This is a genomic window from Streptomyces sp. LUP30, from assembly GCF_001746365.1.
Taxonomy (GTDB): Bacteria; Actinomycetota; Actinomycetes; order Streptomycetales; family Streptomycetaceae; genus Streptomyces.
The window spans coordinates 57,672-113,995 of sequence record NZ_MJAJ01000008.1 but is presented as its reverse complement, the minus strand read 5'-3'; the positions used below and the strand labels follow the sequence as shown (position 1 = coordinate 113,995).

General features: G+C 72.1%; 51 protein-coding genes, 1 tRNA gene and 1 riboswitch (2 of these 53 cut by a window edge). Of the genes, 31 read left to right on the top strand and 21 right to left on the bottom strand.

Annotated elements, in window-relative coordinates; all coding sequences use genetic code 11:
• Together BG482_RS10055 and mfd are read left to right on the top strand one after the other, a co-directional pair.
• Positions 1–575 carry the final stretch of an ABC transporter permease gene (locus BG482_RS10055; RefSeq protein ID WP_069768585.1) on the top strand. 2,005 nt of this gene lie to the left of the window's left edge, so only the last 575 of its 2,580 coding nucleotides appear in the window; its start codon lies beyond the left edge, outside the window; the stop codon is at positions 573–575.
• 337 nt (positions 576–912) lie between these two features.
• Positions 913–4,446 (top strand): transcription-repair coupling factor, encoded by a 3,534-nt coding sequence (gene mfd, locus BG482_RS10050; protein ID WP_069768584.1) that lies wholly within the window; start codon positions 913–915, stop codon positions 4,444–4,446.
• Between the two features lie 256 nt (positions 4,447–4,702).
• On the opposite strand, the gene BG482_RS10045 is transcribed toward mfd, so the two are convergent.
• The gene (locus BG482_RS10045) at positions 4,703–4,888 is read right to left on the bottom strand and encodes an antitoxin (RefSeq protein ID WP_069768583.1); all 186 of its coding nucleotides are present in this window, start codon (positions 4,886–4,888) and stop codon (positions 4,703–4,705) included.
• Between the two features lie 187 nt (positions 4,889–5,075).
• On the opposite strand from BG482_RS10045, the gene BG482_RS10040 reads away from it, so the two are divergent.
• Entirely contained in the window at positions 5,076–5,825 is a 750-nt protein-coding gene (locus BG482_RS10040) for an HNH endonuclease family protein (protein ID WP_069768582.1), read from the top strand.
• Positions 5,826–5,921: 96 nt separating this feature from the next.
• Here the strand turns inward: BG482_RS10040 and BG482_RS10035 are convergent, their stop codons facing one another.
• Positions 5,922–6,311: a hypothetical protein gene (locus BG482_RS10035; protein WP_069768581.1), complete on the bottom strand. Its 390-nt coding sequence runs from the start codon at positions 6,309–6,311 to the stop codon at positions 5,922–5,924.
• Between the two features lie 319 nt (positions 6,312–6,630).
• On the opposite strand from BG482_RS10035, the gene BG482_RS10030 reads away from it, so the two are divergent.
• The 13 genes from BG482_RS10030 to BG482_RS09970 all read left to right on the top strand — a co-directional run bounded on the left by BG482_RS10030 (position 6,631) and on the right by BG482_RS09970 (position 21,099).
• Positions 6,631–7,461, top strand: coding sequence for a glycoside hydrolase domain-containing protein (locus BG482_RS10030; protein WP_069768580.1), 831 nt, complete (start codon positions 6,631–6,633; stop codon positions 7,459–7,461).
• Positions 7,462–7,575: 114 nt separating this feature from the next.
• Positions 7,576–7,893: a hypothetical protein gene (locus BG482_RS10025; protein WP_069768579.1), complete on the top strand. Its 318-nt coding sequence runs from the start codon at positions 7,576–7,578 to the stop codon at positions 7,891–7,893.
• A gap of 156 nt (positions 7,894–8,049) precedes the next feature.
• Positions 8,050–8,694 (top strand): SurA N-terminal domain-containing protein, encoded by a 645-nt coding sequence (locus tag BG482_RS10020; protein WP_069768578.1) that lies wholly within the window; start codon positions 8,050–8,052, stop codon positions 8,692–8,694.
• Positions 8,695–8,788: 94 nt separating this feature from the next.
• Positions 8,789–9,916 (top strand): nucleoside triphosphate pyrophosphohydrolase, encoded by a 1,128-nt coding sequence (locus BG482_RS10015; RefSeq protein ID WP_069768577.1) that lies wholly within the window; start codon positions 8,789–8,791, stop codon positions 9,914–9,916.
• Positions 9,917–10,164: 248 nt separating this feature from the next.
• Positions 10,165–11,460 carry a cytochrome P450 gene (locus BG482_RS10010; protein ID WP_069768576.1) on the top strand — a complete coding sequence of 432 codons (1,296 nt, stop codon included), beginning with the start codon at positions 10,165–10,167 and terminating at the stop codon, positions 11,458–11,460.
• A gap of 204 nt (positions 11,461–11,664) precedes the next feature.
• A complete protein-coding gene (locus tag BG482_RS10005; protein WP_069768575.1) occupies positions 11,665–12,726 on the top strand; it encodes a transglycosylase family protein in 1,062 nt (353 codons plus the stop codon).
• 205 nt (positions 12,727–12,931) lie between these two features.
• Positions 12,932–13,116: riboswitch (cyclic di-AMP (ydaO/yuaA leader) on the top strand.
• Positions 13,117–13,119: 3 nt separating this feature from the next.
• A complete protein-coding gene (locus BG482_RS10000) occupies positions 13,120–13,824 on the top strand; it encodes a transglycosylase family protein (RefSeq protein WP_069768574.1) in 705 nt (234 codons plus the stop codon).
• Between the two features lie 341 nt (positions 13,825–14,165).
• On the top strand, positions 14,166–15,458 hold the full coding sequence (gene eno / locus BG482_RS09995; protein ID WP_069768573.1) for a phosphopyruvate hydratase: 1,293 nt from the start codon (positions 14,166–14,168) through the stop codon (positions 15,456–15,458).
• Between the two features lie 199 nt (positions 15,459–15,657).
• Positions 15,658–16,128: a septum formation initiator family protein gene (locus BG482_RS09990; protein WP_069768572.1), complete on the top strand. Its 471-nt coding sequence runs from the start codon at positions 15,658–15,660 to the stop codon at positions 16,126–16,128.
• Between the two features lie 21 nt (positions 16,129–16,149).
• Positions 16,150–16,776, top strand: a complete 627-nt coding sequence (locus tag BG482_RS09985; RefSeq protein ID WP_256096323.1) for a DUF501 domain-containing protein — start codon at positions 16,150–16,152, stop codon at positions 16,774–16,776.
• Positions 16,773–17,714 carry a Ppx/GppA phosphatase family protein gene (locus tag BG482_RS09980; RefSeq protein ID WP_069768571.1) on the top strand — a complete coding sequence of 314 codons (942 nt, stop codon included), beginning with the start codon at positions 16,773–16,775 and terminating at the stop codon, positions 17,712–17,714. Before BG482_RS09985 ends, BG482_RS09980 begins: the two co-directional genes overlap by 4 nt.
• 454 nt (positions 17,715–18,168) lie before the next feature.
• Positions 18,169–19,563: an NAD(P)/FAD-dependent oxidoreductase gene (locus BG482_RS09975; protein ID WP_069768570.1), complete on the top strand. Its 1,395-nt coding sequence runs from the start codon at positions 18,169–18,171 to the stop codon at positions 19,561–19,563.
• A 246-nt stretch (positions 19,564–19,809) separates the two neighbouring features.
• Positions 19,810–21,099, top strand: a complete 1,290-nt coding sequence (locus BG482_RS09970) for a cyclopropane-fatty-acyl-phospholipid synthase family protein (protein ID WP_069768569.1) — start codon at positions 19,810–19,812, stop codon at positions 21,097–21,099.
• Between the two features lie 72 nt (positions 21,100–21,171).
• Here the strand turns inward: BG482_RS09970 and BG482_RS09965 are convergent, their stop codons facing one another.
• Positions 21,172–23,700: an ABC transporter permease gene (locus tag BG482_RS09965; RefSeq protein WP_069768568.1), complete on the bottom strand. Its 2,529-nt coding sequence runs from the start codon at positions 23,698–23,700 to the stop codon at positions 21,172–21,174.
• Positions 23,701–23,754: 54 nt separating this feature from the next.
• Entirely contained in the window at positions 23,755–24,525 is a 771-nt protein-coding gene (locus BG482_RS09960) for an ABC transporter ATP-binding protein (protein ID WP_069768567.1), read from the bottom strand.
• 418 nt (positions 24,526–24,943) lie between these two features.
• Between BG482_RS09960 and BG482_RS09955 the strand changes: the two genes are divergently transcribed.
• The 3 genes from BG482_RS09955 (at position 24,944) to BG482_RS09945 (ending at position 27,435) form a co-directional block, all read left to right on the top strand.
• A tRNA-Leu gene (locus BG482_RS09955) sits at positions 24,944–25,027 on the top strand.
• Positions 25,028–25,154: 127 nt separating this feature from the next.
• Complete coding sequence (locus BG482_RS09950) at positions 25,155–26,330, top strand: 4-hydroxybenzoate 3-monooxygenase (protein ID WP_069768566.1); 1,176 nt, start codon at positions 25,155–25,157, stop codon at positions 26,328–26,330.
• A 211-nt stretch (positions 26,331–26,541) separates the two neighbouring features.
• Positions 26,542–27,435, top strand: coding sequence for a Bax inhibitor-1/YccA family protein (locus tag BG482_RS09945; RefSeq protein ID WP_069768565.1), 894 nt, complete (start codon positions 26,542–26,544; stop codon positions 27,433–27,435).
• An 89-nt stretch (positions 27,436–27,524) separates the two neighbouring features.
• Here BG482_RS09945 and BG482_RS09940 read toward each other — a convergent pair whose 3' ends face one another.
• Positions 27,525–27,752: a DUF4287 domain-containing protein gene (locus BG482_RS09940; protein ID WP_069768564.1), complete on the bottom strand. Its 228-nt coding sequence runs from the start codon at positions 27,750–27,752 to the stop codon at positions 27,525–27,527.
• A gap of 104 nt (positions 27,753–27,856) precedes the next feature.
• Between BG482_RS09940 and BG482_RS09935 the strand changes: the two genes are divergently transcribed.
• Positions 27,857–28,168 carry a hypothetical protein gene (locus BG482_RS09935; RefSeq protein WP_256096322.1) on the top strand — a complete coding sequence of 104 codons (312 nt, stop codon included), beginning with the start codon at positions 27,857–27,859 and terminating at the stop codon, positions 28,166–28,168.
• A 3-nt stretch (positions 28,169–28,171) separates the two neighbouring features.
• Here the strand turns inward: BG482_RS09935 and BG482_RS09930 are convergent, their stop codons facing one another.
• The 3 genes from BG482_RS09930 to BG482_RS09920 form a co-directional block, all read right to left on the bottom strand.
• Positions 28,172–28,972 carry a hypothetical protein gene (locus tag BG482_RS09930; protein WP_069768562.1) on the bottom strand — a complete coding sequence of 267 codons (801 nt, stop codon included), beginning with the start codon at positions 28,970–28,972 and terminating at the stop codon, positions 28,172–28,174.
• Between the two features lie 296 nt (positions 28,973–29,268).
• Positions 29,269–30,489, bottom strand: a complete 1,221-nt coding sequence (locus tag BG482_RS09925; protein ID WP_069768561.1) for an acetyl-CoA C-acetyltransferase — start codon at positions 30,487–30,489, stop codon at positions 29,269–29,271.
• Positions 30,490–30,773: 284 nt separating this feature from the next.
• The gene (locus BG482_RS09920; protein WP_079141723.1) at positions 30,774–31,802 is read right to left on the bottom strand and encodes an SGNH/GDSL hydrolase family protein; all 1,029 of its coding nucleotides are present in this window, start codon (positions 31,800–31,802) and stop codon (positions 30,774–30,776) included.
• 161 nt (positions 31,803–31,963) lie between these two features.
• On the opposite strand from BG482_RS09920, the gene BG482_RS09915 reads away from it, so the two are divergent.
• Complete coding sequence (locus BG482_RS09915) at positions 31,964–33,352, top strand: cystathionine beta-synthase (protein WP_069768559.1); 1,389 nt, start codon at positions 31,964–31,966, stop codon at positions 33,350–33,352.
• A gap of 589 nt (positions 33,353–33,941) precedes the next feature.
• Here BG482_RS09915 and BG482_RS09910 read toward each other — a convergent pair.
• The gene (locus tag BG482_RS09910) at positions 33,942–34,799 is read right to left on the bottom strand and encodes a helix-turn-helix transcriptional regulator (RefSeq protein ID WP_069768558.1); all 858 of its coding nucleotides are present in this window, start codon (positions 34,797–34,799) and stop codon (positions 33,942–33,944) included.
• A 146-nt stretch (positions 34,800–34,945) separates the two neighbouring features.
• On the opposite strand from BG482_RS09910, the gene BG482_RS09905 reads away from it, so the two are divergent.
• Positions 34,946–35,719 carry an SDR family oxidoreductase gene (locus tag BG482_RS09905; RefSeq protein ID WP_069768557.1) on the top strand — a complete coding sequence of 258 codons (774 nt, stop codon included), beginning with the start codon at positions 34,946–34,948 and terminating at the stop codon, positions 35,717–35,719.
• A gap of 19 nt (positions 35,720–35,738) precedes the next feature.
• On the opposite strand, the gene BG482_RS09900 is transcribed toward BG482_RS09905, so the two are convergent.
• The 5 genes from BG482_RS09900 to BG482_RS09880 form a co-directional block, all read right to left on the bottom strand.
• On the bottom strand, positions 35,739–36,158 hold the full coding sequence (locus BG482_RS09900; protein WP_069768556.1) for a hypothetical protein: 420 nt from the start codon (positions 36,156–36,158) through the stop codon (positions 35,739–35,741).
• 90 nt (positions 36,159–36,248) lie between these two features.
• Positions 36,249–37,181: an ABC transporter substrate-binding protein gene (locus BG482_RS09895; protein ID WP_069768555.1), complete on the bottom strand. Its 933-nt coding sequence runs from the start codon at positions 37,179–37,181 to the stop codon at positions 36,249–36,251.
• An 11-nt stretch (positions 37,182–37,192) separates the two neighbouring features.
• The gene (locus BG482_RS09890; RefSeq protein ID WP_069768554.1) at positions 37,193–37,864 is read right to left on the bottom strand and encodes an ABC transporter permease; all 672 of its coding nucleotides are present in this window, start codon (positions 37,862–37,864) and stop codon (positions 37,193–37,195) included.
• Entirely contained in the window at positions 37,864–38,505 is a 642-nt protein-coding gene (locus tag BG482_RS09885) for an ABC transporter permease (RefSeq protein ID WP_069768553.1), read from the bottom strand. Before BG482_RS09885 ends, BG482_RS09890 begins: the two co-directional genes overlap by 1 nt.
• Positions 38,502–39,542 carry an ABC transporter ATP-binding protein gene (locus BG482_RS09880; protein WP_069768552.1) on the bottom strand — a complete coding sequence of 347 codons (1,041 nt, stop codon included), beginning with the start codon at positions 39,540–39,542 and terminating at the stop codon, positions 38,502–38,504. Before BG482_RS09880 ends, BG482_RS09885 begins: the two co-directional genes overlap by 4 nt.
• Before the next feature lie 142 nt (positions 39,543–39,684).
• Between BG482_RS09880 and BG482_RS09875 the strand changes: the two genes are divergently transcribed.
• From BG482_RS09875 to BG482_RS09865, 3 genes are all read left to right on the top strand, one after another.
• Positions 39,685–41,193: an aromatic amino acid ammonia-lyase gene (locus BG482_RS09875; protein WP_069768551.1), complete on the top strand. Its 1,509-nt coding sequence runs from the start codon at positions 39,685–39,687 to the stop codon at positions 41,191–41,193.
• Positions 41,190–42,071 (top strand): MurR/RpiR family transcriptional regulator, encoded by an 882-nt coding sequence (locus BG482_RS09870; protein ID WP_069768550.1) that lies wholly within the window; start codon positions 41,190–41,192, stop codon positions 42,069–42,071. Before BG482_RS09875 ends, BG482_RS09870 begins: the two co-directional genes overlap by 4 nt.
• A gap of 114 nt (positions 42,072–42,185) precedes the next feature.
• Complete coding sequence (locus BG482_RS09865; protein WP_107450473.1) at positions 42,186–42,770, top strand: hypothetical protein; 585 nt, start codon at positions 42,186–42,188, stop codon at positions 42,768–42,770.
• A 65-nt stretch (positions 42,771–42,835) separates the two neighbouring features.
• Here the strand turns inward: BG482_RS09865 and BG482_RS09860 are convergent, their stop codons facing one another.
• The 4 genes from BG482_RS09860 to BG482_RS09845 are packed head-to-tail and all read right to left on the bottom strand — an operon-like array spanning position 42,836 to position 45,140.
• The gene (locus tag BG482_RS09860) at positions 42,836–43,210 is read right to left on the bottom strand and encodes a hypothetical protein (protein WP_069768548.1); all 375 of its coding nucleotides are present in this window, start codon (positions 43,208–43,210) and stop codon (positions 42,836–42,838) included.
• Positions 43,211–43,232: 22 nt separating this feature from the next.
• Entirely contained in the window at positions 43,233–43,760 is a 528-nt protein-coding gene (locus tag BG482_RS09855) for a roadblock/LC7 domain-containing protein (RefSeq protein ID WP_069768547.1), read from the bottom strand.
• Between the two features lie 34 nt (positions 43,761–43,794).
• Complete coding sequence (locus BG482_RS09850; RefSeq protein WP_079141722.1) at positions 43,795–44,709, bottom strand: hypothetical protein; 915 nt, start codon at positions 44,707–44,709, stop codon at positions 43,795–43,797.
• A complete protein-coding gene (locus BG482_RS09845; RefSeq protein WP_079141721.1) occupies positions 44,706–45,140 on the bottom strand; it encodes a hypothetical protein in 435 nt (144 codons plus the stop codon). The genes BG482_RS09850 and BG482_RS09845 overlap by 4 nt, the downstream gene beginning before the upstream one ends.
• 440 nt (positions 45,141–45,580) lie before the next feature.
• On the opposite strand from BG482_RS09845, the gene hutU reads away from it, so the two are divergent.
• From hutU to hutI, 4 genes are all read left to right on the top strand, one after another.
• Positions 45,581–47,245, top strand: coding sequence for a urocanate hydratase (gene hutU / locus BG482_RS09840; RefSeq protein ID WP_069768545.1), 1,665 nt, complete (start codon positions 45,581–45,583; stop codon positions 47,243–47,245).
• 122 nt (positions 47,246–47,367) lie between these two features.
• The gene (locus BG482_RS09835) at positions 47,368–48,600 is read left to right on the top strand and encodes an allantoate amidohydrolase (RefSeq protein WP_069768661.1); all 1,233 of its coding nucleotides are present in this window, start codon (positions 47,368–47,370) and stop codon (positions 48,598–48,600) included.
• The gene (locus tag BG482_RS09830; RefSeq protein ID WP_069768544.1) at positions 48,597–49,943 is read left to right on the top strand and encodes a formimidoylglutamate deiminase; all 1,347 of its coding nucleotides are present in this window, start codon (positions 48,597–48,599) and stop codon (positions 49,941–49,943) included. The genes BG482_RS09835 and BG482_RS09830 overlap by 4 nt, the downstream gene beginning before the upstream one ends.
• 35 nt (positions 49,944–49,978) lie before the next feature.
• Complete coding sequence (gene hutI, locus BG482_RS09825; protein WP_069768543.1) at positions 49,979–51,187, top strand: imidazolonepropionase; 1,209 nt, start codon at positions 49,979–49,981, stop codon at positions 51,185–51,187.
• Here the strand turns inward: hutI and BG482_RS09820 are convergent.
• From BG482_RS09820 to BG482_RS09810, 3 genes are all read right to left on the bottom strand, one after another.
• Positions 51,127–52,095 carry a DMT family transporter gene (locus BG482_RS09820; protein WP_069768542.1) on the bottom strand — a complete coding sequence of 323 codons (969 nt, stop codon included), beginning with the start codon at positions 52,093–52,095 and terminating at the stop codon, positions 51,127–51,129. The two genes, hutI and BG482_RS09820, sit on opposite strands and share 61 nt — an antisense overlap.
• Before the next feature lie 202 nt (positions 52,096–52,297).
• On the bottom strand, positions 52,298–53,824 hold the full coding sequence (locus BG482_RS09815; protein ID WP_069768541.1) for an RICIN domain-containing protein: 1,527 nt from the start codon (positions 53,822–53,824) through the stop codon (positions 52,298–52,300).
• Positions 53,825–54,115: 291 nt separating this feature from the next.
• Positions 54,116–55,051 (bottom strand): RNA polymerase sigma factor SigF, encoded by a 936-nt coding sequence (locus BG482_RS09810; RefSeq protein ID WP_079141719.1) that lies wholly within the window; start codon positions 55,049–55,051, stop codon positions 54,116–54,118.
• Between the two features lie 240 nt (positions 55,052–55,291).
• On the opposite strand from BG482_RS09810, the gene BG482_RS09805 reads away from it, so the two are divergent.
• Complete coding sequence (locus BG482_RS09805; RefSeq protein ID WP_069768540.1) at positions 55,292–55,687, top strand: STAS domain-containing protein; 396 nt, start codon at positions 55,292–55,294, stop codon at positions 55,685–55,687.
• A gap of 202 nt (positions 55,688–55,889) precedes the next feature.
• Positions 55,890–56,324: the 5' portion of an ATP-binding protein gene (locus tag BG482_RS09800; RefSeq protein WP_069768539.1), read on the top strand. The gene runs 126 nt beyond the window's last position; 435 of the gene's 561 nt are visible here — the first part of the coding sequence; it begins with the start codon at positions 55,890–55,892; the stop codon falls past the right edge of the window.

The following is a 56,324-nucleotide window of genomic DNA, read 5'->3' as shown; positions in this document are numbered from 1 at the left end:
TGAAGAAGTACGTCCCGGCCGGCAAGGTGCCGCTGGACCAGCTGGTCTTCGCCACCGCCAAGGACGGGCAGCAGGACAGCGCGTACACCGCCCTGAAGTCGGCGCTGCACGGCTTCCCGCAGTACACCGTGCGCGACCAGACCGACTACAAGCAGCAGCTGAAGGACCAGATCGGGCAGCTGCTGAACCTGATCTACGGTCTGCTCGCCCTCGCGATCATCGTCGCGGTCCTCGGCGTGGTGAACACCCTGGCCCTGTCGGTGGTGGAGCGCACCCGGGAGATCGGCCTCATGCGGGCGATCGGCCTCTCGCGCCGCCAGCTGCGCCGCATGATCCGCATGGAGTCGGTCGTCATCGCCCTCTTCGGCGCGCTGCTCGGCCTCGGACTGGGCATGGGCTGGGGCGCGACCGCCCAGCGGCTGCTCGCCCTGCAGGGCCTGAACGTCCTCGAGATCCCGTGGCCGACGATCATCGGCGTGTTCATCGGCTCCGCGTTCGTGGGCCTGTTCGCCGCACTGATCCCGGCGTTCCGGGCGGGCCGCATGAACGTCCTGAACGCGATCGCCACGGACTAGCACCGCGGGACGGACAGGGCCGCACGGCCCGGCACCGAGGAGGACGGGGGTCTTCTCGGTGCCGGGCCGTCCGCGCGTCCCGGGCCGTCCGGCGCCGCTCGGCCCGTACGGGGGCAGCCCTACGGGGCCGACCTCGGGGGCACCCCGGAGGGCGCACGGGCCCGACCCGCCCCGGGGGCTGTCCACAGCCCCCGGCGAACGTCCGCGCCCCGTCGTACGCTGGACGCCCCCGGCCCGTGACACGCGTCGGGCCCTTCGCGTTGCCCACCCCGGACCCGGTGCGCCCTGATCCCGAACAGGACGGGACGTGCCCGGCCCCTCGGACAGAAAGCCCCCCATGAGCCTGCACGGTCTGCTCGACGCCGTCGTCAAGGACGCCGCCCTCGCGGAAGCCATCCCCGCGGCCGCCGACGGCAACCGCATGCACGTCGACCTGGTCGGCCCGCCGGCCGCCCGCCCCTTCGCGATCGCCGCCCTCGCCCGCGAGACCGGCCGCACGGTCCTCGCCGTCACGGCCACCGGCCGCGAGGCCGAGGACCTGGCCGCCGCCCTGCGCTCGCTGCTCCCGGCCGACGGCGTCGTGGAGTACCCCTCCTGGGAGACGCTCCCCCACGAGCGCCTCAGCCCCCGCAGCGACACCGTGGGCCGTCGCCTGGCCGTCCTGCGCCGCCTGGCCCACCCGCGCCCCGACGACCCCGAGACCGGCCCGGTCTCCGTCGTCGTCGCCCCCGTCCGCTCGGTGCTCCAGCCACAGGTCAAGGGCCTCGGCGACCTGGAGCCGGTGGCCCTGCGCTCCGGACAGACGGCCGACCTGAACGAGATCGTCGAAGCCCTCGCCGCAGCCGCCTACGCGCGCGTGGAGCTCGTCGAGAAGCGCGGCGAGTTCGCCGTGCGCGGCGGCATCCTGGACGTGTTCCCGCCCACCGAGGAACACCCCCTGCGCGTCGAGTTCTGGGGCGACGACGTCGAGGAGATCCGCTACTTCAAGGTCGCCGACCAGCGCTCCCTGGAAGTGGCCGAGCACGGCCTGTGGGCCCCGCCCTGCCGTGAACTCCTCCTCACCGACGACGTGCGCACACGCGCGCGTGACCTGGCCGAACTCCACCCCGAGCTGGGCGAACTGCTCGGCAAGATCGCCGAGGGCATCGCCGTCGAGGGCATGGAGTCCCTCGCCCCGGTGCTCGTCGACGACATGGAGCTGCTCATCGACGTCCTGCCCAAGGGCGCGATGGCCGTCGTCTGCGACCCGGAGCGGGTCCGCACGCGCGCCGCCGACCTCGTGACCACCTCCCAGGAGTTCCTGCAGGCGTCCTGGGCGGCCACGGCCGGCGGCGGGGACGCGCCCATCGACGTCGGCGCGGCCTCCCTGTGGTCCATCGCGGACGTCCGCGACCGCGCCCGCGAGCTGGACATGATGTGGTGGTCGGTGTCGCCGTTCGCCGCCGACCTGGAGCTGGAGGCGGACACCCTCCAGCTCGGCATGCGCGCCCCCGAGACCTACCGCGGCGACACCGCCAAGGCCCTCGCCGACACCAAGGGCTGGCTGGCCGACGGCTGGCGGGTCGCCTTCGTCACCGAGGCGCACGGCCCGGCCGCCCGCACGGTCGAGGTCCTCGGCGGTGAGGGCGTCGCCGCCCGCCTGGACAGCGACCTGACCGAGCTGAGCCCCTCGGTCGTGCACGTCTCCTGCGGCTCCATCGACTACGGGTTCGTCGACCACGCGCTGCGCCTGGCCGTCCTCACCGAGACCGACCTGACCGGCCAGAAGGCGGCGGGCAAGGACGGCGCGCGCATGCCCGCGCGCCGCAGGAAGACCATCGACCCGCTCACCCTCGAGGCGGGCGACTACATCGTCCACGAGCAGCACGGTGTGGGCCGCTACATCGAGATGGTGCAGCGCACCGTCCAGGCCGCCACGCGCGAGTACCTGGTCGTGGAGTACGCGCCCGCGAAGCGCGGCCAGCCCGGCGACCGCCTCTACATCCCGACCGACCAGCTGGAGCAGATCACCAAGTACGTCGGCGGCGAGGCCCCCACGCTGCACCGGCTCGGCGGCGCCGACTGGACGAAGACGAAGGCGCGCGCCAAGAAGGCCGTCAAGGAGATCGCCGCCGACCTGATCAAGCTGTACAGCGCGCGGATGGCGGCCCCCGGCCACGCCTTCGGCGCCGACACCCCCTGGCAGCGCGAACTGGAGGACGCCTTCCCCTACGCGGAGACGCCCGACCAGCTCACCACCATCGCCGAGGTCAAGGACGACATGGAGAAGACGGTCCCGATGGACCGTCTGATCTGCGGCGACGTCGGCTACGGCAAGACCGAGATCGCGGTCCGTGCCGCCTTCAAGGCCGTCCAGGACGGCAAGCAGGTCGCCGTCCTCGTGCCGACGACCCTGCTCGTGCAGCAGCACTTCGGCACGTTCAGCGAGCGGTACGCCCAGTTCCCGGTGAAGGTGCGCGCCCTGTCCCGCTTCCAGACCGACACGGAGGCGAAGGCCACCCTGGAGGGTCTGCGCGAGGGCTCGGTGGACATCGTCATCGGCACCCACCGCCTGTTCTCGTCGGAGACCAAGTTCAAGGACCTCGGCCTGGTCATCGTCGACGAGGAGCAGCGCTTCGGCGTCGAGCACAAGGAACAGCTGAAGAAGCTCCGCGCGAACGTGGACGTCCTGACGATGTCGGCCACCCCCATCCCCAGAACCCTGGAGATGGCGGTGACGGGCATCCGCGAGATGTCGACGATCACCACACCCCCGGAGGAGCGCCATCCGGTGCTCACCTTCGTCGGACCGTACGAGCAGAAGCAGATCGGCGCCGCGGTCCGCCGTGAACTGCTGCGCGAGGGCCAGGTCTTCTACATCCACAACCGGGTCGAGTCGATCGACCGCGCGGCCGCGCGACTGCGCGAGATCGTGCCCGAGGCGCGCATCGCCACCGCCCACGGCCAGATGTCGGAGACCGCGCTGGAGCAGGTCGTCGTCGACTTCTGGGAGAAGAAGTTCGACGTGCTCGTCTCGACGACGATCGTCGAGTCCGGCATCGACATCTCCAACGCCAACACACTGATCGTGGAGCGCGGCGACACCTTCGGCCTGTCCCAGCTGCACCAGTTGCGCGGCCGCGTGGGCCGGGGCCGCGAGCGCGGCTACGCCTACTTCCTCTACCCCCCGGAGAAGCCCCTCACGGAGACCGCCCACGAGCGGCTCGCCACGATCGCCCAGCACACCGAGATGGGCGCGGGCATGTACGTGGCGATGAAGGACCTGGAGATCCGCGGCGCGGGCAACCTGCTCGGCGGCGAGCAGTCCGGCCACATCGCGGGCGTCGGCTTCGACCTGTACGTCCGGATGGTCGGCGAGGCCGTCGCGGACTACCGGCGTCAGCTGGAGACCGGCGAGATCGAGGAGGAGCCGCCGCTCGAGGTCAAGATCGAGCTGCCGGTCGACGCGCACGTCCCGCACGACTACGCGCCGGGCGAGCGGCTGCGTCTGCAGGCCTACCGGGCCATCGCCTCCGCCAACTCGGAGGAGGACGTCAAGGCCGTCCGCGAGGAACTCGTCGACCGCTACGGCAAGTTGCCGGAGCCGGTTGAGAACCTGCTGCTGGTGGCGGGGCTGCGGATGCTGGCCCGCGCGTGCGGCGTCGGCGAGGTCGTGCTCCAGGGCGCCAACATCCGGTTCGCCCCGGTGGAGTTGCGCGAGTCGCAGGAGCTGCGCCTGAAGCGGCTGTACCCCGGGTCCGTCATCAAGCCTGCCGCGCACCAGGTCCTCGTGCCGCGCCCGAAGACTGCGAAGGTCGGCGGCAAGCCGCTGGTCGGGCGCGAACTGCTGGGCTGGGTGGGCGAGTTCCTGGCGACGGTGCTGGGCTCGTAGAACACCCGCGGCGGCCGCCACCGCAGCGCGCCGCGCGGGCGCACTCCGGTGGCGGCCGTCGTGGACGCCGTGGTGGAACGGCGCCGGGCCGCGCTGTCGGGCCGGCCCTGTCCGGGCCGTGCCGGTGGCAGCGGCATGGGCGCCCCAGGCCGGTCGTGGACGGCCCGGCGGCCCGGACGGCCCGGACGCGGAAGCCCGGTCGACCGGGCGGCGCGACCGGGCCGCGAGTGGTCCCTCCAGGGCCGAAGCGGGCGGGCTACGGCTGTTCGGGCCGGTCCTCGTCCATGCCGAGCCGCTCGTGCAGCTTCCGCTGCCCGGTGTCGACCTGGGACTCGTACTTGTCGCCCGTCTTCTCGTTGACCGTCCGTTCGGCGGCGTCGGACATGTCCCTGGCCTTGTCCTGGGCCGCCTTGTTGCTCTTGAACCTGTCGAAGATGCCCATCCAGAGCTCCTTTGCGAACGTGACTACCCACCGACGATATTCCCGAGATGCGGCAAATGCCCACTTGAGCCTCCGGTGGTCTGGACCGCCCGCTGCCTCCGTGCGCCCCTCGCTAGGGTGTGTGCCGGTCCCCAGCAGGGGAATCCGCCCTGTGCGGGGTGGCAGCGGGCAGGCAGGGGAGGGGCGCGTGAAGCGTCTGAGGGGCGGAGCGGCGGTCGCCGCCGTGCTGATGTGTGCCGTGACGGTGTCCGGGTGCACCGACCAGATCACCGGCTCGGGAGCCGGTGCGGGCACCGGCCCCGGAGAGGCCGGAGCAGGGGCGACGGCCGGTGGCGGAGCGGCTCTCGCCGCGGCGAGGTCGCTGCCCGTGAAGGGGCGTGCGCCCAAGACCGGTTACGACCGGGAGAAGTTCGGCGCCGCCTGGGCGGACACGGACTCCAACGCCTGCGACACCAGGGACGACATCCTCAAGCGCGACCTGGACCAGGTGAGGTTCACCGGCGGCCACTGCAAGGTGTCCTACGGCGTGCTGGAGTCCGACCCGTACTCGGGCAAGGACGTGACCTACCGGCGGGGCAGCAGCAAGGTCGACATCGACCACATGGTCGCCCTGTCCGACGCCTGGCAGAAGGGCGCCAAGTACTGGGACGCGTCCAAGCGGATAGCCCTCGCCAACGACCCGCTCAACCTGCTGGCGGTGGACGCGAGCACCAACCGCTCCAAGGGCGACGGCGACACGGCGACCTGGCTGCCGCCCAACAAGGGCTACCGGTGCACCTATGTCGCGGCGCAGGTGGCGGTGAAGAAGAAGTACGGACTGTGGGTCAGCGAAGCCGAGAAGTCAGCGATGGAGAAGGTCCTGACGGCCTGCCCCGGCCAGAAACTCCCCGTCGGCGGCAACCCGACGAAGGCGCCGGGGCGCTTCCACGCGGGCTGAACACCCGGTCGTCGGCCGGGGTTTCCCGCTGCGGGTGCGTGGCATCGCAGCGCCCCGGCGACGTCGGCGCCCCGGTGGCGGCCGCGGCCGCCACGGCTACCGCCCGTACGGGTAACCCTGCTGGTAGGGGTTGGCCTGCGTCGCCCCGTACGCCGGGGCCGACTGCCGCGGCCTGTTGTCGAAGACCGCGAACAGCAGCAGCACCGTCGCGGTCGCCAGGGCCGTCAGGAACGTGACGCCGAAGAAGGCGTCCCCGTCGTCGTTGTCCGAGACCGCCGTCATGGTCACGATCACGCACTCGTACAGGGAGAACGCCCCGACGGCCGTCCAGTCGGAGGGCAGCCCGCGGCGGATCGCCACGTACAGGAAGGGCACCCACGCAAGGAAGCCCAGTGAGCCCCACACCAGGACCGTCCAGGCCAGCCGCTGGAACCAGCCGCCCTCCAGCCGTCTGTCCCCGCCCGTCGCCGTCGTCGGCATCGTCATGTCGCCCCCCAAGTCACCAGGGAGCCAGGGTAGGGCACGGGCCGACCGGGACGCGGACCGTGTCGGGGCGTCGCGTCTTTACCGTGACATGGCTGATTCTTGCCGCTCTGCGGGCTTCGCGTTTCCCGATCACTGGGACGCCGCGGGGTACCGTGCGATCCGTTTTGCGGTGCGGAACGTCGAGACGACGCCGTATCGTCGTGCCCCGAACGCAGAACCACAGGACTCCGGTGCCACGCAGCGCACCACGGAAGGCCTGGCGGGACACAGTCGTACGCGCCGTCGGCGCTGTGCGCACACACGAACGATGGGGTGGGGGATGGCCGAGCACCGGCAGTCCAGGAAGCGCAGATACATCACGTGGGGCGTGGCCGGCGCGGCCGTTCTCGCGGGGGCCGGCATAGCCGCCCAGACCTCCATGGCGGCCACCACCTGGCCCGCCCAGAAGACCTACACCGGCCGCGCGTTCGACGCCTGCACCGCACCCTCGCTGGCGGCGATGAAGGCGTGGAAGACGGACGGCTACTACGGCGGCGCGGCCGTCTACGTCGGCGGCAAGAACCGCGGCTGCGCGCAGCCCAACCTGACCGCTTCCTGGGTGAAGTCGGTCAACGCGGTCGGCATGAGGCTCATCCCGATCTACGTCGGCGCCCAGCCGCCGTGCCAGACCGGCTCGAGCCCCGAGAAGATCACCGCCGCCACGGCCACCTCCCTCGGCGCGACCGACGGCACGGACGCGGTCGCCAAGGCCTCGGCACTCGGCATGAAGGCCGGCAGCGCGATCTACCTCGACATGGAGCCCTACGACATCACCAACAAGGCGTGCAACGACGCCGTGCTGGCGTATGTGCGCTCCTTCACCAAGACGCTCCGCGCCAAGATCTACCGGAGCGGCTACTACGGCTTCAGCAGCTCCAGCGCCAAGGCGATCGCCACCGCGACGAACAAGACGGACCTGCCGGGCAACCTCTGGTACGCCCTGTGGGACGGGAAGTACACCACGACCACCGACTGGCCCTGGGGCGCCACCCAGTTCACCGACCACAGCCGCGGTCACCAGTACCAGGTCAACAGCAAGGAGACCCGCGGCGGTTACACGATCACCGTGGACCGTGACGCGTGGGACGCCCCGGTCGCCATCGTCGGCTGATCGGACCCACCCGGGACCGGAGGGGGAGCCGGAGATGAGGATCGTCTTCGCGGGAGCGGTCGCCGGCGCGATGCTGCGCACGCCCGGCGCGCGACGGCCACCGTCCGGCAGGGCATGCGGGACGCGTCCCTGAAGACGCACGCGCGCGTGCGCTACGCGCAGGTGACCGGCGAACAGAGCGCCGGCAACGCGCGCCCCTTCCCCAACGGCCTCCTCCAGTGTTCCTGCGACGTCGTCCTGGCCGTCGGAGACCCCGGGTCACCGCGGCCCGGGCGACGGCGCCGCAGTACAAGGCAGTACAAGAAGGTCGGCTTCGTCCTGGTGGGCGACGCCACGCGCGCGAACGTGAACGTGCGCACGGCCGCCACGGGCGACGGCCTGCGCGCGGACGTCGCGGACGGGGTCGAGCACGCGGTGGACACGCGGGGCTGAGCGCTCGCACCGACGAGCGGGCGGCGGCCGGGCGCGGCGGTGCCCGAAGTCCTGGTGAATCGTTGGTCGAATGGGTTGGCCCCGGGCCCGCCACTGCCTACCATCGATCACCGCAAGACTTTGTGCACCGTCGCACAATCTCCTCGGGAGGTTTCCTTGCACCGCCGTCGCCGCACCGCGCTCCTGCTGTCCGCCGTGATCGCGGCGGCCCCTCTTCTGGCCGCCTGCGGGAGTGACGCGCATCCCGGCGCGGCGGCCGTCGTCGGCGGGCAGCGGATCACCGTCGCGCAGCTGGAGAGCCGGGTGAAGGAGGTCCGCGCCGCCCAGCGCGCCGCCTTCACCGACGACACGCAGTACGCGCAGGCCCTCGCCCAGACCGGCACCCTCACCCGCGACACCCTGCACAGCATGGTTCTCGACCGTGTGCTGCAGCGGGCCGCCGAGGACGCGGGCGTCACCGTCACGCCCCACGAGGTGCAGCAGATGCGGGCCGGCCTGGAACAGCAGGCCGGCGGCGCGGAGGGGCTCCGCAAGGCGTGGCTCCAGCAGTACGGCATCCCGCCGCAGCGCCTCGAAGACAACCTCCGCCTCCAGCTGGAGGCCCAGAAACTCGCCACCGAGCTCGGCACGAACACCAGCCAGCCCGCGTTCTGGAACGCCCTGTCCAAGGCGTCCAAGTCCCTCGGCGTCGACCTCAACCCGCGCTACGGCAGCTGGGACGCCCGCAAGGTCGCCCGCGTCGACGCGAAGACCCCCTGGGTACGCGAGACCTCGACGGCGGGAACCCAGCAGACGACGTGACGGCGCCGCCCCGCCGCCCCGACCGGTATGACGAATGCGCCGGGCCTGTGGACAACTCCTGGGGCCGTCGGCGGGTGTGGGTTACGTTCGGGGTGTGAACGCATCCAGCCCGCCCAGCGGCCGCCCGGCCGGCGGCCCCGCCGCGGTCTTCGAGGCCCCCTCGGCCTCCGGCCGCATCGTCCTGCTCACCACCAGCCACCGCGTCGCCCCCGGCCTGCTGTCCTGGCCCGCCTGGCAGGCCCTGCGCACGGCGGACCAGGTGCTGTGCGCGGACGGCGCGCATCCGCAACTGCCCTATCTGCGGGACGCCGGGCTCACGGTCGAGGAGACGTCCCCGACCGCCGAGGGCCTCGTCGCCGCCTGCGAGGGCGGCCGCACGGTCGTGGTCGTGGCGACGGGCGAGGGCGAGCCGGCGCTCACGGACGGGCTGGCCCGGCTGGCGGGCTCCGGACGCGTGGCGATGCCCGAGCTGGAGCTGCTCCCCGCCTCCTACGACCTGCCCGGCGCCCGCCTGCTCGACCTCGTCCAGGTCATGGACCGCATCCGCGCCGAGTGCCCCTGGTCCTCCCGGCAGACCCACCGGGGGCTGGCGAAGTACGCGGTCGAGGAGTCGTACGAACTGGTCGAGGCGATCGAGGACGGCGACCGCGACGAGCTCCGCGAGGAACTGGGCGACGTTCTGCTCCAGGTCGTCTTCCACGCCCGCATCGCCGAGGAGGACGCGGAGTCCCCGTTCTCCGTCGACGACGTCGCGGGCACGATCGTCGCCAAGCTCATCCACCGCCACCCCCATGTCTTCGGCGACGCCACGGCCACGACCCCGGAGGAGGTCAAGGCGCACTGGCTGCGCACGAAGGCGGACGAGAAACGACGCGAGTCCGTGACGGACGGCGTCCCCCTCCACCAGCCCGGACTGGCCCTCGCTGCCAAGCTGGTGGCCCGGGCCCGGACGGCGGGACTGGACGTGCCGCTCCCGACGGCCGACGGCATAGGCGCGGTCGGCACGGGCCCAGGGGACACGGGCGCAGAGGACGAGGACACGGAGGGCAAGGACGCAGGAGGCAGGGACGCGAGGGGCACGGGCGCCGGCGGCATCGGCTACGAACTGCTCGCCCTCGCCGCCCGCGCGGAGTCCGAGGGCGTGGACCCGGAGGCGGCGCTGCGGGCGGCGGCGAGGGCGTACCGGGACGCGATCCGGGCTGCCGAAGGGGTGGCCGGTTAGCGGGGCCTCCTCGGCGAACCCGCTGCCCGAGTGCCCGAGTGCCCGAGTGCCCGAGTGCCCGCGCCCCTGCTGCCCGCCCACCTGGCTGACCGCGCACCTACTGCCCGCGTACTTGGTGCGGGCGAAGGAACCCGCGGAAGCGGAAGCGGCTCGTCGGCACGGCCGGGCCGCCGGCACCGCCGGGCCGCCGGGCCAGGCCTTGCGGGTGCGCGCGCAGGTCTCGCCCGGGGCCCCGCTACCGTCGTGGAGTGACCAACCAGCCCCGCCCCCAGGCCGACGTCCCGCCCGCTCCCGAGCTGTTCACCTGGGAGTTCGCCACCGACCCCTACCCCGCCTACGCCTGGTTGCGCGAGCACGCCCCCGTGCACCGCACCGAGCTGCCCAGCGGTGTCGAGGCCTGGCTGGTCACCCGGTACGCCGACGCGAAAGAGGCCCTCGCCGACCAGCGGCTGTCCAAGAACCCCGCCCACCACGACGAGCCGGCCCACGCCAAGGGGAAGACCGGCATCCCCGGTGAGCGCAAGGCCGAGCTGATGACGCATCTGCTGAACATCGACCCGCCCGACCACACCCGGCTGCGTCGGCTCGTCAGCAAGGCGTTCACGCCCCGCCGGGTCGCCGAGTTCGCGCCCCGGGTGCAGGAGCTGACCGACCGCCTCCTCGACCGGTTCGCGGACGAGGGCGAGGCCGACCTGATCCATGACTTCGCCTTCCCCCTGCCCATCTACGCCATCTGCGACCTGCTGGGCGTCCCGCGCGAGGACCAGGACGACTTCCGGGACTGGGCGGGCATGATGATCCGGCACGGCGGGGGGCCGCGTGGCGGTGTCGCGCGGTCGGTGAAGAAGATGCGCGGCTATCTGCTGGAGCTCATCCACCGCAAGCGCGCGGAGCTGCCCGCTCGGCCGGACCCCGGCGAGGACCTCATCTCCGGCCTGATCCGCGCCTCGGACGACGGCGAGCACCTCACCGAGAACGAGGCGGCGGCCATGGCCTTCATCCTGCTGTTCGCGGGCTTCGAGACGACGGTCAACCTCATCGGCAACGGCGCCTACGCCCTCCTCACCCACCCCGAGCAGCGTGCCCGCCTCCAGCGGTCCCTCACCGAGGACGGCGGCGACCGTTCCCTGCTGGAGACCGGGATCGAGGAACTCCTGCGCTACGACGGCCCTGTGGAACTGGCGACCTGGCGGTTCGCGACCGAGCCGCTCCGCATCGGCGGTCAGGACATCGCGCCCGGCGATCCCGTCCTCGTCGTCCTCGCGGCAGCCGACCGCGATCCGGCGCGCTTCACGGATCCCGACGCGCTCGATCTCTCCCGCCGTGACAACCAGCATCTCGGCTACGGCCACGGCATCCACTACTGCCTGGGCGCCCCGTTGGCCCGGCTCGAGGGCCGGACCGCGCTGGCCACCCTTCTCACCAGGCTGCCCGACCTCCGACTGGCGGCGGATCCGGCCGAGTTGAGGTGGCGGGGCGGGCTCATCATGCGTGGACTGCGGACGTTGCCGGTGCAGTTCACCACGGAGCGTTCCGGTGCATGACCGGCCCGGATCTGATCACATGTCAGCCGGAGTGTGACCATTCGGCGCAGCAAAGGTGACCGGTCCTCAACTCTGTGATCTTCACGTGATCTGCGCGGCATGAACTTGTGACAAGTGATCGTCTGCCGATACGTTCACTCGTCAGCGCGACGGGCCGGTCTCGGACGCCGCGCCGGTACTGCTGTCCAGAGAAAGGCCCCTCGCATGCTCTCCGGGAACGGTCGACACCGTCGCCCCCGTCAGGCCCCGGCCCTCCTCGTCGCGGCCGGGGTGACCGGCTCCGCCATCGCCATCCCGCTGCTCGCCGCCTCCGGTGCGAGCGCCGCAGACGGCACGGTGTGGGACAAGGTGGCGCAGTGCGAGACCGGTGGCTCGTGGAGCGCCGACAAGGGCGACGGCGAGTTCGGCGGCCTGAGTCTCAGCCAGAAGGACTGGGAGACGTACGGCGGGCTCGACTACGCGACGCGCCCCGATCTGGCCAGCCGCAACCAGCAGATCGCGGTGGCGCAGAAGGTGCTCGCGGCCCAGGGCATCGGCGCGTGGGGGACCTGCGGGCTGACCTCCGGCCTCACCAAGGCGAACGGCGCGCTGACCGTGGACACGGGGCTGGCGGACGACTCCTCAGGTTCGTCCTCCTCCGGATTGTCCGATCTGTCCAGAGGTTTGTCCGGATCCTCGGGATCCTCCGGCTCCTCGGGCTCCTCCGACGCGTCGGGCGACGGCTCGTCCGACGAGAAGAGCTCGTCCGACTCGTCCGCCGATCCGTCCAGTTCACCCTCGGGGTCCTCTTCCTCCCCTTCCTCACCTTCGTCCTCTTCACCCTCTTCCTCCGCCGCGGCGGGCGACTCCACCGGCTCCGCCGGGGGCAAGGGTTCGGCCGGTGCGGGCGGCGGGGGAACGGTCGACGGTTCGCCCTCGGTAAGCCCAGAAGTGGACGAGTCGGACAAGTCGGTCCAGGATGTGGGCTCTTGGAGTCTCGTCGACACCGGCTCTCTCGGCTCCGGCCGGCATCGCGGGGTCACGGCCGACGAGGACACCGTCAAGAGCGCCACGGACGTCGCGCCGAACGTCGCCGCCCCCGCGTCCGCCGGCCGGCACGCCGCGGCCACGTATGTCGTCCAGGAGGGGGACTCGCTCGTGTCGATCGCCGACTCCCTTGACCTCGACGGCGGATGGCGCGCCCTCTACGCCGAGAACAAGGACCTCATAGGCGCCGACCCGAGCGACATCGCCCCCGGTCAGACCCTCGACACAGGGGTCCATTAGGGCGCAAAACCCGGTAAAAACAGCGGGAGTTCGCGTCACACTTCGCGCTGAATGTCCGGTTTGGTGAAAGTGTGGGATGAGTCTCAGAAGCCCTGATCGTCTTTGAAATTCGGCGGATCACGTGTCTACGGTCGAGGCCGCTCGGCAACCCGAGCCCCGGCCGTCGCAACGCCGAATCCTGCCAGCGGCAGCCCGGGAACAGTCGTCGCGTCAAGCGCCGTAGGCAGGAGCGGGGGACCCAAGGTAAGCGCCGGGACCGGCTGTTGAGGCTGGATCCGGCTTGGGGTGAAGTCACCCCTCCAGGAAGCAGTGCTTCCGCGGAGGAGTGACCGGGCAACTCACACGGCCCGAACCCGACAGCTCACCTCGCAGGCGTCGGTGAGGGGATCCACCATGCTGTTTTCCGCCAAGGGCAAGCACCGTCGTCCGTCCAAGGCCACCCGCGCCGCCGCTCTGGCCGGCGTCACCGGTGTCGCCATCGCCGCTCCGCTGATGGCGGCCGGCAACGCCTCCGCCGCCACCGCCTCCGAGTGGGACACGGTCGCCCAGTGCGAGTCCGGCGGCAACTGGTCCATCAACACCGGCAACGGCTACTACGGCGGCCTGCAGTTCTCGGCCTCCACCTGGGCCGCGTACGGCGGCACGCAGTACGCCGCGCAGGCCAACCAGGCCTCCAAGTCGCAGCAGATCTCCGTCGCCGAGAAGGTCCTCGCCTCCCAGGGCAAGGGCGCCTGGCCGGTCTGCGGCACGGGCCTGTCCGGCGCCTCCTACAACGGCGGCTCCGACTCCTCGAGCTCCTCCGGCTCGTCCAGCTCCTCCGGCTCGTCGGACAGCGGCAACACCACCCGCTCGGCCGAGAAGCAGACCGCCTCCCGCTCCACCGACCGCCCGGCCGCCTCCAAGACGGTCACCACCCCGACCGGCAAGAAGGTCAAGAAGGGCGACGGCGAGTACAAGGTCGTCAAGGGCGACACCCTCAGCTCCATCGCCGAGAAGCACAAGGTCAAGGGCGGCTGGCACAAGCTGTTCGAGCTGAACAAGGACATCGTCGAGGACGCGAACCTCATCTTCCCGGGTCAGCAGCTGCACCTGAAGTGACACCCCGCTCCCTGAGAAGCCACAGCGCCCCCACGACCGAGGTCGGCACACTGAAGACCTCTTGAGGGCCACCCCCCGTCCCCACGGGCCCCCCGCTCCGGTGCGTGTTCCCCCGTACGCATCGGAGCGGGGTTTCTCTTTGCCCGTTCGCCGTCTCCCGGCAACCTTTCTCCGCCACCCCCTTTGTTCCGGGCGTGAACAATAGGTACGGTCTGTCTGTCCACGGGACGGTCGGTCGGCTGACGACGGCCCGGGGGCGGTTAGGCTCTAGTCGCAAGGCTCGCCGAAGGCCGTCATGGCCCGCGGGCCCCGCACAACCAGCGTCACATCCCAAGAAGGAGATGCTCGTGCCGTCCATCGACGTCGTCGTAGCCCGGGAAATCCTGGACTCCCGAGGCAACCCCACGGTCGAGGTCGAGGTCGGCCTCGACGACGGCAGCACGGGTCGTGCCGCCGTTCCGTCCGGCGCTTCCACCGGCGCCTTCGAGGCCGTCGAGCTCCGCGACGGCGACCCCAACCGCTACCACGGCAAGGGTGTCGAGAAGGCCGTCCTCGCCGTCATCGAGCAGATCGGCCCGGAGCTCGTCGGCTACGACGCCACCGAGCAGCGCCTGATCGACCAGGCCATGTTCGACCTGGACGCCACCGACAACAAGGGCTCGCTCGGCGCCAACGCCATCCTCGGCGTCTCCCTCGCCGTCGCCCACGCCGCCTCCGAGGCCAGCGACCTGCCGCTCTTCCGCTACCTGGGCGGCCCGAACGCGCACCTGCTGCCCGTTCCGATGATGAACATCCTGAACGGCGGCTCGCACGCCGACTCCAACGTGGACATCCAGGAGTTCATGATCGCCCCGATCGGCGCGGAGTCCTTCTCCGAGGCGCTGCGCTGGGGCGCCGAGGTCTACCACACCCTCAAGAAGGTGCTGAAGACCAAGGGCCTGTCCACCGGCCTCGGCGACGAGGGCGGCTTCGCCCCGAACCTGGAGTCCAACCGCGCCGCGCTCGACCTCATCATCGAGGCCATCCAGCAGGCCGGTTACATCCCCGGCGAGCAGATCGCGCTCGCGCTCGACGTCGCCGCGTCCGAGTTCTACAAGGACGGCAAGTACGAGTTCGAGGGCAAGTCCCGCTCGGCCGCCGAGATGACCGAGTACTACGAGGAGCTCGTCTCCGCGTACCCGCTGGTCTCCATCGAGGACCCGCTGTTCGAGGACGACTGGGCCGGCTGGAAGGTCATCACCGACAAGCTGGGCGACAAGGTCCAGATCGTCGGCGACGACCTCTTCGTCACCAACCCCGAGCGCCTCGCCCGCGGCATCGAGGAGGGCTCCGCGAACGCCCTGCTCGTCAAGGTGAACCAGATCGGCTCGCTGACCGAGACGCTGGACGCCGTCGAGATGGCCCAGCGCAACGGCTTCAAGTGCATGATGTCCCACCGCTCCGGCGAGACCGAGGACGTCACCATCGCCGACCTCGCCGTCGCGGTGAACTGCGGTCAGATCAAGACCGGCGCCCCGGCCCGCTCGGACCGCGTCGCCAAGTACAACCAGCTGCTGCGCATCGAGGAGATCCTCGACGACGCCGCGGTGTACGCCGGCCGCAGCGCGTTCCCGCGGTTCCGCTCCGCGAACTAGCACGGCAGGGGCCGGCCCCACCCACCAGGGGCAGGGCCCAGCCAGTCGTACGTACGTCCCCGTACTCGGTCCCGTACCGTGTGCGGGGACGTACGCACGTGAAGGGGGGTGGCACATGTCCGTACTGTGCTGTGCCGGGGGACGGCCCCCGGGCCCCCGGCCAGCAGGCGCCAGGAGTACTGATGCGAGGTGAGCTCTCATGACCGGCCGGGACCGGTTCTCCACCGCGACCAGGATCAAGCTGCTCGGCGAGCAGACCGCGGCCCGGGTCTACCGCTCCCAGACGAAGCGCCAGGCCCGTCGCTCCCGGCTCACCGGACGCGCGGCCCTGCTGGCGCTCGTCCTGTGCACGCTGATCGTCGCCCTCGCCTACCCCATGCGCCAGTACGTCTCCCAGCGCGCCGAGGTCGCCGATCTGGAGCGTGAGAAGCAGCAGGCCAGCGAGCGCGTGCAGCAGCTGCGCGACCTGAAGGCGCGCTGGCAGGACGACGCGTACGCCGAGCAGCAGATCCGACAGCGGCTGCACTACGTGCTGCCGGGGGAGACCGGCTACATCGTCGTCGACCCGGACGCGGCCCGGCAGTCCCGCGCCGACCTCGGGGCGGCGGACCGCCCCTGGTACTCGAACGTCTGGGACGGGGTCGACTCGTCGGACGCCTCCGACCAGTGACCGACCGATAGAAAGACAGGCATGGAAACAGCCCCGCCGACCACCCCGCGCACCGAGCCCACCGACGCGGACGTCGAGGCCTTCAAACAGCAGCTCGGACGTCCGCCGCGCGGTCTGCGCGCGATCGCGCACCGCTGCCCGTGCGGGCAGCCGGACGTCGTCGAGACGGCCCCACGGCTCCCCGACGGCACTCCCTTCCCGACGCTGTACTACCTGACGTGCCCGAAGGCCAACTCGGCGATCGGCACGCTGGAGGCGAACGGCGTGATGAAGGAGATGACGGAGCGGCTGCAGGCCGACCCGGAGCTCGCCGCCGCCTACCGCGCCGCGCACGAGGACTACGTCCGGCGCCGGGACGAGATCGAGGAGCTGAAGAACTTCCCCAGCGCGGGCGGCATGCCGGACCGGGTGAAGTGCCTGCACGTGCTGGTGGCGCACTCCCTGGCGGCGGGCCCGGGCGTGAACCCGCTCGGTGACGAGGCGCTGGCGATGCTCCCGGAGTGGTGGCGCAAGGGCACGTGCGTGACCCTCGCTGCGGACTCCGCGACGGACTCCGCGACGGACTCCGCGACGGACTCCGCGACGGACTCCGCGACGGACTCCGCGACGGACTCCGCGACGGACTCCGCGACGGAGGAGCCCCGGTGACGCGGGTCGCCGCCGTCGACTGCGGCACGAACTCCATCCGGCTGCTCGTCGCCGACGCCGACCCGCGGACCGGCGAACTCGTCGACCTGGACCGCCGGATGACGATCGTCCGGCTCGGCCAGGGCGTCGACCGCACCGGCCGGCTCGCCCCCGAGGCGCTGGAGCGGACCTTCGCCGCCTGCCGGGACTACGCGGCCGTCGTCAAGGAGCTCGGCGCGCAGCGGCTCCGCTTCGTCGCCACCTCCGCCTCCCGGGACGCGGAGAACCGGGACGAGTTCGTGCGCGGCGTGCTGGACATCCTGGGCGTCGAGCCCGAGGTCATCACCGGTGAGCAGGAGGCCGAGTTCTCCTTCACGGGGGCCACTCGGGAGCTCACCGGCCGCGAGGACCTCACCAGGCCCTACCTGGTGGTCGACATCGGCGGCGGCTCGACCGAGTTCGTCGTCGGCGACGACCGGGTGCGCGCCGCCCGCTCCGTCGACGTGGGCTGCGTGCGGATGACCGAACGCCACCTGGTCGTGGACGGGAAGGTCACCGATCCGCCGACCGAGCGCCAGATCGCGGCCATGCGCGCCGACATCGAGGCCGCTCTCGACCTCGCCGAGCGGACGGTCCCGCTGCGCGAGGCGCACGCCCTGGTCGGCCTGGCCGGCTCGGTCACCACGGTCTCGGCGATCGCCCAGGGGCTGCCGGAGTACGACTCCGCGGCCATCCACCACTCGCGTGTCTCGCACGACGAGGTCCGCGGGATCACCGAGCGGCTGCTGCGCTCCACGCACGCCGAGCGCGCGGCGATCGGCGCGATGCACCCGGGCCGGGTGGACGTGATCGGGGCGGGCGCGCTCGTGCTGCTGGCGATCATGGAGCGGATCGGCGCGCAGGAGGTCGTCGTGAGCGAGCACGACATCCTCGACGGCATCGCCTGGTCGGTCGCGTAGCGGGTGTCCGACCCGCTATCGGGACTCTGCTGAGCAGGCAGGATGCCCGGATGAGCACAGCCGAGGGGCCCTTTGCGGCCCCTCGGAGGCGTTCTCGCGACACCCCGTCGGGAAAGTTCGTGAAGTTCTTCACAAGGAATTCGGCCCTGTCGGAGGACGAAGGCGTCCCGGTTGACCCTTCCGGGGGCCGAACTGCCGTGTGAACGTGTTCAAAACAGGCGGGCGCGGACGTATCGCGGGGGGTTCGGCAGGGGGTGGACCGGGGCCCTCACGGCACCCTCCGAAACCCGGAGAGGCAGCTCACGCGGCATTGACAACGTCACGCCCTACACGCTGGTTCCCTCTTCGCGCCATGATGTGGATCACGCGAGCGGCGGAGGATAGCACACACCCTCTGCAAGCTTGTGAAGGGGCGCACGAGCGACCCCCCTCGAGCGGGTGGATACTCGATGGCATGAGCACCACGGAGCGTCCCAGGATCCTCGTAGTAGGCGGTGGGTACGTAGGCCTGTACGCAGCTCGGCGCATCCTCAAGAAGATGCGCTACGGCGAGGCGACCGTCACGGTCGTCGACCCCCGGTCGTACATGACCTACCAGCCCTTCCTCCCCGAAACCGCCGCCGGCAACATCTCCCCGCGCCATGTCGTCGTCCCGCTGCGACGCGTGCTGCCCAAGGCGGAGGTTCTCACCGGCCGGGTCACCACCATCGACCAGGACCGCAAGGTCGCCACGATCGCCCCCCTCGTGGGCGAGGCGTACGAGCTGCCTTTCGACTACCTGGTGATCGCGCTCGGCGCGGTCTCCCGCACCTTCCCGATCCCCGGCCTCGCCGAGCAGGGCATCGGCATGAAGGGCGTCGAGGAGGCCATCGGCCTGCGCAACCACGTCCTCGAGCAGTTGGACAAGGCCGACTCCACCACTGACGAGGAGATCCGCCGCAAGGCGCTCACCTTCGTCTTCATCGGCGGCGGCTTCGCCGGTGCGGAGACCATCGGCGAGGTCGAGGACCTGGCCCGCGACGCGGCCAAGTACTACAAGACGGTGTCCCGCGAGGACATGCGCTTCATCCTGGTCGACGCCGCGGACAAGATCCTGCCCGAGGTCGGCCCCAAGCTCGGCCAGTACGGCAAGCAGCACCTGGAGAGCCGGGGCGTGGAGATCTACCTCTCCACCTCCATGGACTCCTGCGTCGACGGCCACGTCGTGCTGAAGAACGGGTTGGAGGTCGACTCCAACACGATCGTCTGGACCGCCGGCGTCAAGCCCAACCCGGTCCTCGCCCGTTACGGCCTCCCGCTCGGCCCGCGCGGTCACGTCGACACGGCCCCGACCCTCCAGGTCCAGGGCACCGACTACATCTGGGCCGCCGGCGACAACGCCCAGGTCCCCGACGTCGCCGCCCGCAAGGCCGGCGTCGAGAACGCCTGGTGCCCGCCGAACGCCCAGCACGCGCTGCGTCAGGCCAAGGTCCTCGGCGACAACGTGATCTCCGGCCTGCGGGGCTTCCCGCAGAAGGAGTACGCGCACTCCAACAAGGGTGCGGTGGCGGGCCTCGGCCTCCACAAGGGCGTCGCGATGATCGTCATGGGCAAGGTGAAGATCAAGCTCAAGGGCCGCCTCGCCTGGTACATGCACCGTGGCTACCACGGCATGGCGATGCCGACCTGGAACCGCAAGATCCGCGTCTTCGCCGACTGGACCCTCGGCATGTTCCTCAAGCGCGAGGTCGTGGCGCTGGGCGCGCTGGAGTCCCCGCGCGAGGAGTTCTACGAGGCCGCCAAGCCCGCCCCGGTCGCCGCGAAGCCGGCCGCCGAGAAGACCGAGAACGAGAAGGCCAAGGCCTCCTGACCCCCGGTCACCCGACCCCGGTCCCCTGGGCCCGCGGTCACTGAGACACCCCCGAAGGGGCCGTCCGCCATCCGTGGTGCGGACGGCCCCTTCGGCGTCCCCGCCCCGCGGACGGCACCGGCGCGCCCCAGTGCCGTACGCAGGTATTTTGCCCAGCCGTGACGGCGTCGCGGGACTGGACACCGAGCCCTCTCGTGTTTACGTGGTGACAGGACATCCGGGATCATCGTCACGGAGGTGTGCATCATGGCCGACGCCGCGCCGCGGCTCCATGAGCTCGTCGAACAGATGCTGGGAGCCCCTTTCCCGGTGCGCGTCCGGGCGTGGGACGGTTCGCAGGCGGGCCCGCCCGGCGCGCCGGCCCTGGTCGTACGCAACCGCAGGGCGCTGCGCCGGCTGCTGTTCAAGCCCGGCGAACTGGGCCTGGCCCGCGCCTGGGTGGCCGGCGACCTGGACCTCGAGGGCGACCTGTACACCGCGCTCGACCTGGTCTCCGGGCTCCTGTGGGAGCGCGGCGAGGACGCCCGCACCCTCGCCCGGGCCCTGCGCGACCCCGAGTTCCGCACCGCGGCCCGCGGCCTGCTGAGGCTCGCCGGCCTCCCGCTGCCGCCCGCCCCGCCCCGCGAGGAGATCCGCCGGACCGGGCACCTGCACACGCGCCGCACCGACAGACGCGCCATCAGCCACCACTACGACGTCGGCAACGACTTCTACGCCCTCGTCCTCGGGCCGTCCATGGTGTACTCCTGCGCCTACTGGGAGTCCGCGGACGGCACCCTGGAGGACGCCCAGCGCGACAAGCTCGAACTCGTCTGCCGCAAACTGGACCTGCGCCCGGGTCAGCGCCTGCTGGACGTCGGCTGCGGCTGGGGGTCGATGGCGATCCACGCGGCCCGTGAGCACGGGGCGCGCGTCGTCGGGATCACCCTGTCCCAGGAGCAGGCGGCCTACGCCCGTAAGTGCGTCGCCGAGGCCGGGCTCACCGACCGGGTCGAGATCCGCGTCCAGGACTACCGGGACGTCGCCGACGGCCCGTTCGACGCGATCTCCTCCATCGGCATGGCGGAACACGTCGGCTCCGACAAGTACCTGGAGTACGCGCACGTCCTGCACGCGCTCCTGAAGCCGGGGGGCCGGCTGCTCAACCACCAGATCGCCCGCCGCCCGCAGCGCGACGAGTCCGCCTACGGCGTGGACGCGTTCATCGACGCCTACGTCTTCCCCGACGGCGAACTCGCCCCCGTCAGCACCACGGTCGGCCACCTCGAACGCGCCGGGTTCGAGGTCCGCGACCTGGAGGCGATCCGAGATCACTACGCCCTCACCCTGCGCCGCTGGGTGGGCCGTCTGGAGGAGGCCTGGGACCGGGCGGTCCATCTGACCAGCCCCGGCCGTGCCCGGGTCTGGCGGCTCTACATGGCCGCCTCCGCCGTCGCCTTCGAGCGCAACCGCATCGGCGTCAACCAGGTCCTGGCCGTGCGGACCCCCGAGTCGGGCGACTCCGGGATGCCGCTGCGCGCCCGCACCTGGAACTGACCCGGCACGAGGGAGGGGCCCCGCACCGGTCTCCCGGTGCGGGGCCCCTCCCTCGTGCCGCTCGTCGCGTCGCTACTCCGACTTGATCGCCGCCAGCATGTTCAGGCGGGAGGCCCGGCGGGCGGGCCACAGCGCCGCCAGGATGCCCACCCCGGCGGCCAGCGCCAGGAAGAGGGCCATCCGGCCCCAGGGCAGGACGAGTTCGTACGTGGGCATCTTCGTGCCGAGCAGCTCGCCGGCCGCCCAGCCGAAGAACACGCCCAGTCCGATGCCGAGCACCCCGCCGAAGAGGGAGATCACCAGGGACTCCAGCCGGACCATCCGCTTCACCGAGCGCCGGTCCAGGCCGATGGCGCGCAGCATGCCGATCTCCTGGGAGCGCTCGAAGACGGACATCGCCAGGGTGTTGACGACGCCGAGGACGGCCACGATCACCGCCATCGCGAGCAACCCGTAGAGCATGTTCAGCACCAGCGTGAACGTCTTCGCGATCTCGTCGGAGAGGTCCTGCTTGCTCTGGACCTTGATGGCCGGGTTGGAGCCGAGGGCCTTCTCCAGCCGGTCCGCCGTGCCGTCCGAGGTCCCGCCCGACGTCTTGACCATGACCCGCATGTCGGCCGGGTCCGTCACATGGGGGGTGAGGGCCGCGTTGTCGACGATGATGCCCTGGATCAGCTGGTTGCCCTCGTAGACCGCGGCGACCGTCAGCTGCTGCTTCTTGCCGTCCTCGTAGTGCACCGTGAAGGCGGAACCCGCCTTCCAGTGATGGGACTTGGCGGTGTCCTCGTCGACGACGACCCGCGCGCCGCCCACCGTGAAGGCGCCGTCGGCGACCTTGAGGTCGGTGAGCTCGCCGAAGGCGGAGCCGGTGACGCCGGTGAGGTACTCGGTCGTGCCGTCGATGCGGGCGGGCGCGTTGCGCATCGGGCTGGTGGCGGTCACCCCGGCGACGGACCGGAGCTTGTCGTCGACGTCCGGGGAGAGCTCGTTGCCGTTGGCCATCGACACGACGTAGTCGGCCTTGATCGCGGAGGACGCCATCTTGTCGATGGACCTCTGCAGACTGCCCGCCATCACGGTCATGCCGGTGATCAGGGTCAGCCCGATCATCAGCGCCGACGCCGTCGCGGCCGTGCGGCGCGGGTTGCGCACCGAGTTCTGGCGGGCCAGCTTCCCGGACACCCCGAAGACGCGCAGCACGGGCGCGGCGGCCGCGATCAGCGGGCGGGACAGCAGCGGGGTCAGGATGAACACGCCGAGGATCAGCAGGACCGCGCCGAGGCCCATGGGGGCCTGGCCGTCGGAGCCGTCCATCGTCGTCGCGGCCAGGACCACCGCGACGCCCGCCGCCGAGAAAAGGGCGCCCAGGGTGTTGCGCAGTACGAGCGACTTGGTGGACGCCGCCGCGTGCACGCTGCTCATCGCGGCGACCGGGGGGATCTTCGCGGCGCGGCGGCCGGGCAGCCAGGCCGCGAGCATGGTGATGACGACGCCGACGAGGAGGGCCGTGGCGACCGTGCCCGGGGAGACGACGAGCGGCCCGTCGGGGACGGTCGCCCCGAGCGTGCCCAGCAGGGAGCGCAGCCCGGCCCCGATGCCGACGCCGGCGACCAGGCCGGTCACACCGGCGACGGCGCCGACCACCAGTGCCTCGACCAGCACCGAGCGGGTCACCTGCCGGCGCGAGGCGCCCACGGCCCGCAGCAGCGCGAGCTCCTTGGTGCGCTGGGCGACCAGCATGGTGAAGGTGTTGGCGATGATGAAGGTGCCCACGAACAGCGCGATGCCGGCGAACACCAGCAGTCCCTGCTTCAGCCCGCTCATCGACGCGGAGATCATCTCCGCCTGGTCGTCGGCGAGTTGCTTGCCGGTGGTGGTCTCGACCTGGCCCTTCGGCAGGGCGGCGTCCAGGGCGGACTTCAGCGCGCTCTGCGAGGTCCCGGGGGCCGCCTTCACGTCGATCTCGTCGTAGGCGCCGGGCTTGCCGAAGAGTTTCTGCGCGCTCGCCGTGTCGAACAGGGCGAGGCTGCCGCCGGCGGCGACGTTGCCGTCGTCGGTGGTGAACACGCCGGTGATCCGCGGGGCGAGGACGGGGCCGTCGACGGAGAGCCGCACGGTGTCGCCGACCTCGTACCCGGCCCGCTCGGCGGTCTTCGCGTCGATGACGACCTCGTTCACGCCGCTCGGGGCGCGCCCGGAGACGAGCGGATACCGGGTGTCCTTCGTCCCCCAGTAGTTGCCGCCCTGTGACTGGAAGCCGCCGCCTATGAGCTTGCCGTCCTTGTCCGCCATGGCGGTGAAGCCGGTCACGACGCCGACGGCGGACGCGGCGCCCGGCGTCTTCGCGCTGCGCTCCAGCAGGGCCTGGGTCAGTTCCGGCGTCTTGACGATGCGGTCGCCGACGTCGGGCTGGGACTCGGCGGTGACGGCGACGTCGACCTGGTCGAAGCCCTTGGCGGAGCTCTTCTGCAGGGCGTCGGAGAGGGTGTTGGTGAAGACCAGGGTCCCCGACACGAAGGCCACGCCGAGCATCACGGCGAGCACGGTCATCAGGAGCCTGGCCTTGTGCGCGAGCACATTGCGCAAGGCGGTACGGAACATGGGTGTCGTCTTCTCAGTCCTGCTCGTCGGCGAGCGGTAGGTCCCGGTACGGGATCAGCTGGTGCGGCCCTTGGCGTCGAACCGCTTCATGCGGTCCAGCACCGACTCGGCCGTCGGCCCGTACACCTCGTCGACGATCCGCCCGTCCGCGAGGAAGATCACCCGGTCCGCGTAGGCCGCGGCCACCGGGTCGTGGGTCACCATCACCACCGTCTGCCCCAGCTCCCGCACGGAGTTGCGCAGGAAGCCCAGCACCTCGGCGCCGGAGCGCGAGTCGAGGTTGCCGGTCGGTTCGTCGCCGAAGATGATGTCCGGCCGCGAGGCCAGGGCGCGGGCGACGGCGACCCGTTGCTGCTGACCGCCGGAGAGCTGCGAGGGCCGGTGGCTCAGCCGGTCGGCGAGCCCCACCATCCGGATGACCTTGTCCAGCCACTCCTTGTCCGGCTTGCGGCCGGCGATGTCCATCGGGAGGGTGATGTTCTCGAGCGCCGTCAGCGTCGGGAGCAGGTTGAACGCCTGGAAGATGAACCCGATCTTGTCCCGGCGCAACTTGGTGAGCTGCTTGTCCTTCAGGGAGCCGAGTTCGGTGTCGCCGATGCGCACGGAGCCGGAGGAGAAGTTGTCCAGGCCGGCCACGCAGTGCATCAGCGTGGACTTGCCGGAGCCGGAGGGTCCCATGATCGCGGTGAACTCGGCCTGCCGGAAGTCGACCGAGACCCGGTCCAGGGCGACCACCTGGGTCTCGCCCTGTCCGTAGATCTTCGACAGGTCCGTGGCACGTGCGGCCGCTGTGGTGGTCCGGTCGGCGAGGGGGCTGGTGGTCACGGAGTGGTGCTCCTGTCGGGACGACGATGGGTTCCTTGGGGACGTGAACCATCGTCCCGGCCGCCTGCCGCCGTGTAGTCAGCCGCTGTTCCGGTTCTGAAGGCAGACTCCGGACGGACCGCGGGCCGTCGTGTCATACCTGGGGATGAGACCCACCCCCTACCTGCTCCCGCGCCCGTCCGTCTGCCGGACATTCGTCAAGAACCGGTGGAGCACCCTCGTTCGGACGGTGAAATTCCGTCATTCCGCATCCACAAGCGGTTTCCGCACGCGACGCTACTGGCAAGTGCGGACGGCCGGTTCCGGGTGCTGATGCACCCTCAGACGTCAATAAAATAAGACAACATCGGGTCTGATCGTCCGCTGATCGGGGGACGGATCCCGATAGGGTCGGTAGCTCACGCGGAACCCTCGGCCTGCCCAGATGGTGGAATGCAGACACGGCGAGCTTAAACCTCGCTGCCCCTTCGCGGGCGTGCCGGTTCAAGTCCGGCTCTGGGCACTTCCGACGTCTCGGTGACCCCTCCGCCGCCCCGACCGTTGACACCCGCTGGACGCGGGCGCACACTCACCTCCCAGACGAGTGAAGAAAACTTCACTGTGCGAACGTCCTTCGAAGGGAACGCCCGATGCGCACCACCGTCGGCATCGTCGGCGCCGGCCCCGCCGGCCTCCTCCTCGCCCGCCTGCTCCATGTCGCCGGCATCGACTCGGTCGTGCTGGAGAACCGCGACCGGGCCTACGTGGAGCACCGCCAGCGCGCCGGGATCCTCGAGCAGGGCACGGTGGACGTCCTGCGCGCGGCCGGCGCGGGGGAGCGCATGGACCGGGAGGGAATGCGCCACGACGGCATCGAGCTGCGGTTCGCCAGGCGGCGCCACCGCGTGGACTTCCCCGCCCTCACCGGCGGCCGCTCGGTGACCGTCTACGCCCAGACCGAGGTGTGCAAGGACCTCATCGCCCTCCAGCTCGCCCAGGGCGGCCCGCTGCTCTTCGAGGCGGAGGCGCTGGCCGTCGAGGACGCCGGGACCGACCGCCCGCGCGTGCGCTTCCGCCACCAGGGCGTCGAGGACGTCCTGGAGTGCGAGTACGTCGTGGGCTGCGACGGCTTCTGGGGCGTCGCCCGCAACGCCGTCCCTGCCGGGCTGACCCGCGTCCACGAACGGACGTACCCGTTCGGCTGGCTCGGGATCCTCGCCGACGTGCCGCCCTCGCACGACGAACTCGTCTACGCCCGCCACGAGCGCGGCTTCGCGCTGCTCTCCATGCGCTCGCCGTCCGTCTCCCGGCTCTATCTCCAGGTGCCCCAGGGCACGGACGCGCAGGCGTGGCGGGACGAGGAGATCTGGGACGAGCTGTCCCGCCGCTTCGAGACCGACGACGGCTGGCGACTGGAGCGCGGGCCGATCACCCAGAAGTCGGTCACCCCGATGCGCTCCTACGTCCACGAGCCCATGCGGCACGGCCGGCTCTTCCTCGCCGGGGACGCGGCCCACATCGTGCCGCCGACCGGGGCGAAGGGGCTGAACCTCGCCGTCGGGGACGTCGTCACCTTCGCGCGGGCCCTGACGCACCAGCGGGAGACGGGGTCGTCCGCCCTCCTGGACGCCTACTCCGAGACATGTCTGCGGCGCGTGTGGCAGGCCGAGCGGTTCTCCTACGACATGACGACCCTGCTGCACCCCGCCCCCGGCGCCACGCCCTTCGAGGAACGGCTCCAGCTCGCCAGGCTGGAGCGGATCGCCTCCTCGAGGGCCGCCGAGACCGATCTGGCCGAGGGCTACACCGGGTTCCCGTTCGATTGATCGAACAGCGGGGTTCGTCCGGTCTCCGTGGGATACCGGCCTTGTCCCGGGTTGGTCATGATCGGGGGCGGCCCGGGTGGGGAATGGCCACGCCGCGTAGCGTGTTGCGCGACAGGATGAGGGAAAGATCCTCCCCAAGCACTAGGGTCAATCCTTTGCCTACCTATTACCCTTGAGCCAAGGCCGCGCAGTGTGGCCATGGAGGAGTGCAATGAGGAGCAGAAACCCGGTCTTCTCGCGACGGGGGTTCAGCCGCGACAACGGCTACGCGGGCTTCAACGCCGCGCCGCAGGCCGGGGGACCCGCAGTCGGCACGCAGCCGGGCAACCCGTACGCCCAGCAGGCCGGCAACCCGTACGCGCAGAACCCCTACGCCCAGCAGGACCTGCAGTACGGCGCCCCGCCGCAGGCCCCGGCCGCCACCGGCCGGATGACCATGGACGACGTCGTCGCGCGCACCGCGACCACGCTCGGCGCCGTGGTCGTCACGGCGATCCTGTCGTGGCTGCTGCTGCCGGTCGACGAGGCCAACATCAACAAGTCGTACGGCATCGCCGTCGGCGCCGGTCTGGTCGCCATGGTGCTGGCGCTGGTCCAGTCCTTCAAGCGACGCCCGGTTCCCGCGCTGATCCTGTCGTACGCCGCCCTCGAGGGCGTCTTCCTCGGCGTGATCTCCAGCGCGGTGTCCACCTACATCGCGGACGGCGTGGTCGCCCAGGCGGTGCTCGGCACCATGGCGGTCTTCGCCGGCGTGCTGGTGGCGTACAAGGCGGGCTGGATCCGCGTCAACCGCCGCTTCTACGGCTTCGTGATGGCCGCCGCCATCGGGTTCGTGCTGCTGATGGCCGTCAACCTGCTGTTCGCGGTGTTCGGCGGCGGTGACGGCCTCGGCTTCCGCAGCGGGGGCCTGGGCATCGTGTTCGGCGTCATCGGCATCATCCTCGGCGCCTGCTTCCTCGCCCTGGACTTCAAGCAGGTCGAGGACGGCGTGGCCTACGGCGCCCCGCGCGAGGAGGCCTGGCTCGCCGCCTTCGGCCTCACGATGACGCTGGTGTGGATCTACATGGAGTTCCTGCGACTCCTGTCGATCCTGAACAGCGACTGACCCCCGCGCACGGCGAGCGACACCACGAAGGGCCCCGGGATCTTTGTCCCGGGGCCCTTCGTCGTCAGCGTGGGTACGTCGCGAGCGCGCTAGAGCAGTTTGCGCGCGGCCCTCCTCAGGTCGTACTCGTGGATGATCGCCTTGGCGTGGCCGTACGCGAGGTTGTGCTCGGCGCGCAGCCAGCTGACCTTCTCCTCGAAGCGGAGAGCTGGGCCTTCGTCGACGGTGCGCAGCCAGTCGGAGACCTCACGACCGGTGCAATGGGGGATGCGGGCCAGTATGTTGCGGTGGGTCTCCTCGGAGAGGACATGGGACATCGGCGCCTCCGGTAGCAAAGGGGATGTAAGCCGGTCCTTCAGGTCACCGTGCCTGAGTGTTCGCCCGTTGGCAACAGTCCCGGTGCGACGCGTAGTCTCGCGGCGTGGCTGATACGACGTCCCTGACCCGTGCGGTGGACCACTTCGCCGACCGTCTGCGCGCCGCCCCGCAGAGCCGGTTGCAGAGAGGCGCGGCCGCCGAGGCGCTCGCGCTGGCCCGGGAGTTGGCCCGGCGGGCCCAGCTCGTCGAGGAGCCCGGCGCCCAGCCCCGGGAGATGCCCGACGCCGGGATGTTCGCCGCCGCCGACCAGATCACCGTCGCCGTGCACGACTTGGCCCTCGTACTCACGGACGAGGGCCAGATCGACGAAGCGGTGGAGCTGGTGGCGCAGGCGCAGAAGCGGGCCGGCGTGTGAGCCTCACAGGCTCGCTATGACCCGGTCCGCCAGGATGTAGACGTTGTCCGCGCCGCACTGGAACGTCAGGGTGTAGGCGCCGGAGATGCCCGAACCGCCCAGCAGGAACGGGGTCTCGCCCGCGGTGAGGGCCGCGGCGAGGCGTTCCGCCGTCTCGCGGTGGCCCGGAGTCATGCACAGGGTGGTGCCGTCGGCGAAGACGTAGACGTCGAGGGTGCCCAGCGGTCCCGGGCGCACATCGGTCAGTTCGACCTGGGACGCCGCGAGTTCCTCCAGGGTGGCCACCGTGCGCTCATGGTCGTTCACGACGGGTGACTGTACCGGCACGAAGTCGGGGTGCGAGGGGTGGCGGCGGCGGGCCGCGGCCAGCTCCGCGGACTCGCCGCCGAAGTCGTCGGCGTCCGAGGCCGGCTCGGCCACCGGCTCCAGCCCCACGAAGTCCACCTGCCGGGGCAGGAACAGCTCGCTGTCCGGCAGTCCCAGCAGGGAGGGGGCGTCGGAGGCGTCACGCGCCTCCTGGGCGGCCCAGAAGGCGCGCGCCTCGGCGAGCTCCCGCTCCCGCTCCTCCGCGAGCGCCTCGGCGACCGCGGCGCGTATCTCAGCCGCGTCGGCGGCGGTGCGGGCCGCCGGAACGAAGCCGCGCAGATGCGCGGCCGCGCTCTCGGCGCTCTCGGCGTTCCTGGCGAGCTCGGTGTGCAGAGCGGCGACCTGTCGGCGCAACTGCAAGAGGGTGCGCAGGACGGCGACGCCCACGGCGCCCGTGGCGGCCGTGGTGACCAGCAAGGCGATCGGCATGGCGCTCACTGACGTACTCCCGGTTCAAAGTCGACCCCCGACTTCCTACATCAGCTTGAAGGGTGGACTATCCAGCTGTCAGTGCGTAACGTCACGAAACGGACAGGACTTTGGGCCTGGGGTTTGCTGTCGAAAGGCGCTGAGCTGGGTAAATCCCTCCGGGGAGGGAGATAGGTCACATCCTGGGGGAGATTGGATCACAAAAAGGCCCGGAGTCCAGGTGCTTTCCGGACTCCGGGCCGAACCGTGACGGGGGGTGCTGGAACGGTCACGCAGAGGCCCCGTCAGGTCATCGCGTCACAGGGTCAGCTCAGGCGCTCGATGACCATCGCCATGCCCTGGCCGCCGCCCACGCACATGGTCTCCAGACCGAACTGCTTGTCGTGGAACTGCAGCGAGTTGATGAGCGTGCCGGTGATCCGGGCGCCCGTCATGCCGAAGGGGTGGCCGACGGCGATGGCGCCGCCGTTGACGTTCAGCTTGTCGAGGTCGATGCCGAGGTCGCGGTAGGAGGGGATCACCTGGGCGGCGAACGCCTCGTTGATCTCGACCAGGTCGATGTCGTCGATGGTGAGGCCGGCCCGGCGCAGGGCCTGGTTGCTCGCCTCGACCGGGCCGAGGCCCATGATCTCGGGGGACAGGCCCGAGACGCCGGTCGACACGATGCGGGCGAGCGGGGTGAGGCCGAGCTCGCGTGCCTTGGTGTCGCTCATGACGACCACCGCGGCCGCGCCGTCGTTCAGCGGGCAGCAGTTGGCGGCGGTGACCATGCCGTCGGGGCGGAAGACCGGCTTCAGGCCCTGGACGCCCTCCAGCGTGACGCCGGCGCGCGGGCCGTCGTCCTTGCTGACGACCGTGCCGTCGGGCAGCGTCACCGGGGTGATCTCGCGCTCCCAGAAACCGTTCTTGATGGCTTCCTCGGCGAGGTTCTGCGAGCGGACGCCGAACTCGTCCATGTCCTGCCGGGTCACGCCCTTGACGCGGGCGAGGTTCTCGGCGGTCTGGCCCATCGCGATGTAGGCGTCGGGGACGAGGCCGTCCTCGCGCGGGTCGTGCCAGGAGGTTCCCTCCTGCTCGGCGACGGCCGCGGTGCGGGCCTCCGCCTCGGCGAAGAACGGGTTGTGCGTGTCCGGCAGGCTGTCGGAGTTGCCCTTGGCGAACCGGGAGACCATCTCGACGCCCGCCGAGATGAAGACGTCGCCCTCGCCGGCCTTGATGGCGTGCAGGGCCATGCGGCTGGTCTGCAGGGACGAGGAACAGTAACGGGTGATCGTGCAGCCGGGGAGGTGGTCCATGCCCATCTGCACGGCCACGATGCGGCCCAGGTTGTTGCCCTGCTCGCCGCCGGGAAGGCCGCAGCCGAGCATCAGGTCGTCGATGTCCCTCGGGTCCAGCTCGGGGACCTTGGCGAGGGCCGCCTGGATGATCGTGGCGGTGAGGTCGTCCGGGCGCAGGTCCTTCAGCGAGCCCTTGAAGGCGCGGCCGATGGGCGAGCGGGCGGTCGAGACGATGACTGCTTCGGGCATCACGGCTCCAGGCGGGAAGGTGGCGCTCAGCGCCTCGTTGAGGGGCGGTGGTCGGGCGACGGGCAGGGGTTCCGTACGGGAACGGCTGCTTGGGAAGTTACCCGTACGTATGGCCTGGGTCACGGGGATGGCGATGTGACCCTGGCCGCAATTTACTAAGCGCTTGCTTGGCCCTCCGGCGGTGGGGGCGGGGGTGGTGCGGCGGGGCGCGCGCGGGTGTGGGCGGGCTGGTGCGGGCGGGAGTGCCCGGCCCGGCGGGTGTGCCCCCGTTTGGACGGGCCCTGTCAGGCGCTCGTCCGGGAGGTGGGCTCCGGCTCCGTCACCCGCCGGCGCCGGCGCCGCTTCAGCAGGGCCCAGGGACCGCGGGGCCCCGTCGGCATCGCCGCCGTCACCTCCGTGCCGGGCTCCGCGACCGCTTCCGCCGCCGCCCGGGCCACCGGCAGGAAGCCCTCGCGGCGCGTGGCGTCCGGCCGCTCCTCCTCGGCCGGCCACAGACCGAGGGCCGCGCAGACCGTGGGCAGCACCGCCATCGCCGCCGTCGCGTAACCCTCCGCCGACGGGTGGTAGTGGTCGGGCCCGAACAGCTCGCGCGGGTTCGCCTCGAACTCGGGGCCCAGCAGGTCGCCCAGGGACACCGTGCGGCCGCCCTGCTCGACGGCGCCGATCGTCTGGGCCGCCGCCAGCTGCCGGGAGGCCCGGCGGGCCAGCCAGCGCAACGGCTGCTGGACCGGCTCGATCGTGCCCAGGTCCGGACAGGTGCCGACGACGACCTCCGCGCCGGCCGTGCGCAGCCGCCGCACCGCCGCCGCCAGATGCCGCACCGAACGGGTGGCCGGCATGCGGTGCGTCACGTCGTTCGCGCCGATCATGATCACGCAGACGTCCGGCACCCGGTCGCAGTCCTGCAGGACCAGCGCGACCTGCCGGTCGAGGTCGTCGGACTGGGCGCCGGGATGCGCCACGTTGCGCAGCTCCACGGGCCGCTCCGCGACCGCCGCCAGCCCCGAGGCCAGCAGGGCGCCCGGGGTCTGCCCGGAGCGGTGGACTCCCTGGCCCGCCGCCGTGGAGTCGCCCAGCATCGTCAGCCGCAGGGGCTCCTTGCCCGGGCCGGGGACGTCGTACGCGGTGCCGTAGCGGCCGTCCGCGTGCGGGACGTGCGGGTGCGCCCCGTTGTTCACCTGGCGGCGGGCCAGATGCACCTCCGCCAGCACCAGCCCGGCCACCGCCGCCCCGGCCAGCCCGATGCCGCCGCCGCCGTAGGCCGCGCCGGCCGCGATGCGCCGGGCCACTCTCGCTCTCGACATGCTCGTCATGCCTCGACGCCACCTCCTCGTGTCCGTACACCCACTCCTTGCCCCGTACGCACCGTCGTCCAATCTCGACGAGGAGTGAACATGCCGCTCCGGCCAGAGCCCGCCCCGTACCCTGGCGGGACCACTACGACCACAGTTTTTGCAAGCAACCGGAGACAACGGTGCAATTCCACGACTCGATGATCAGCCTCGTCGGCAACACCCCGCTGGTGAAGCTCAACAGCGTGACCAAGGGCATCCAGGCGACCGTCCTGGCCAAGGTGGAGTACTTCAACCCGGGCGGCTCCGTGAAGGACCGCATCGCCCTGCGCATGATCGAGGCCGCCGAGCAGAGCGGAGAGCTGAAGCCTGGGGGCACGATCGTCGAGCCGACCAGCGGCAACACGGGCGTCGGGCTGGCCATCGTGGCGCAGCAGAAGGGGTACAAGTGCATCTTCGTGTGCCCCGACAAGGTGAGCACCGACAAGATCAACGTGCTGCGGGCGTACGGCGCCGAGGTCGTCGTCTGCCCGACCGCCGTGGACCCCGAGCACCCGGACTCCTACTACAACGTCTCCGACCGGCTGGTGCGCGAGACGCCGGGCGCGTGGAAGCCCGACCAGTACTCCAACGCGAACAACCCGCTCTCCCACTACCACTCCACCGGCCCCGAGCTGTGGGAGCAGACGGAGGGGCGGATCACCCACTTCGTCGCCGGCGTGGGCACCGGCGGCACCATCTCCGGGACCGGCCGGTATCTGAAGGACGCCAGCGAGGGCCGGGTGCAGGTCGTCGGCGCCGACCCCGAGGGGTCCGTGTACTCCGGTGGGTCCGGGCGGCCGTACCTGGTGGAGGGCGTCGGTGAGGACTTCTGGCCGACCGCCTACGACCGCACCGTGGCCGACGAGATCGTCGCGGTGTCGGACAAGGACTCCTTCCAGATGACCCGGCGGCTGGCCAAGGAGGAGGGCCTGCTGGTGGGCGGCTCCTGCGGGATGGCCGTCGTGGCGGCGCTGCGGGTCGCCGAGCGACTCGGCCCGGACGACGTGGTCGTCGTCCTCCTGCCGGACAGCGGCCGCGGATACCTGTCGAAGATTTTCAACGACGAGTGGATGGCCGACTACGGCTTCCTCGAGGACGAGGGGCCCAGCGCCCGCGTCGCCGACGTTCTCAACGACAAGGTGCACGGCGCCATCCCCTCCCTCGTCCACATGCACCCGGACGAGACCGTGGGCCAGGCCATCGAGGTGCTGCGCGAGTACGGCGTCTCGCAGATGCCGATCGTGAAGCCGGGCGCCGGACACCCGGACGTCATGGCCGCCGAGGTCGTCGGGTCGGTCGTGGAGCGGGAGCTGCTGGACGCCCTGTTCACCCAGCGCGCCTCCCTCGACGACCCGCTGGAGAAGCACATGTCCGCGCCGCTGCCGCAGGTCGGCTCCGGCGAGCCGGTCGGCGACCTGATGTCCGTGCTCGGCACGGCGGACGCGGCGATCGTCCTCGTCGAGGGCAAGCCCACCGGGGTCGTCAGCCGTCAGGACCTGCTGGCTTTCCTGGCCAAGGGCGGGAAGTAACTTCCGGGGGCCGGGGTCGCAACCGCGGGGAAACCTGCGGTGAACGGCCCTGATGGGTGCCGAACTTCCATTTGCCCACCGAATCGGTGGACTTCGTGGAAGTGGTACGAGCGCGTCACGTGCGCGCAGCACCCGGTTAACACGCGTCCGGCATATTTGTGGGTGTCGGCAGGGCGGGAGCGGCTCCCCGTCCGACCGGCACCCAAACGGCGTCACGGACCTCCGGAGCGGCTCCCGGACCTCCACCGACGCCACGGACGCGCAAGCCCGGCCTGACCCGGCCCGCGTCCCTCGCGGGGACCGCCGTCGTCCCGCCCCCCGGTGACGGGGGTGCGGCGGTCCCCGCGCAAGCTTCCTTCCCGGCGATCACGTCCGGCGCCTCTCCCGAAGACGTGCCGCGCCCGTGTCCTCGGCCGCGGCCCCTGCCCTTCGGCGACGGGGCCGTCGGCCCGCCCGGCGGCCGCCCGGTCCCGCGACCTTCCGGGGCGGCCGGACGCGGGGCGTGCGCCTCGTCGACGGCGCCCTGGTGGACGTCGTCCCCTTCCACCGGCCTGCGCGGAGTGAGCGGCACACCGGTCACGCCGACGCCTCAGGCGCGTTCCGTGCGTTCCGTGCGTTCCGGGACACCGGGGGCGGACGCCCAACTGCCCAGCAGGGCAAGGCGTTCCGCCGTCTCGGAGCCTGGTTCCGGGGTGTAGACGAGGAGGGTCTGGTTCGTGTCCTCGGAGATCGTCAGGGTCTCGTAGGGGAGCGTCAGCAGGCCCGCGACGGGGTGCCGGACGCGTTTCACTCCGTAGGCGCACTCCCGGACCGGGTGGTCCGCCCACAGGCGGCGGAAGTCGTCGCTCTTCAGGGAGAGTTCCCCGACGAGCGCGGTCAGCCGGCGGTCGTCCTGGTGATGACCCGCCAGGTTCCGCAGGTGCGCGACGCACTGGACGGCCACCGCGGACCACTCCGGGTAGAAGTCACGGGAGCCGGGGTCGAGGAAGACGTGCCGCGGGATGTTGCGGCCGTCCGAGTCGGCCCGGCTGTAGCCGAACACGGCGTCGGCCGCCGCGTTCCACGCCAGTACGTCCATCCGGACGTCCAGGACGAAGGCCGGGGTGCGCTCCATGCTGTCGAGCAGCAGTTGCACGCCCGTGCGGACGCGGGGCGCGCCCCGGCGCTCGGCCGGCCTGCGCGGGCGGGCGACGGCGTGCAGGTAGGCGTGCTCGGTGTCGTCGAGGCGCAGGACGCGCGCCACGGCGTCCAGCACCGCGTCGCTGACGGCCGGGCCCCGGCCCTGCTCCAGGCGTATGTAGTAGTCGACGCTCACTCCGGCGAGCTGCGCCACCTCCTCGCGGCGCAGACCGGGGACGCGTCGGCGCCCGTGTGAGGGCAGTCCGACCTCCTCCGGCCGGATGCGAGCGCGGCGCGAGCGCAGAAAATCTCCCAGATCCCCGTCCATGCGCTCGATGGTAGGCGAGGGGCGCCTCGCGAACCTGGTACTGGCAGACCCAGGAAAAGCGCATCCCTGGGTAGCGCCGCGACGGGCGGCGAGAGTGGTGCGTGCCGCCGGGGAGACGCCCCGGCCCACCCTCGCAGGAGCAACAGATGTCGTACGAGAACCCGTATGCGGGCCTTGCCGGCCGTACCGCCGTCGTCACCGGCGCCGCCAGCGGGATCGGGGAGGCGGTGGCCGTGCTGCTCGCCGCGTCGGGCGCCCGGGTCGCGCTGCTGGCCCGGCGCGCGGACCGGCTGGAGGCGGTCGTCGAGAAGATCCGCGCCGACGGCGGCGAGGCTCTCGCGGTCGTCGCCGACGTCACCGACGACGCGTCCGTGGCCGGGGCCGCCGACCGGGTCAGGGAGGCTTTCGGGGCCGTCGACCTGGTCGTCAACAACGCCGGCGTCATGCTGCCCAACCCCGTCGACGACGGCCGCGTCGACGAGTGGCAGCGGATGCTCGACACCAACGTCACCGGAGTGCTGCGGACGATCCGCGCTTTCACCGGCGACCTGGTGGGCGCGGCCGCCGGGGGGCGCGCCGCCGACCTGGTGAACATCTCGTCCATCGGCGCGCACGTCACGTTCCCGAACTACGCGGTGTACGGCGCGACCAAGGCCGCCGTGACCTATCTGTCCCAGTCCCTGCGCACCGAGTTCGGCCCCCGGGACGTGCGGGTCACCAATGTGGAGCCGGGTCTGACGGAGACCGAGCTGGCGACGCACCTGGACAACGACGAGCTGGCCGGGCAACTGGACGGCATGTTCGGCGCCATCGGCGCGCTGTCCTCGGCGGAGGTCGCCGACGTCGTCGCCTACGCGACCAGCCGCTCCCGGCACGTCAACCTGCGGCAGATCATGGTCCTGCCGACACGGCAGGCGTGAGGCCCGGGGGCCGGTTCCGTCAGTCGGTGTCCCGCGAGGACCGCCGGCGCGGGCCCGACAGCAGTTCGGGGTTGCTGCGGGCGGCCTGCACGAAGTTCACGCCGACGACGCCGAGCCAGGCGGCGAGCACGCCGGAGAAACCGGCGAAGGCGCCGCCGATCGCCGACAGCGGGACCGCCAGGATCAGCGAGACGACGCCGAAGCCGAAGCGCTCGCCCCAGGAGTCCGTCGCCCTGGGCGAGCGGGCTCCGCGGGCCGCCGCCATCTGCTGCTCCGCGAGCTGCCGCCGCACCCGGCGCTCCACCGCGCTGTCGATGCGCTGGTCGACCTTCTCCAGGAACGAGTCCACGAGCGCGGACTCGTACTCCTCGCCCAGCTCCCTGCGCGTCTGCAGGGTGGCGTCGAGCTCCTTCTTCAGGTCCGTGTCCCGCGTGTCCATGGCCGTCTCCCGTCCCGTCATGAACACCAAGGCTAGGGAGCCGGGACGTCCGGCGCACTGGGGATAGCCCCCCTGTCCGGCGGGGGCCCGCTACTCGGCCAGCCCGTGCTGCTCGGCGTAGGCGTTCGCCACGTCCTCGGGATCCTTCTTGTCCTTGTCGACCTGGCGGTTGAGCTCGGTGAGCTGGGTGGTGGTGAGGACGTTGCCGAGCCTGGCGAGGGCCTTGCGGACGGTGGAGTCGGCCCTGCGGTCGGCGATGAGCGGGACGATGTGCTGGCCGGGGATGAGGTTCTTCGGGTCGGTGAGCACCACCCAGCCGTTGTCCAGGATGTCGGTGTCGGTGGTGAAGAGGTTCGCGACGTCGACGTCGCCCTTCTTCAGGGCGCCCTTGACCAGCGGACCGGAGGAGTCCAGCGACTTGAACTCCTTGAACTCCACGCCGTACACGTCCTTGAGGCCGACCACGCCGACGCGGCGGGTCTTGACCTCGGGGGCGGCGCCGATGACGAGCTTGCCGTTCAGCTTCGTCAGGTCGGCGAGGGAGGACAGGCCGTACTTCCGGGCCGTCTCCCGGGTGACGGCGAAGGCGTCCGCGTCCTCGGCGAGGCCGTACGGCAGCACCTGGAGGCCGGCGGGAAGGGCGATGGTGAGGTCGTTCTGCATCTCTCCCTCCTCCGTAGCCGCGGCCTTCGGGTCGAGGTAGGTGAGCAGGGCGCCCTGGTACTCGGGCAGGAGGTCGATGTCGCCGCTCTTCAGGGCGGGGAAGACGATCTCGCGGGTGCCCAGGTTGGGGCGGACCTTCACCTTCACGCCGGCCGCCGCCAGGACGGCCGCGTAGAGGTAGCCCAGCACCTGGTTCTCGGTGAAGTTGGCGGTGCCGATGGTGACCCCGTCCTTGCTGGAGCCGCCGCCGGAGGTGGTGCCGCCCTCGTTGTCGAGGGAGGTGATGCCGCTCGCGCAGGCGGTCAGGGCGGGGACGGTCGCGGCCGCGAACAGGCCGCCGAGGATCGTGCGTCGGTTCATGTCGGGATTCCCTAGGCGTGCTGTGCGGGGCGGTGTCGGAAGAGGAGCCGCTGGACGCCGGAGAGCGCCAGGTCCAGGACGACGGCGACGGCGGCGACCAGGACCGCGCCGCCGAGCACCTGGACGAGGTCGCGCTGGGCGAGGCCGTCGAAGACGTAGCGGCCGAGACCGCCGAAGGAGACGTACGCGGCGATCGTGGCCGTGGCGACGACCTGGATGAGCGCGAGGCGCAGGCCCGTCATGATCAGGGGGAGGGCCAGCGGCAGTTCCACCTGGAGGAGAACCTGGTGGCCGCGCATGCCCTGACCGCGTGCGGCGTCCTTGACGTCCGGGTCGACGGCCGTCATGCCTGCGTAGGTGTTGGTGACGATCGAGGGGACCGCGAGGGCGACCAGCGCGACGTAGACGGGCCACATGGACAGGCCGCTGGCGAGGAAGACGAGGACGACCAGGCCGACGGTCGGCAGGGCGCGGCCGAAGGAGGCCAGGTTGATCGCGAGGAAGGCGCCCCGGCCGGTGTGGCCGATCAGCAGGCCGACCGGCAGGCCGATCGCGGCCGCGACGAGGGTGGCCAGCAGGGAGTACTGGAGGTGTTCGGCGAGGCGGTGCGCGATGCCGTCCGAGCCGGACCACTGGGCGCCGCTGGTCAGCCAGCCGCCGAGGTTCTTGAACAGTTCGTACATCAGGCTCGCCGCCTCTTCCACGGGGTGAGGAGGTACTGGACGCCCACCAGAGCCGCGTCGGCGACGACGGCGAGGAGGAGGGTGAGGACCACTCCCGCGATCACCGGCGTCGGGAAGTCGCGCTGGAAGCCGTCGGTGAACAGCTGGCCGAGGCCGCCGTCGCCGATGTAGGTGGCGACGGAGACCAGGGAGATCGACATGACCGTCGCGATGCGCACGCCCGCCATGATCACGGGGAGCGCGAGCGGGAACTCGACGGTGAGGAGCGTGCGCAGCGGGCGGGTGCCCATCGCCCTGGCCGCCTCCTTGGTCTTCGCGGGCACCGAGTCGAGGCCCTCGACCGTGTTCCGCAGCAGGACGACCAGGGTGTAGACGGTCAGGCCGGTGACGGTGGTGGTGCGGGTGAGACCGCTGATCGGCAGCAGCAGGACGAAGATCGCGATCGAGGGGATCGTGAACAGCACGTTCGAGAGGCCGAGCAGGAAGCCGCGCAGGGGGCGGACGCGGTGGGCGACCACCGCGAGGGGGAGGCTGATCAGCAGTCCGAGGAGGACGGCGGTCAGCGCGGCCTGGAGGTGGGAGATCGCGAGGGTGGTCAGTTCGTCGGTGTGCCCGGATATCCAGGACCAGTCGACGGTCATGCGGCCACCCGTGCCTCGGTGTGGGCCCGGCCCGCGTGGGTGTGGACGTCGTCGCGTGAGGTCACGCCGGTGAGGACGCCGTCGGTGTCCACCCGCGCGACCAGGCCGGTGGGGGCGGCGACCGACTCGTTGAGCGCCGAGAGGAGGGAGTCGGTGTCCCTGAGGGGGCGCACGGGGACGTCGGGGCCCTGCGCCGCGGAGGTCCAGTGCAGGGGCCTGCGGGCCTCGTCGAGGACGAGGGTCCAGGCGCCGCCCTCGGGAGCGGGGCCCTGCGGGACGTCCGCGAGGGTCTTCAGCGAGAGCAGCTTCAGACCGCGCTCGGCGCCGAGGAAGTCGGCCACGAAGTCGTCGGCGGGGCGGGCGAGCAGCTCGGTGGGCGAGGCGCACTGGACCAGGTGGCCGCCGGTGCGGAACACGGCGATCTGGTCGCCGAGGCGGACGGCCTCGTCGATGTCGTGGGTGACGAAGACGATGGTCTTGCTCAACTCCTTCTGGAGTCTGAGCAGTTCGTCCTGGAGCTGGGTGCGGACGACCGGGTCGACCGCGCCGAAGGGCTCGTCCATGAGGAGCACGGGCGGGTCGGCGGCGAGGGCGCGGGCCACCCCGACGCGCTGCTGCTGGCCGCCGGAGAGCTGGTGCGGGTAGCGGCGGCCGGAGTCGGCGGACAGGCCGACGGTCTCCAGCAGTTCGGCCGCGCGGGCGCGGGCCCTGCGCCGGCCGTGGCCGAGCAGCAGTGGCACGGTGGCGATGTTGTCGAGCACCGTGCGGTGCGGGAAGAGGCCCGACTGCTGGATGACGTAGCCGATGGAGCGGCGCAGCTCGGCCGCGTCCTGGCGGGTGACGTCCTTGCCGCCGACCTCGATCGTTCCGGAGGTCGGGTCGACCATTCGGTTGATCATCCGCAGGGTGGTCGTCTTGCCGCAACCGGAGGAACCGACCAGTACGGTCACGCCGCCCTCCGGCATGTGGAGGGAGAGATCGTGGACTGCCGTCGTGCCGTTGGGGAAGCGCTTGTGGACCGCGTCGAACTGGATCATGAGTTGTCCCTTGCCCGGCTGTATAACGTCATGCAGAGTTCTCCGTGGATGAATAACTTGTCAACGGCCCGGTGTTAATCCGGTGTAACGGATGACCGGCAGGCAAGATCGACTGTCCCGATTGAGGGGAGTTCGGAGCCTTATGTCGTCTCGAATCGTGGACGCCGCTCCCGGAGTGACCTCCGGTCTCGTCGTCCTCGACGGGATCGCCCTCGGCGTCGAGGACGTCGTGCGCCTCGCCGACGGCGTCGCCCGGCCGGTCCCCGGCACCGACGCGACGAAGCGGATGACCGAGGCCTGGGACGCCGCCCGGCTGATCGCCGCCACCGGCCGCGTCTACGGCCGCTCCACCGGCGTCGGCGCCAACCGGAACGAGGGCGTGCCCACCGAGGCGGCCGCCGGACACGGTCTGCGCCTGCTGCGCAGTCACGCCGGCGCCATCGGCGAGGAGCTGCCCGCCCGACAGGTTCGGGCGATGCTCGCCGTCCGCGCCAACCAACTGCTCGCCGGGGGCGCCGGACTCAGGCCCAGCGTCGTCACCGCGCTGTGCGAGGCGCTGGAGAGCGGGGCGTATCCGGTCGTCAACGAGTTCGGCTCGGTGGGCACCGGGGATCTGGCCGCCCTCGCGCAGGTCGGCCTCGCACTCGTGGGGGAGCACCCGTGGCGCGGAGCCGAAGGCCCCGCACCGCAGCCGCTCGACAACAACGACGCCCTCGCGCTCATCAGCAGCAACGCCCTCACGCTCGGTCAGTCCGCCCTCGCCCTGCACGAACTGCGCGGTCTCCTGCAGGCCACCCAGGTCGTCGCCGCCCTCTCGCTGCTCGCCGTGGACGGCTCGCACGAGGCCTACGCCGCCCCCGTGCACGCCGCCCGCCCGCACCGCGGCTCCGCCGAGGTCGCCCGCCGCATGCGCGAGCTGATCGGCGCCGAGGACCGGCCCACCCCGCCCCTCGGCAGGATCCAGGACCCCTACGGCTTCCGCTGCCTGCCCCAGATCCACGGCCCCGCGCACGACGCCGCCGACGCCCTGGAGGAGGTGATCGCCGTCGAGATCAACGCGGCCGCCGAGAACCCCCTCATCTGCCCCGAGGACATGACCGCCTACCACCACGGCGGCTTCTACCAGGCCCAGCTCGCCCTAGTCCTGGACCACTTCAGGCTGGCCCTGACCCAGGTGGCGCGGCTGTCCACCTCCCGGCTCTCCACGCTCAACGAGCCCGCCTACACCCGCCTGCGGCCCTTCCTCGCCGACCCCGAGCCGGCCTCCTCCGGCGTGATGATCCTGGAGTACGCCGCGGGCGCCGCCCTGGGCGACCTGCGGGCCTTCTCGGCGCCCGCGTCGCTCGGCCACGCTGTACTCTCCCGGGGCGTCGAGGAGCAGGCCAGTTTCGCCTCGCTCGCCGCCCGGCAGACACTGCGCGTCTGCGCCGCGTACCGTCTCGTCGTCGGCTGCGAACTCGTCGCCGCCGTACGGGCGCTGCGCCAGCGCGAGCTGCGGCCCGAGCCGGGGCTGCCGGCCGGGCAGGCGCTGGAGCTGGCCGAGACGCTGCTCGACGCCGACCAGGCCGACCGGCCGCTCACGGAGGACGTGCGCGCGGCGGCCGGACTGCTGGACCGGTTCACGGACATCTGGAGGGGGAGCGGGGCATGAGCGCGGAGACGGAGTTCGGTGGGGGCGGGCCGGGGCCGGGGGCGGCGGACAGTCCCGCCGGCCGGCTGCAGGCGCTGTTCGAGGGGCACCGGCTGACGCCGACCCAGCGGCGCATCGCGCACAGCATGGTGCGGCGCGCCGCCGACGTGCCGTTCCTGTCCAGTGTGGAACTGGCCGAGCTCGCCGGGGTCAGCCAGCCGTCCGTGACCCGCTTCGCGGTCGCCCTCGGCTTCGACGGCTACCCCGCCCTGCGCAGACATCTGCGCGAGGTCGCCCCCGCCGAACAGCCCGCCGACTCCGCCTCGTACAACGAGTACCAGCAGGCCGTCGAGGCCGAGATCGAGAACCTGCGGCACCTCGCCGAAGTGCTCGCCGATCCCCGTCCGGTGCGGCGGGCGGGCCGGCTGCTGGCGGCCTCCCGCCCGCTGCCCGTCCTCGGCCTGCGGGCCGCCGCCTCCCAGGCGTACGGATTCGCGTACTTCGCCGCCAAGGTCCATCCGGACGTACGGCTGCTGCACGAGGGCGGCACGATGATCCACGACCGCATCGACGCGGCCGTCCGGGCCGGCGCCTCCGCCCTGCTCTGCTTCGCGCTGCCCCGGCACCCGCGCGAGGTCGTCGACACGCTCGGCTACGCCCGGGAGGCCGGGCTGAGTGTGGTGACCGTCGCCGACTCCGCGTTCGCGCCGGTCGCCAAGGTCTCCGACCTGCTCCTGCCGGCCGCCGTCGGCACCGGCCTCGCCTTCGACACGGCCTGTGCGCCGATGCTGCTCGGGCGGGTGCTGCTGGAGGCGATGTGCGACGACCTGCCCGACGCGCAGGCCCGGCTGGAGGAGTTCGACGCGCGGGCGGCGTCGCGCGGGCTGTTCGTGGAGTGACCCCGCCCGTGGGGGCGCGCTCTCCGTGCTCGGGGCGCGCTCTCAGACTCGTCTCACGTTCGCTCACTAGTCTGCGCGGTCACGAGACTGTGCCTGAGTGACGAGGAGGCGGACGTGGCACGCGGAGGACAGGGGTTGGCTCGGGTGGCCGTCGTCGTACGGGCCGGAGCCGCGCCGTTGTGGTGGTGCGGGGTGGTCGCGGCGGGGGTCGGCGTCCTGACGCCGGGCCTCACGGGACGGCAGACAGGACTGTCGGCCGGGGCCGCGCTGTTCATCGTGGCCGCGGCGGTCACGGGGCTGCGCGGACGGCGCCGGTACACCGGGCTGGGCCGCGGCGCCGTCCGGGCCGGCAAGCACGACGTGCTGCAGGACCGGGCGGTCACCGTCCGCATCTGGCGGCGCGGTCACCGCTGGTGGCTGCTGCTCGCCTTCCTGGCCGCTCTGGGCGGTTCCCTCGCGGTGCCCGCCGCCGGTGGCCTGCTGCTCGCGGGCTGCGGGGCCGGGTTGCGCTGGAAGGCCGCCTGGCTCGGGCGCCGCGAGCGGGAGGACGACGCCCTGCTGTGGGTGCGCGTCGACTGGCTGGACCGGCGCGGCGGACGCCCCGCCGGCAAGGCCGTCAAGGCGTACCGCAGCACCGGCGTCGCGGCGGGCGACGCGGCCCCGGGCGGAGCCCGCCGCCGCACCGCGGCACTGGTCTGAGCGCACGGACCGGGCGCGGACCGGGGTCCGCGCCCCCGGCAGGGTTGGGGAGGGGGCCTGGGGCCTCAGACCTCCAGGTCCTCCTCGATCCTCCGCAACTGGTGGCGGGCCATCGCCAGGTTGGCCCGCTTGGCGTCCAGGACGAGGTACATGAACAGTCCGTTGCCGCCGCGGCCGCTGATCAGCCGGATCAGGTGGTACTGGTCGTTCAGCGTGATCAGGATGTCCTCGATCTGGCCCTTGAGCCCGAGGTGTTCCATGGTGCGCATCTTGGCGCGCACCACGTCGGTGTTGCCGGCGGCGGCGACGTTCAGGTCGAACGTCTTGCTGCCGCCCATCGTGCCGAGCGCCATGCCGCTGGTGTAGTCGACGAGTGCGACGCCGGTCGCCCCCTCGATGGAGGCGAGGCACTCTTTCAGCGTGGTTTCGGTGTTGGCCATGACGTGTGCTCCTCGGTTCCTGTCAGCTTTCCGTGGTGGTGCGCGCGTTGGCGGTGGCCGGGCCGCGCGCCGTTCTGGTCCGTACGGTGGGGGGCTTGGCCGGTGTGCGCACCGGCGGCTTGGCGGGGGGCTGCGGCGGCGGTTCGGCGGGAGCGGCCCGCGTCTGCCGCGCCGCCGCCTCCCGGGCGTCCACGAGCTCCCCGACGCGGGCTCCGGCACGGCGGCCCTCCAGGTGCAGCCGGCCGACGTTGACGCGGTCCTGCGCGAGCAGGGTCAGCACGGCGGACTCCCCGGCCGCGTACGTCGCGACGTAGCCGTAGCGGCCGCGCACGAGCAGCTCGCGGAAGTCGCCCTGTCCGGTGGTGTCCGCCATGCGCACCGCGACGCCGAGGGCGGCGGCGGTCAGCGCGGCCACCACCTCCGGCTCCACGCCGGGCGTGTCGTGGGCGAGGACGAGGCCGTCCACGCCGGCCGCGAGCGCGCCGGTCAGCTGGGGCACCCGGGCCCGCAGCCGCCGCAGTTCGTCGAGTATCTCGGGCGCCGAGGCCATCAGCTCGCTCCTCTCGGCACGCGGTCGCTGCCGTTCAAAGGGCCTCCAGCGCATCCCTGAGCCTCTTCAGCAGGGTGATGTCGGGGTCGTTGACGCGGGGCAGGGTGATGCCCGGCGGGGGTTCGGCCGGGGCCGTCCCGGTGCTTCTGGCGAGCGCGTGGCGGGGCGGGAGCCCGGGCACGTCCGCGGTCGGGGCGTGGTGGGCGCGCGGCGGCGGGAAGAGGGCCGTCAGCAGCCCCGCCGCGGCCAGCCGCCGGACGTCCACCAGGGTGTGGAAGGCCTGCCGGCCCAGTTCACGGGCGATGTCCGGCGCGGTGCGCACGCCGTCCGCCAGGGCCAGCACCGCGCTCTGCCGGGCGGTCGGCATCGGCGCGGCGACGGCGTCGGACCGGCGCAGCGGCGCGCCGTCGGTCAGCGGGTCCGGCCAGAGGCGGTTCAGCAGTTCGCGCCGGCGCAGCGTCTCGCGCTCGACGGCGTCCACCGGGACCGGCCGCAGGGCGCCCAGCCAGTGTCCGGCGCCGTAGCGGAAGTGTCCTGGGGTGCTGCTGGGGGCGAGCGCGAAGTAGGCCGCGTCGTACACGGCCTCCAGATGGCACAGCTCCAGCGCGCCGCGCGGGACACGGCCTGCGTCGAGCAGCAGGCGGGCGGCGCCGTACTCCTCGTCCGCCCGGTCCACCGCGTCCTGCCAGACGGCGGGGGCGAGGGTGCCGTGGGCCATGAGGAGCACGTCGAGGCCCGGGGCGAGCGGGCTCTCGGCGTGCACCACGCGGCCCTCGGCGAGGTAGAGCGAGCCGCGCTCGCGCTCCAGGACGCCCGTCGCCCGCTCGGCCGCGAGCCGGGTCAGCATCGGCGACAGCGCGCTGCCGCGGTCCCGGCCCCCGGACTTCTCCCGCACGGGCAACCGGGGCGGCGGGGTCGTCCCCTGGGGGTGCGTTCTCACCGCGGTCATCCCAGCACCAGCCGTCCGGCCATCTCGCCCAGCCGGATCCGGGCCAGCGCCAGGTTGCCGTCCGGCCGGGCCAGCCAGACGTGCAGGAACACGCTGCTGTCGAAGGACGTCGGCACGAAGCGCAGCACGTGGTAGCTGTCCCGGTTGCTGATGATCAGGTCCTCGACCGGGGGATCGACGAGGCCCGCCGCCCCCGCTCCGGCCGTTCCGTCCGCGCTCTCGTGACGGTCGTAGCCGTCGGGCGTGAACGCCCGCTGCTCGGCCGTGAGCCGGGCTACCTCGGCGGCCTCGGCCGCGGCCGCCTCGTGGTCGCCGCCGGGGAACTCCCCGACCGAGCCCAGGGCGAGCCCGCTCGTCCAGTCGACCAACGCGGCGCCCCGTGCGCCGGGCAGCCGCATGGCCTCCAGTAGACACTCGTCGATTCCGGGCACCGTTGGCTCCCCTCCCGCCTGCGGTTCGGCTGAGTGATGAAGAAGCTACGCAACGTAGGCGCGCGGGAGTGAGTCTTCTGGCATTTTCCAGCGGAACATGCGGCGGGGTGGCTAACGTGGGTCGACTGGCCTCGTTTTGGGCCCGCTTGTCGCCACCTGTGTCCCTTCAACACCTGCCGACCGGCGCACGTCAACGGCGCACGTGTCCCGGCGGGGTGGTGAGTACCGCGGTGCGCGCCCCCTGTCTGCTTCCTCCCCGCCCGCGCCCCGGCCCCTCCCTGTCCCCGCCCCGGCTCCTTCCCGCCCCCGCCCCGGCCGTTTGGCGCCTCGCCGGGCCGCAGCTCGGCGCGTTCATGTATTGACTAGCTCTATTCAGAGCGCCAGGATGTGAATAACGACAGCAAAATCCGCCGGATCACCCATCCGCAAGGAGGCCGACCATGTCAGGACCCCGCCCCGTACGAGCACCGCGCGGTACGGAACTGAGCGCCCTGGGATGGCAGCAGGAGGCCGCGCTGCGGATGCTGCAGAACAACCTCGACCCCGAGGTCGCCGAGCACCCCGACAAGCTCGTCGTCTACGGCGGCACCGGCAAGGCCGCCCGCGACTGGCGCTCCTTCGACGCGATGGTCCGCACCCTGAGGACCCTCAAGCAGGACGAGACCATGCTCGTCCAGTCCGGCCGCCCGGTCGGCGTCATGCAGACCCACGAGTGGGCCCCGCGCGTCCTCATCGCCAACTCCAACCTCGTCGGCGACTGGGCCAACTGGGAGGAGTTCCGCAGGCTGGAACAGCTGGGCCTGACCATGTACGGCCAGATGACCGCCGGGTCCTGGATCTACATCGGCACCCAGGGCATCCTCCAGGGCACCTACGAGACCTTCGCCGCCGTCGCCGCGAAGAAGTTCGGCGGCACCCTCGCCGGGACCATCACCCTCACGGCCGGCCTCGGCGGCATGGGCGGCGCCCAGCCGCTCGCCGTGACGATGAACGACGGCGTCGCGATCTGCGTCGACTGCGACCCGCGCGCCATCGACCGCCGCATCGAGCACCGCTACCTGGACGTCCGGGCCGACGACCTGGACCACGCGCTCCGGCTCGCCGTCGAGGCCCGGGACCAGCGAAGGCCGCTCTCCATCGGCGTCCTCGGCAACGCCGCGGACATCCTCCCGCAGCTCCTCGCGATGGGCGCGCCCATCGACATCGTCACCGACCAGACCTCGGCCCACGACCCGCTGGCCTACCTGCCGACCGGGATCGCCTTCGAGGACATGGCCGACGCCGCCGAGAAGGACCCGGCCGGCTTCACCACCCGGGCCCGCGAGTCGATGGCACGGCACGTCGAGGCGATGGTCGGCTTCATGGACGCCGGCGCCGAGGTCTTCGACTACGGCAACTCCATCCGCGGCGAGGCCCGACTCGCCGGTTACGACCGGGCGTTCGCCTTCCCCGGCTTCGTCCCCGCCTACATCCGTCCGCTGTTCTGCGAGGGCAAGGGCCCCTTCCGCTGGGCGGCACTGTCCGGCGACCCGGCCGACATCGCCAAGACCGACAAGGCGATCCTCGACCTCTTCCCGGAGAACGAGTCCCTCGCCCGCTGGATCAAGCTGGCCGGCGAGCGCGTCCACTTCCAGGGCCTGCCCGCCCGTATCTGCTGGCTCGGCTACGGCGAGCGCGACAAGGCAGGCGAGCGCTTCAACGACATGGTGGCGTCGGGCGAGCTGGCGGCCCCGCTCGCCATCGGCCGCGACCACCTCGACTGCGGCTCCGTCGCCTCCCCCTACCGTGAGACCGAGGCCATGCTCGACGGCTCCGACGCGATCGCCGACTGGCCGCTGCTGAACGCCATGGTCAACGTGGCCTCGGGCGCCTCCTGGGTCTCCCTCCACCACGGCGGCGGCGTCGGCATGGGCCGCTCCATCCACGCCGGCCAGGTCTCGGTCGCGGACGGCACCAAGCTGGCCGGCGAGAAGATCCGCCGCGTGCTGACCAACGACCCCGGAATGGGTGTCATCCGGCACGTGGACGCGGGGTACGACATCGCGGAGTCCGTCGCCGACGAGCGGGGCGTGCGGGTGCCGATGAGCGAGGGTGATGCCCGGTGACGGCTGACGGCCGCCGTCCGGCGGAGGCCGAGCGCCGGTCGCCGACCCCCGCCGCCCCGCACCGCGAACGCCCACGGCCGCACGAGCCACAGACGGCCCCGGCCGCCGCCTCCTTCCAGGAGATGTGGCGCGAACTCGCACCCGTCGGACGCCACCGCGACTCCGGCGGCTACCGCCGCTACGCCTGGACCGCCGCCGACGCCGACTGCCGGGCCTGGTTCCGGCAGCAGGCCGAGGGACGAGGACTGACGTACGAGGTCGACCGCAACGGCAACCAGTGGGCCTGGCTCGGGGACCCGGCCGCCGGGGACGCCGTCGTCACGGGGTCGCATCTCGACTCCGTGCCCGACGGCGGCGCCTTCGACGGACCCCTCGGGGTCGTGTCCTCGTTCGCCGCCCTGGACGAACTGCGCGCCCGGGGAGCCGAGTTCGCCAGACCGCTCGCCCTCGTCAACTTCGGGGACGAGGAGGGCGCGCGGTTCGGGCTCGCCTGCGTCGGATCGCGGCTCACCGCCGGGCAGCTCACCCTCGAGCAGGCGCACCGGCTCACCGACGGCGACGGGATCACCCTGCCGCAGGCCATGGAGGCCGCCGGGCACGACCCCGACGCCCTCGGCGCCGACCCGGAGCGGCTCGGCCGCATCGGCGCGTTCGTGGAGCTGCACGTCGAACAGGGCCGCGCCCTTGACCTCAGCGGCGACCGGGTCGGCCTCGCGAGCGCCATCTGGCCGCACGGGCGCTGGCGGTTCGACTTCCGCGGCGAGGCCAACCACGCCGGCACCACCCGTCTCGTGGACCGGCGCGACCCCATGCTGTCGTACGCCGAGACGGTCCTCGCCGCCCGCCGCGAGGCCGAACTCGCGGGCGCCGTCGCCACCTTCGGCAAGATCTCCGTCGAGCCGAACGGCGTCAACGCCATCCCCTCCCTGGTGCGCGGCTGGCTCGACTCCCGCGCCGCCGACCAGGCCGGCCTGGACCAGGTGGTGGGCGGCGTGAAGAAGGCCGCCCGTGAGTACGCCGAGGCCCACGGCGTCGACCTCGACGTCGTCCGCGAGTCGTTCACGCCCGTCGTCGAGTTCGACCACGCCCTGCGCGACGAACTGGCCCGCATCCTGAGCTGCGGCTCCGGCGGCTCCGGCGTGGGCGGTGGCGAGGCCGGCCTCAGGGTCCCGGTGCTCGGCACGGGCGCCGGACACGACGCCGGAATCCTCTCCGGGAGCATCCCGACCGCCATGCTGTTCGTACGCAACCCCACGGGCGTCTCGCACTCCCCGGCCGAGTTCGCCGCCGAGGACGACTGCGTGGCCGGGGTGCTCGCACTCGCCGACGCACTGGAAGGGCTGGCCTGCAAGTGACGCACCCCCACACGCGGACGTACTGGCTGGAGCACGCCTGGCTCGACACCCACGTCGAACCGGGAGTCGCCGTGGAGGCCGCGGACGGACGGATCACGGCCGTCCGCACGGACGTGCCGGCCCCGCCCCCCGGCGCCGAGATCCTGCGCGGCCTCACCCTGCCGGGGCTGGCGAACGCCCACTCGCACGCCTTCCACCGCGCCCTGCGCGGAACCGTCCAGGTCGGCTCCGGCACCTTCTGGACCTGGCGCGAGGTCATGTACTCGGTCGCCGACAAGCTGACCCCGGAGACGTACCACGCGCTGGCCCGCGCCGTGTACGCCGAGATGGCACTGGCGGGCGTCACCTCCGTCGGCGAGTTCCACTACGTGCACCACGCCCCGGGCGGCGCCCGCTACGCCGACCCCAACGCCATGGGCGAGGCGCTGATCGCGGCGGCCGCCGACGCCGGCATCCGCATCACCCTCCTCGACACCGCCTATCTGTCCTCCGGCTTCGGACAGCCGCCCACCGCCCACCAGCTCCGGTTCTCCGACGGGACCGCCGAGGCCTGGGCCGAACGCTGTTCAGTTCTCAAGGAACGGGATCACGCGCGGATCGGGGCGGCGATCCACTCCGTGCGGGCCGTGCCCGCCGACCAGCTGGAGACCGTCGCACGATGGGCCGAGGAGCGGCGGGCCCCGCTCCATGTGCACCTGTCCGAGCAGACCGCGGAGAACGACGCCTGCCGGGAAGCCCACGGGTGCACCCCGACCCAGCTGCTCGCCCTGCACGGGGTGCTCGGGCCGCGCACCACCGGCGTCCACAACACCCACCTCACCGCCGAGGACGTCTCCCTCATCGGCGGCAGCGGCACCGGCACCTGCATGTGCCCCACCACCGAACGCGACCTCGCCGACGGCATCGGACCCGCGGTGGCCCTGCAGAACGAAGGTTCCCCGCTCTGTCTCGGCTCCGACAGCCACGCCGTCATCGACCTGCTCGAAGAGGCCCGTGCGATGGAACTCGACGAGCGTCTGCGCACCCGCACCCGCGGTCACTGGACCGCGGCCGCGCTGCTGCGCGCCGCGTCCGCCGACGGCCACGCGGCCCTCGGCTGGCAGGAGGCGGGAGCGATCGAGGCGGGCGGCCTCGCCGACCTGACGACCGTCGCGCTGGACTCGGTCAGGACAGCGGGACCGCTGCCCCGGCTCGGCGCCGAGACGGCCGTATTCGCCGCGAGCGCGGCGGACGTCCGGCACACCGTCGTGGGCGGACGGCATGTCGTACGCGACGGGGCGCACACGCTCGTGCCGGACGTGCCGCAGGCCCTCGCGCAGGCCGTCGACGCCCTGCGCGGCTGACCACCGCCCCCCGCCCGGCCACCCATGAGGACGCCATGAGCAGCACCGTCATCACCAACATCGCCACGCTGGTCACCAACGATCCCTCCCTCGGACAGGGGTCCCCCCGGTCGGGCACGTTCGAGAGTGCGGGAAGTTCGCCTCTCGGTCTGATCCGGGACGCGGCCGTCGTCGTCGACGGCGACCGCGTCGTATGGACCGGTGAATCAAGCAAAGCACCCGCCACTGACAACCGGGTCGACGCCGGCGGCCGCTCGCTGCTCCCCGGCTTCGTCGACTCCCACTCCCACCTGGTGTTCGCGGGCGACCGCACCGAGGAGTTCAACGCCCGGATGTCGGGCCGCGGTTACACGGCGGGCGGCATCCGCACGACCGTGGCGGCCACCCGGGCCGCGAGCGACGAGGAACTGGAGGCCAACCTCACCCGTTATCTGAGCGAGGCCCTCAGCCAGGGCACCACCACGATGGAGACCAAGTCGGGCTACGGCCTGACGGTCGCCGACGAGGCACGCGCCCTACGCCTCGCGGCACGCCACACCGACGAGGTCACCTATCTCGGCGCCCACATCGTCTCCCCCGATCACGCGGACGACCCGGCCGCCTACGTCGCCCTGGTCACCGGCGAGATGCTCGACGCCTGCGCCCCGCACGCCCGCTGGATCGACGTGTTCTGCGAGAAGGGCGCGTTCGACGGCGACCAGGCCCGCGCGATCCTCACCGCCGGCCGGGCGAGGGGACTGCACCCCCGTGTCCACGCCAACCAGCTCTCGTACGGCCCCGGCGTGCAGTTGGCGGTCGAGCTGGACGCGGCCAGCGCCGACCACTGCACCCACCTCACCGACGCCGACGTCGACGCCCTCGCGAGCGGCGACACGGTGGCCACGCTGCTGCCCGGCGCCGAGTTCTCCACCCGCGCCGAGTGGCCGGACGCCCGCCGGCTGCTGGACGCGGGCGTCACCGTCGCCCTCTCCACGGACTGCAACCCCGGCTCGTCCTTCACGTCGTCCGTGCCGTTCTGCGTCGCGCTCGCCGTGCGGGACATGGGGATGACCCCGGACGAGGCGGTGTGGTCGGCCACGGCCGGCGGGGCCGCGGCCCTGCGCCGCACGGACGTGGGCCGGATCGCCCCCGGCGCGTACGCCGACCTCACCCTGCTGGACGCCCCGAGCCACGTCCACCTGGCCTACCGGCCGGGCGTCCCGCTGGTGTCCGGGGTGTGGCGCAGGGGCGTGCGCGTGGTCTGAGAGGGCGTGGACGTCTCGTCGGAGGTCTCGGCGGCGGCGGTGGCGGTGCGCCCCCGGTCCGCCGCCGACCTGCCCCAGCCGGTGCCGACGAGCACGAGCACCGCGCCCGCGAGACCGAGCAGGCCCGGCCGGTCCCCGGCGAGCGCGACGCCCACGGCCGCCGCCCACAGCGGCTCGGTGCCCAGCAGCAGGCTGACCCGGGACGGCGACGTACGGCGGACCGCCCACATCTGCACGAAGAACGCGAACAGCGTGCAGAACACGGAGAGATAGCCCAGACGGGCCCAGTCCCCGGCGTCGAAGTCCGCCGCCGCGGCCCACGGCGAGGCCCCCGTCCCGGGCACGGCCGCCAGGAGCGCGAACACGACGACCGCGGCGCCCAGCTGAACGGTCGTCAGCGACAGCGCGTCCGCCCCGCGCACCGACTCCATCCGCGCCATGGCGAGCACGTGCACGGTGCGGGCCACCGCCGCCCCCAGCATCAGCAGGTCGCCGCCGGACGGAGCGGTGAACCCGGCGCCCTGCGTGAGCAGTGCCACGCCGAGCACCGACAGCCCCGCCGCCGCCATGAACGCCCCCGGCAGTCGCGCGCCCCGCGCCCGGCTCTCCGCGAGCGGCGTGAACACCATGGTCAGACTGATGATCAGCCCGGCGTTGGTCGCGGAGGTGTGGACGACGCCGTACGTCTCCAGCAGGAAGATCCCGGCGAGGACCAGGCCCAGCACCCCGGCGCCGCGCCACTGCGTGCCGCTCAGCGCCCGCAGCCGCCGCCGTCCGACCGCCGCCAGCACCGGCAGCACCACGGCGAACCGCAGCACCAGCACGGCGGCGACGGTGTCCGCCGTGGTGACGCCCTTGGCAGCGAGATAACTCGACCCCCACACGACGGCGACCAGCAGGACGGGCACGTCGCCCGACCGACCGAGGCCACCGAGGCCACCGGGGCGGCCGGACCGGCCGACGGCAACGGGAACTGCGGGAGAGCGGGGCACGGGGGCTCCTCATGGGCAGACGACGCGGGCCAGCGGCGCTGCTGGTTCGAGGGCCGGGCCAGCGTAGTCGCCGCACGGAGACCGGCCGGCGGATTTTCGCGATGACGACGGCGCGGCCTCAGGTCGCCCCGGCCCGCCACACCTGGTGCGCGGCCTCGTCCAGCAGGTCGAACGACAGGGAGCCGGAGTCGTTCACCGTCAGGGCCGACGCGAAGGCGATCGCCGGCCGGATCCTGCCGTCCTCGTCCACGGTGAACATCAGGTTCCGGCCGTTGCGGCCCTCGACCGAGTCGCAGCTCCAGACGCCCACGCCGTCGTCGACCGCGCCACGGCTGTCCAGGCAGAAGCCGGGGTCGGCGTAGGACTGGAGCACCCCGCGCGCGGAGTCGACCCGCCAGCGCTGACTCGGGGAGGCCGAGCACGGCACGGTGACGACGTCCGTGCCGTTGCCCAGGTCGCCGGCCACCTCCAGACAGCGGCCCGTGGCGACGTTCACGACCTGGGCGAACACCGCCCCGGGCGGCCGCGCGGAAGAGGCGGACGGGGTGGGTGCGGGCCTCGGTCCCGGCGGCGCGGAGGTGCGGGACGCGGACGGCGACAGCGACGGTGACGGGCTGGGCGAGGCGGCGCTCGGGGCGGCGGACACCGACACCGTCGCCGTGACGGTCACCTGCGGCGCGGTCGACGGCGAGGCGCCCACCGCGCCCGCTGCTTCGCCGTCCGAGGAGTCGTCCAGGGCGGCGAGCAGGATCAGCAGCGGGATCACCGCGACCCCCAGCACCGCCGAGGCCAGCACGATCCGGCGGCGTGGTCTGCGCGCGGCCGCCCGCGCCGCGCGCACCGGCTCGCGCTCGTCCATCGCGTACGACGTGCCGCCCCACGGCAGCAGCCCGTCCGCGAGGGCGTCGCGGGGGGTGTCGCGCAGCGCGCACTGCTCCTCGTAGGCGGTCGCGCAGTGCGGGCAGTGCGCCCGGTGGGCGTCGAGGTCGGGGCTGTGCCGGGGGCCGTCCGGGCGTACGGATTCCTCGATCAGCCGGCGGAAGTCCCCGCAGCGCGGATCGTCCGAGGCGGCGAGCCGGTGCCGCAGACAGGCCTGGGCGAGGGACTGGAGGGCGGGTCCGGCGCCGTGGACCACGTCCTGGGGGGTCAGACCGAGCAGCGTGGCCGTGCGCTCGGCGGACTCGCGCTCGACGACGTCGTACCAGATCAGGCCCTGCGTGCGGGAGGGCAGCGAACGGAACGCGACCAGCAGGGGCGGTACGGGGCCGCCGGGGCCCGTCGTGTTGAGGACGAGGAGCAGTCCCGCGTCCAGCCCGCCCGCCCGGTCGTCGGCGGCCCAGCTCCCGGCCGCCTGCCCGGCCAGCAGCAGGAGCCGGTGCCGCCAGGGGCCGCCGGGGTCGGCGCCGCGCGCCGTCTCCCGGGCGGCGAGGGTGAAGGCCTCGGCCGCGAGCCGCCGTGCCGCCGGTTCGCCGGTCGTGCAGAGGCGGGCGTAGGCCAGCACGGCGGGCTGGTGGCGGGCGCGCAGGGCGCGCAGGGCCGGGTAGGCGGCGGCGGGTGCGGCGCGGAGCAGGTCGGTGAGGTGCGCGTCGGACGCGGTGTCGGCGTGCGGCGCGTGCGCCTCGTCGTCTCCGTCGGCACGGGCCATGAAGGGTCGCCTCCTCGCCGGACGCCCTCGCGCGTCCGGTTGCTGACGTACTGGTCAGTCCGGGGTGAGGGCGACCCTAGTGGCGCACGGGGCCCCGTGGGGAGGTTTCCGGGGGTAACGAAGAGGCGCGCGGGAGAGTGGGGACGGGAGAGGGACCGGAGAGCGGCGGCATGAAGGGGGGAGGGAGGGGGCTGGACGGCGGGGCGGGAGGAGGGGGCGGGCAGACGTCCGCGCCCGGCCGATCGAGCTCAGGTCGATCGGACGGGCGCGGACGGGCGGATGTCCCGGGTACTACTCCTCGACCGTCAGCGCCTTGCGCAGCCGCACCAGGGTGCGCGACAGCAGCCGCGACACGTGCATCTGCGAGATGCCGAGCTCCTCGCCGATCTCCGACTGGGTCAGGCCGGCGACGAAACGGAGGGAGAGGATCTGCCGGTCGCGGGGCGCGAGTTCGGCGATCAGCGGCTTCAGCGACTCGATGTACTCGATGCCCTCGAGGCTGTTGTCCTCGTAGCCGATGCGATGGGCGAGGGCGCCTTCCGAGTCGTCGTCCTGCGGTTGCGCGTCCAGCGAGGACGCCGTGTAGGCGTTGGACGCGGCCATGCCCTCGACGACCTCGTCGTTGGAGAGGCCGAGACGCTCGGCCAGCTCCGCGACCGTGGGCGCGCGGTCGAGCTTCTGGGCCAGTTCGTCGCCCGCCTTGGCCAGGTCGAGCCGCAGCTCCTGGAGCCGGCGCGGGACGCGCACCGACCACGACGTGTCGCGGAAGAAGCGCTTGATCTCGCCGATGATGGTTGGCATCGCGAAGGTCGGGAACTCGACGCCCCGCGAGAGTTCGAAGCGGTCGATCGCCTTGATCAGGCCGATGGTGCCGACCTGGATGATGTCCTCCATGGGCTCGCTGCGGGAGCGGAACCGGGAGGCGGCGAACTTGACGAGCGCGAGGTTCAGTTCGACGAGGGTGTTGCGCACGTACGAGTAGTCGTAGGTGCCCTCTTCGAGGGATTCGAGCCGTGCGAACAGGGTCTTGGACAGGGCCCGCGCGTCGACGGATCCGACCTCGTCGAACGGGGGGATCTCCGGGAGTCCGGCGAGGGCGTCGGTGGGGTCGACGTCCGGCACCGCGTTCTGTGCGATGGGTTCCAGATGTTCTTGGTCCGGAGGGGGTGTCGACGTCGCTCCGCGGGTATGCGGTGCGTCGAGCCGGGGTGACATGATGTCCTCCATCGTTCTCGGCGTATGGCTGCCGAAGCCAGTGAGCGCACTACGGTGTGCGGCGCCTCCAAAGCCGGCCGTGTCGGTCTGCGTGTTCCTACTAGGCCTACCTGCTTTACTTGACCGATCGCAAGTGCACTTTGTCTGTTTATGTCTGTTTGTGTGCGATTGTTCGGGTGTTGAGGTGCGGGTCGAGGGCGTAGTGTTCGAGGGCGTCAGAAAGCAGTTCGCGACCCCAGGAGAAGAGACGGCATGGACCGCGGGACGGTCGGCAGCGCACAGTCGGGCCGGCTTCTGGTCGAGGTGCGGGAAGAGGGCCCCAGTGCCGTCGTGACCCCGGCGGGTGAGTTGGATCACCACACCGCCGATTTGTTGCGCGAGCCACTCGAAGCCTGCCTCGCCAGAGGTCGCAGTCGCCTGGTGGTCGACTGCACACGCCTGGAGTTCTGTGACTCCACCGGGCTCAACGTGCTGCTCGGAGCGCGCCTGAAGGCGGAGGCGGCCGGCGGCGCAGTCCATCTGGCGGGAATGCTCCCCGTGGTGGCCCGGGTCTTCGAGATCACCGGAGCGGACGCCGTGTTCACCGTGCACGACACGGTCGAGGCGGCGCTGGCCGACGAGCGCGACGGACAGGACGAGGACGGCTGAGTTCCGCCGTCCGCCCGGCGTCGACACGACACGGGCGAGAACGGGGGTGTTCCGCCCGTGACGCCGGGCAGGAGACATCCTGAACCCGCACATGTCGGCGGCGGCGCCGACGCGAACGCCGTCCGGCTACGTACGACTCTGCAGAGATCCGACTCTTGAATGGTGAACCGGTCAATCGGGGAATCGGTGAGGTGAAGCGCTGATGAGCACCACCCGGCCTTACTCGCCGGGCGACCGCGGCCCGGAGCCCAGCCCGGAGCCCAGCGGCGCTTCCGGGACGTCCCACGGGGACGCACGCGGGGCTGGGGCGTCCGGCGGGGGCACGGCTGCCGTGGCGCCCGGGTCGCCGGGCGGTCGTCAGGTACGCCGGCTGAGCTTCGACGACGCCAGCGGCGTCGTTCCGCTCGCCCGTGACTTCGCCCGCCAGGCGCTGTACGCATGGGGCTGGCTGCCGGCCGCCACCGCCGACCGGCGGGCCGCCGCCGAGGACGTGCTGCTCGTCGTCTCGGAGCTGGTCACCAACGCGTGCCTGCACGCCGAGGGGCCGGACGCGATGGTCCTGGGCTGCGACAACAAGGTGATCCGCGTCGAGGTCTCGGACCGCGGCACGGGCCAGCCGGCCCCCCGCACCCCGCAC

What these genes read in the sequence shown, in the direction of transcription:
- mfd (WP_069768584.1), top strand. Translation starts at nt 913, where the DNA reads ATGAGCCTGCACGGTCTGCTCGACGCCGTCGTCAAGGACGCCGCCCTC.
- BG482_RS10045 (WP_069768583.1), bottom strand. Translation starts at nt 4,888, where the DNA reads ATGGGCATCTTCGACAGGTTCAAGAGCAACAAGGCGGCCCAGGACAAG.
- BG482_RS10035 (WP_069768581.1), bottom strand. Translation starts at nt 6,311, where the DNA reads ATGACGATGCCGACGACGGCGACGGGCGGGGACAGACGGCTGGAGGGC.
- BG482_RS10030 (WP_069768580.1), top strand. Translation starts at nt 6,631, where the DNA reads ATGGCCGAGCACCGGCAGTCCAGGAAGCGCAGATACATCACGTGGGGC.
- BG482_RS10025 (WP_069768579.1), top strand. Translation starts at nt 7,576, where the DNA reads ATGCGGGACGCGTCCCTGAAGACGCACGCGCGCGTGCGCTACGCGCAG.
- BG482_RS10005 (WP_069768575.1), top strand. Translation starts at nt 11,665, where the DNA reads ATGCTCTCCGGGAACGGTCGACACCGTCGCCCCCGTCAGGCCCCGGCC.
- BG482_RS10000 (WP_069768574.1), top strand. Translation starts at nt 13,120, where the DNA reads ATGCTGTTTTCCGCCAAGGGCAAGCACCGTCGTCCGTCCAAGGCCACC.
- eno (WP_069768573.1), top strand. Translation starts at nt 14,166, where the DNA reads ATGCTCGTGCCGTCCATCGACGTCGTCGTAGCCCGGGAAATCCTGGAC.
- BG482_RS09990 (WP_069768572.1), top strand. Translation starts at nt 15,658, where the DNA reads ATGACCGGCCGGGACCGGTTCTCCACCGCGACCAGGATCAAGCTGCTC.
- BG482_RS09985 (WP_256096323.1), top strand. Translation starts at nt 16,150, where the DNA reads ATGGAAACAGCCCCGCCGACCACCCCGCGCACCGAGCCCACCGACGCG.
- BG482_RS09975 (WP_069768570.1), top strand. Translation starts at nt 18,169, where the DNA reads ATGAGCACCACGGAGCGTCCCAGGATCCTCGTAGTAGGCGGTGGGTAC.
- BG482_RS09970 (WP_069768569.1), top strand. Translation starts at nt 19,810, where the DNA reads ATGGCCGACGCCGCGCCGCGGCTCCATGAGCTCGTCGAACAGATGCTG.
- BG482_RS09965 (WP_069768568.1), bottom strand. Translation starts at nt 23,700, where the DNA reads ATGTTCCGTACCGCCTTGCGCAATGTGCTCGCGCACAAGGCCAGGCTC.
- BG482_RS09950 (WP_069768566.1), top strand. Translation starts at nt 25,155, where the DNA reads ATGCGCACCACCGTCGGCATCGTCGGCGCCGGCCCCGCCGGCCTCCTC.
- BG482_RS09945 (WP_069768565.1), top strand. Translation starts at nt 26,542, where the DNA reads ATGAGGAGCAGAAACCCGGTCTTCTCGCGACGGGGGTTCAGCCGCGAC.
- BG482_RS09940 (WP_069768564.1), bottom strand. Translation starts at nt 27,752, where the DNA reads ATGTCCCATGTCCTCTCCGAGGAGACCCACCGCAACATACTGGCCCGC.
- BG482_RS09925 (WP_069768561.1), bottom strand. Translation starts at nt 30,489, where the DNA reads ATGCCCGAAGCAGTCATCGTCTCGACCGCCCGCTCGCCCATCGGCCGC.
- BG482_RS09920 (WP_079141723.1), bottom strand. Translation starts at nt 31,802, where the DNA reads ATGACGAGCATGTCGAGAGCGAGAGTGGCCCGGCGCATCGCGGCCGGC.
- BG482_RS09910 (WP_069768558.1), bottom strand. Translation starts at nt 34,799, where the DNA reads ATGGACGGGGATCTGGGAGATTTTCTGCGCTCGCGCCGCGCTCGCATC.
- BG482_RS09905 (WP_069768557.1), top strand. Translation starts at nt 34,946, where the DNA reads ATGTCGTACGAGAACCCGTATGCGGGCCTTGCCGGCCGTACCGCCGTC.
- BG482_RS09900 (WP_069768556.1), bottom strand. Translation starts at nt 36,158, where the DNA reads ATGGACACGCGGGACACGGACCTGAAGAAGGAGCTCGACGCCACCCTG.
- BG482_RS09895 (WP_069768555.1), bottom strand. Translation starts at nt 37,181, where the DNA reads ATGAACCGACGCACGATCCTCGGCGGCCTGTTCGCGGCCGCGACCGTC.
- BG482_RS09890 (WP_069768554.1), bottom strand. Translation starts at nt 37,864, where the DNA reads ATGTACGAACTGTTCAAGAACCTCGGCGGCTGGCTGACCAGCGGCGCC.
- BG482_RS09885 (WP_069768553.1), bottom strand. Translation starts at nt 38,505, where the DNA reads ATGACCGTCGACTGGTCCTGGATATCCGGGCACACCGACGAACTGACC.
- BG482_RS09880 (WP_069768552.1), bottom strand. Translation starts at nt 39,542, where the DNA reads ATGATCCAGTTCGACGCGGTCCACAAGCGCTTCCCCAACGGCACGACG.
- BG482_RS09875 (WP_069768551.1), top strand. Translation starts at nt 39,685, where the DNA reads ATGTCGTCTCGAATCGTGGACGCCGCTCCCGGAGTGACCTCCGGTCTC.
- BG482_RS09870 (WP_069768550.1), top strand. Translation starts at nt 41,190, where the DNA reads ATGAGCGCGGAGACGGAGTTCGGTGGGGGCGGGCCGGGGCCGGGGGCG.
- BG482_RS09860 (WP_069768548.1), bottom strand. Translation starts at nt 43,210, where the DNA reads ATGGCCAACACCGAAACCACGCTGAAAGAGTGCCTCGCCTCCATCGAG.
- BG482_RS09855 (WP_069768547.1), bottom strand. Translation starts at nt 43,760, where the DNA reads ATGGCCTCGGCGCCCGAGATACTCGACGAACTGCGGCGGCTGCGGGCC.
- BG482_RS09850 (WP_079141722.1), bottom strand. Translation starts at nt 44,709, where the DNA reads ATGACCGCGGTGAGAACGCACCCCCAGGGGACGACCCCGCCGCCCCGG.
- hutU (WP_069768545.1), top strand. Translation starts at nt 45,581, where the DNA reads ATGTCAGGACCCCGCCCCGTACGAGCACCGCGCGGTACGGAACTGAGC.
- BG482_RS09835 (WP_069768661.1), top strand. Translation starts at nt 47,368, where the DNA reads ATGTGGCGCGAACTCGCACCCGTCGGACGCCACCGCGACTCCGGCGGC.
- hutI (WP_069768543.1), top strand. Translation starts at nt 49,979, where the DNA reads ATGAGCAGCACCGTCATCACCAACATCGCCACGCTGGTCACCAACGAT.
- BG482_RS09815 (WP_069768541.1), bottom strand. Translation starts at nt 53,824, where the DNA reads ATGGCCCGTGCCGACGGAGACGACGAGGCGCACGCGCCGCACGCCGAC.
- BG482_RS09810 (WP_079141719.1), bottom strand. Translation starts at nt 55,051, where the DNA reads ATGGAGGACATCATGTCACCCCGGCTCGACGCACCGCATACCCGCGGA.
- BG482_RS09805 (WP_069768540.1), top strand. Translation starts at nt 55,292, where the DNA reads ATGGACCGCGGGACGGTCGGCAGCGCACAGTCGGGCCGGCTTCTGGTC.